This is a genomic window from Pseudomonas sp. CC6-YY-74, assembly GCF_002025205.1.
Classification (GTDB): domain Bacteria; phylum Pseudomonadota; class Gammaproteobacteria; order Pseudomonadales; family Pseudomonadaceae; genus Aquipseudomonas; species Aquipseudomonas paeninsulae.
This window is the reverse complement of sequence record NZ_CP019947.1, coordinates 2,929,092-2,986,762: the sequence shown is the minus strand read 5'-3', so window position 1 is coordinate 2,986,762 and position 57,671 is coordinate 2,929,092. Positions and strand designations below refer to the sequence as shown.

39 protein-coding genes and 7 pseudogenes (2 of these 46 cut by a window edge) are annotated in these 57,671 nt (G+C 63.5%); 23 read left to right on the top strand and 23 right to left on the bottom strand.

Annotation, left to right across the window (positions count from 1 at the left end; genetic code table 11):
* The 4 genes from B2D37_RS13640 to B2D37_RS13625 all read right to left on the bottom strand — a co-directional run.
* Nucleotides 1–678, bottom strand: the 5' portion of a protein-coding gene (locus B2D37_RS13640) for an NAD(P)/FAD-dependent oxidoreductase (protein ID WP_079203195.1). 630 nt of this gene lie to the left of the window's left edge; only the first 678 of its 1,308 coding nucleotides appear in the window; its start codon is at nucleotides 676–678; its stop codon lies off the left edge, out of view.
* 63 nt (nucleotides 679–741) lie between these two features.
* The gene (locus B2D37_RS13635) at nucleotides 742–915 is read right to left on the bottom strand and encodes a DUF3094 family protein (RefSeq protein ID WP_079203194.1); all 174 of its coding nucleotides are present in this window, start codon (nucleotides 913–915) and stop codon (nucleotides 742–744) included.
* Between the two features lie 82 nt (nucleotides 916–997).
* Entirely contained in the window at nucleotides 998–1,492 is a 495-nt protein-coding gene (locus B2D37_RS13630) for an MOSC domain-containing protein (RefSeq protein WP_079203193.1), read from the bottom strand.
* A gap of 78 nt (nucleotides 1,493–1,570) precedes the next feature.
* Nucleotides 1,571–2,200: a DUF1780 domain-containing protein gene (locus B2D37_RS13625; RefSeq protein WP_079203192.1), complete on the bottom strand. Its 630-nt coding sequence runs from the start codon at nucleotides 2,198–2,200 to the stop codon at nucleotides 1,571–1,573.
* A 612-nt stretch (nucleotides 2,201–2,812) separates the two neighbouring features.
* Between B2D37_RS13625 and B2D37_RS13620 the strand changes: the two genes are divergently transcribed.
* Together B2D37_RS13620 and B2D37_RS13615 are read left to right on the top strand one after the other, a co-directional pair.
* Complete coding sequence (locus tag B2D37_RS13620) at nucleotides 2,813–3,502, top strand: energy-coupling factor ABC transporter permease (protein WP_079203191.1); 690 nt, start codon at nucleotides 2,813–2,815, stop codon at nucleotides 3,500–3,502.
* A 158-nt stretch (nucleotides 3,503–3,660) separates the two neighbouring features.
* Nucleotides 3,661–3,876: a hypothetical protein gene (locus tag B2D37_RS13615; RefSeq protein ID WP_079203190.1), complete on the top strand. Its 216-nt coding sequence runs from the start codon at nucleotides 3,661–3,663 to the stop codon at nucleotides 3,874–3,876.
* 82 nt (nucleotides 3,877–3,958) lie between these two features.
* Here the strand turns inward: B2D37_RS13615 and yacG are convergent, their stop codons facing one another.
* The 5 genes from yacG to pilB form a co-directional block, all read right to left on the bottom strand.
* The gene (gene yacG, locus B2D37_RS13610; RefSeq protein ID WP_079203189.1) at nucleotides 3,959–4,165 is read right to left on the bottom strand and encodes a DNA gyrase inhibitor YacG; all 207 of its coding nucleotides are present in this window, start codon (nucleotides 4,163–4,165) and stop codon (nucleotides 3,959–3,961) included.
* Nucleotides 4,162–4,770: a dephospho-CoA kinase gene (coaE, locus tag B2D37_RS13605; protein WP_079203188.1), complete on the bottom strand. Its 609-nt coding sequence runs from the start codon at nucleotides 4,768–4,770 to the stop codon at nucleotides 4,162–4,164. The genes yacG and coaE overlap by 4 nt, the downstream gene beginning before the upstream one ends.
* A 1,559-nt stretch (nucleotides 4,771–6,329) precedes the next feature.
* On the bottom strand, nucleotides 6,330–7,199 hold the full coding sequence (locus B2D37_RS13600; protein WP_154067091.1) for an A24 family peptidase: 870 nt from the start codon (nucleotides 7,197–7,199) through the stop codon (nucleotides 6,330–6,332).
* Nucleotides 7,200–7,202: 3 nt separating this feature from the next.
* Nucleotides 7,203–8,423 (bottom strand): type II secretion system F family protein, encoded by a 1,221-nt coding sequence (locus tag B2D37_RS13595; RefSeq protein ID WP_079203187.1) that lies wholly within the window; start codon nucleotides 8,421–8,423, stop codon nucleotides 7,203–7,205.
* Between the two features lie 3 nt (nucleotides 8,424–8,426).
* Nucleotides 8,427–10,130: a type IV-A pilus assembly ATPase PilB gene (pilB, locus tag B2D37_RS13590; protein WP_079203186.1), complete on the bottom strand. Its 1,704-nt coding sequence runs from the start codon at nucleotides 10,128–10,130 to the stop codon at nucleotides 8,427–8,429.
* A 232-nt stretch (nucleotides 10,131–10,362) separates the two neighbouring features.
* Between pilB and B2D37_RS23985 the strand changes: the two genes are divergently transcribed.
* The 6 genes from B2D37_RS23985 to B2D37_RS13565 all read left to right on the top strand — a co-directional run bounded on the left by B2D37_RS23985 (nucleotide 10,363) and on the right by B2D37_RS13565 (nucleotide 15,710).
* Entirely contained in the window at nucleotides 10,363–10,548 is a 186-nt protein-coding gene (locus tag B2D37_RS23985) for a prepilin-type N-terminal cleavage/methylation domain-containing protein (protein WP_079203185.1), read from the top strand.
* 14 nt (nucleotides 10,549–10,562) lie between these two features.
* Nucleotides 10,563–11,021 carry a hypothetical protein gene (locus B2D37_RS23120; protein ID WP_154067090.1) on the top strand — a complete coding sequence of 153 codons (459 nt, stop codon included), beginning with the start codon at nucleotides 10,563–10,565 and terminating at the stop codon, nucleotides 11,019–11,021.
* A 302-nt stretch (nucleotides 11,022–11,323) separates the two neighbouring features.
* Nucleotides 11,324–12,133, top strand: a complete 810-nt coding sequence (locus B2D37_RS13580) for an ABC transporter permease subunit (protein WP_256573079.1) — start codon at nucleotides 11,324–11,326, stop codon at nucleotides 12,131–12,133.
* A 1-nt stretch (nucleotide 12,134) separates the two neighbouring features.
* Nucleotides 12,135–12,974: a hypothetical protein gene (locus tag B2D37_RS13575; RefSeq protein ID WP_079203184.1), complete on the top strand. Its 840-nt coding sequence runs from the start codon at nucleotides 12,135–12,137 to the stop codon at nucleotides 12,972–12,974.
* Nucleotides 12,971–13,912, top strand: coding sequence for an ABC transporter ATP-binding protein (locus B2D37_RS13570; protein ID WP_079203183.1), 942 nt, complete (start codon nucleotides 12,971–12,973; stop codon nucleotides 13,910–13,912). Before B2D37_RS13575 ends, B2D37_RS13570 begins: the two co-directional genes overlap by 4 nt.
* Nucleotides 13,913–15,176: 1,264 nt before the next feature.
* Entirely contained in the window at nucleotides 15,177–15,710 is a 534-nt protein-coding gene (locus B2D37_RS13565) for a transposase (protein ID WP_079203182.1), read from the top strand.
* 155 nt (nucleotides 15,711–15,865) lie between these two features.
* Here B2D37_RS13565 and nadC read toward each other — a convergent pair whose 3' ends face one another.
* The gene (gene nadC / locus B2D37_RS13560) at nucleotides 15,866–16,714 is read right to left on the bottom strand and encodes a carboxylating nicotinate-nucleotide diphosphorylase (protein ID WP_079203181.1); all 849 of its coding nucleotides are present in this window, start codon (nucleotides 16,712–16,714) and stop codon (nucleotides 15,866–15,868) included.
* A 433-nt stretch (nucleotides 16,715–17,147) separates the two neighbouring features.
* Between nadC and B2D37_RS13555 the strand changes: the two genes are divergently transcribed.
* From B2D37_RS13555 to B2D37_RS24185, 5 genes and pseudogenes are all read left to right on the top strand, one after another.
* Nucleotides 17,148–19,454: a DUF1631 domain-containing protein gene (locus tag B2D37_RS13555; RefSeq protein WP_079203180.1), complete on the top strand. Its 2,307-nt coding sequence runs from the start codon at nucleotides 17,148–17,150 to the stop codon at nucleotides 19,452–19,454.
* Between the two features lie 400 nt (nucleotides 19,455–19,854).
* A complete protein-coding gene (ampD, locus tag B2D37_RS13550; protein ID WP_079203179.1) occupies nucleotides 19,855–20,418 on the top strand; it encodes a 1,6-anhydro-N-acetylmuramyl-L-alanine amidase AmpD in 564 nt (187 codons plus the stop codon).
* A complete protein-coding gene (gene ampE / locus B2D37_RS13545) occupies nucleotides 20,415–21,251 on the top strand; it encodes a regulatory signaling modulator protein AmpE (RefSeq protein ID WP_079203178.1) in 837 nt (278 codons plus the stop codon). Before ampD ends, ampE begins: the two co-directional genes overlap by 4 nt.
* A gap of 532 nt (nucleotides 21,252–21,783) precedes the next feature.
* Nucleotides 21,784–22,926, top strand: a pseudogene (locus tag B2D37_RS24190) (HAMP domain-containing protein); the annotation flags it as partial.
* 141 nt (nucleotides 22,927–23,067) lie between these two features.
* Nucleotides 23,068–23,781 carry a methyl-accepting chemotaxis protein gene (locus tag B2D37_RS24185; RefSeq protein ID WP_371915454.1) on the top strand — a complete coding sequence of 238 codons (714 nt, stop codon included), beginning with the start codon at nucleotides 23,068–23,070 and terminating at the stop codon, nucleotides 23,779–23,781.
* Nucleotides 23,782–24,254: 473 nt separating this feature from the next.
* On the opposite strand, the gene B2D37_RS13535 is transcribed toward B2D37_RS24185, so the two are convergent.
* Both B2D37_RS13535 and cra read right to left on the bottom strand, forming a co-directional pair.
* On the bottom strand, nucleotides 24,255–25,037 hold the full coding sequence (locus B2D37_RS13535; RefSeq protein WP_079204981.1) for a TatD family hydrolase: 783 nt from the start codon (nucleotides 25,035–25,037) through the stop codon (nucleotides 24,255–24,257).
* Nucleotides 25,038–25,160: 123 nt separating this feature from the next.
* On the bottom strand, nucleotides 25,161–26,156 hold the full coding sequence (gene cra / locus B2D37_RS13530) for a catabolite repressor/activator (RefSeq protein ID WP_079203176.1): 996 nt from the start codon (nucleotides 26,154–26,156) through the stop codon (nucleotides 25,161–25,163).
* A gap of 167 nt (nucleotides 26,157–26,323) precedes the next feature.
* Here cra and ptsP point away from each other — a divergent pair, with 167 nt between their 5' ends.
* From ptsP to B2D37_RS13510, 4 genes are all read left to right on the top strand, one after another.
* Nucleotides 26,324–29,200: a phosphoenolpyruvate--protein phosphotransferase gene (gene ptsP / locus B2D37_RS13525; protein ID WP_079203175.1), complete on the top strand. Its 2,877-nt coding sequence runs from the start codon at nucleotides 26,324–26,326 to the stop codon at nucleotides 29,198–29,200.
* Nucleotides 29,200–30,135 carry a 1-phosphofructokinase gene (pfkB, locus tag B2D37_RS13520; RefSeq protein ID WP_079203174.1) on the top strand — a complete coding sequence of 312 codons (936 nt, stop codon included), beginning with the start codon at nucleotides 29,200–29,202 and terminating at the stop codon, nucleotides 30,133–30,135. Before ptsP ends, pfkB begins: the two co-directional genes overlap by 1 nt.
* A 41-nt stretch (nucleotides 30,136–30,176) precedes the next feature.
* Entirely contained in the window at nucleotides 30,177–31,910 is a 1,734-nt protein-coding gene (locus B2D37_RS13515; RefSeq protein ID WP_079203173.1) for a fructose-specific PTS transporter subunit EIIC, read from the top strand.
* Nucleotides 31,911–32,032: 122 nt separating this feature from the next.
* On the top strand, nucleotides 32,033–34,429 hold the full coding sequence (locus B2D37_RS13510) for a membrane-bound PQQ-dependent dehydrogenase, glucose/quinate/shikimate family (protein WP_079203172.1): 2,397 nt from the start codon (nucleotides 32,033–32,035) through the stop codon (nucleotides 34,427–34,429).
* A 329-nt stretch (nucleotides 34,430–34,758) separates the two neighbouring features.
* Here the strand turns inward: B2D37_RS13510 and B2D37_RS13505 are convergent.
* Nucleotides 34,759–35,076: pseudogene (locus B2D37_RS13505) on the bottom strand (chloride channel protein); the annotation flags it as partial.
* A gap of 265 nt (nucleotides 35,077–35,341) precedes the next feature.
* Between B2D37_RS13505 and B2D37_RS13500 the strand changes: the two are divergent.
* On the top strand, nucleotides 35,342–36,556 hold the full coding sequence (locus B2D37_RS13500; RefSeq protein WP_079203171.1) for a hypothetical protein: 1,215 nt from the start codon (nucleotides 35,342–35,344) through the stop codon (nucleotides 36,554–36,556).
* A gap of 64 nt (nucleotides 36,557–36,620) precedes the next feature.
* On the opposite strand, the gene B2D37_RS13495 is transcribed toward B2D37_RS13500, so the two are convergent.
* On the bottom strand, nucleotides 36,621–36,944 hold the full coding sequence (locus B2D37_RS13495) for a hypothetical protein (RefSeq protein WP_079203170.1): 324 nt from the start codon (nucleotides 36,942–36,944) through the stop codon (nucleotides 36,621–36,623).
* 252 nt (nucleotides 36,945–37,196) lie between these two features.
* A complete protein-coding gene (locus B2D37_RS13490; protein WP_079203169.1) occupies nucleotides 37,197–38,780 on the bottom strand; it encodes a peptide chain release factor 3 in 1,584 nt (527 codons plus the stop codon).
* Between the two features lie 436 nt (nucleotides 38,781–39,216).
* Between B2D37_RS13490 and B2D37_RS13485 the strand changes: the two genes are divergently transcribed.
* Entirely contained in the window at nucleotides 39,217–40,380 is a 1,164-nt protein-coding gene (locus B2D37_RS13485) for a type III PLP-dependent enzyme (protein WP_079203168.1), read from the top strand.
* Nucleotides 40,381–40,517: 137 nt separating this feature from the next.
* Here the strand turns inward: B2D37_RS13485 and B2D37_RS13480 are convergent.
* Nucleotides 40,518–42,652, bottom strand: a pseudogene (locus tag B2D37_RS13480) (TonB-dependent receptor).
* A 398-nt stretch (nucleotides 42,653–43,050) separates the two neighbouring features.
* Here B2D37_RS13480 and B2D37_RS13470 point away from each other — a divergent pair.
* The 4 genes and pseudogenes from B2D37_RS13470 to B2D37_RS13455 form a co-directional block, all read left to right on the top strand.
* Nucleotides 43,051–43,277, top strand: a pseudogene (locus B2D37_RS13470) (type III PLP-dependent enzyme); the annotation flags it as partial.
* A 275-nt stretch (nucleotides 43,278–43,552) separates the two neighbouring features.
* Nucleotides 43,553–45,565 carry a TonB-dependent siderophore receptor gene (locus tag B2D37_RS13465; protein ID WP_256573078.1) on the top strand — a complete coding sequence of 671 codons (2,013 nt, stop codon included), beginning with the start codon at nucleotides 43,553–43,555 and terminating at the stop codon, nucleotides 45,563–45,565.
* A 255-nt stretch (nucleotides 45,566–45,820) separates the two neighbouring features.
* Nucleotides 45,821–48,199, top strand: coding sequence for a sulfite reductase flavoprotein subunit alpha (locus tag B2D37_RS13460; RefSeq protein ID WP_079203166.1), 2,379 nt, complete (start codon nucleotides 45,821–45,823; stop codon nucleotides 48,197–48,199).
* A 103-nt stretch (nucleotides 48,200–48,302) separates the two neighbouring features.
* Entirely contained in the window at nucleotides 48,303–49,049 is a 747-nt protein-coding gene (locus tag B2D37_RS13455) for a 5-oxoprolinase subunit PxpA (RefSeq protein ID WP_079203165.1), read from the top strand.
* 150 nt (nucleotides 49,050–49,199) lie between these two features.
* Here the strand turns inward: B2D37_RS13455 and B2D37_RS13450 are convergent.
* The 7 genes and pseudogenes from B2D37_RS13450 to B2D37_RS13420 form a co-directional block, all read right to left on the bottom strand.
* Nucleotides 49,200–50,188: pseudogene (locus B2D37_RS13450) on the bottom strand (peptide ABC transporter ATP-binding protein).
* Nucleotides 50,185–51,155 (bottom strand): annotated as a pseudogene (locus B2D37_RS13445) (ABC transporter ATP-binding protein). The pseudogenes B2D37_RS13450 and B2D37_RS13445 overlap by 4 nt, the downstream one beginning before the upstream one ends.
* Nucleotides 51,156–51,296: 141 nt before the next feature.
* A pseudogene (locus tag B2D37_RS13440) lies at nucleotides 51,297–52,207 on the bottom strand (ABC transporter permease subunit).
* 152 nt (nucleotides 52,208–52,359) lie between these two features.
* Entirely contained in the window at nucleotides 52,360–53,370 is a 1,011-nt protein-coding gene (locus B2D37_RS13435) for an ABC transporter permease subunit (protein WP_079203164.1), read from the bottom strand.
* A gap of 155 nt (nucleotides 53,371–53,525) precedes the next feature.
* Nucleotides 53,526–55,136, bottom strand: a complete 1,611-nt coding sequence (locus B2D37_RS13430; protein WP_079203163.1) for an ABC transporter substrate-binding protein — start codon at nucleotides 55,134–55,136, stop codon at nucleotides 53,526–53,528.
* Between the two features lie 108 nt (nucleotides 55,137–55,244).
* Nucleotides 55,245–56,846, bottom strand: coding sequence for an ABC transporter substrate-binding protein (locus B2D37_RS13425; RefSeq protein WP_079203162.1), 1,602 nt, complete (start codon nucleotides 56,844–56,846; stop codon nucleotides 55,245–55,247).
* Between the two features lie 224 nt (nucleotides 56,847–57,070).
* Nucleotides 57,071–57,671, bottom strand: partial view of an SIMPL domain-containing protein gene (locus tag B2D37_RS13420; protein ID WP_079203161.1) — the 3' portion only. Its footprint extends 113 nt past the window's final position; 601 of the gene's 714 nt are visible here — the last part of the coding sequence; the start codon falls outside the window, past its right edge; it ends in the stop codon at nucleotides 57,071–57,073.

Sequence of the window (57,671 nt, the reverse complement as noted above, 5' to 3'; positions counted from 1 at the left end):
GATCCGCTCCGGCAGTGCGGGTAGCACCCGGGGTCCGGCTTCGATCAGGGTGATGCGCATGTTTTCCGGGTGGATGCTGTCCAGTCCATAGGCCGCCAATTGATGCGCCGCATGGTGCAGTTCGGCGGCCAGTTCCACGCCCGTGGCGCCAGCACCGACGATCGCCACGCTGATCTGCTCGGTGGTATCGCTCTGGCTGGCGTGGGCGCGTAAATAGTGGCTGAGCAATTGGCTATGGAAGCGCTCGGCCTGTTCGCGGGTGTCGAGAAACAGGCAGTGTTCGGCGGCGCCAGCGGTGCCGAAATCGTTGGTGGTGCTGCCGACCGCGATCACCAGGCTGTCGTAGCCCAGTTGCCGCTCGGGCACCAGCATCTCGCCGCGCTCGTCGAGCGTCGTGCTGAGGGTGATGCGCTGCTCGGCCCGGTCGAGCCCGGTCATGCGCCCGAGCTGGAACTCGAAGTGATTCCACTTGGCCTGGGCCACGTAGTTCAACTCGTCTTCCGAAGAATTCAACGAGCCGGCGGCCACCTCATGCAGCAGCGGTTTCCAGATATGCGTCAGGTTGGCGTCGATCAGGGTGACTTTGGCTTTACCGCGTTTACCCAGAGTTCTACCCAGGCGGGTAGCAAGCTCCAGGCCGCCGGCACCGCCGCCGACGATCAGGATTCGATGGGACATGGATCACTCTCACAAGGCTTGGAAAAAAATTCGGCAAGTCTGGCTGGGCGAGCGCGAAGCAGCTCATAGCACCAGGCGACTCAGAAGACGGCTCAGCAGGCCTAGGGCGATCACCACGCCGACAATGATCAGGAGCAAGCGCCACACCTTGAAAGGTTGACGTTCGACTTGATGTTGCGGGGCACTCAGGTACTGGTCGACGAGCTTTTGATCATCGGGACTCAGGCGGCTGGACATAGGAACCTCGAGGGATCAGGCCGTGGGAAAACACTGCGGTTCTCGGCCGGCCTGTGGATGGTGGCTATTCTAGCCGTGGCGTTCACAAAGGCTCAACGCACAGGTCGTCATTCAGACGAATAATACCGCCTTCCAGTACGCGGGCGGTGATGCCGCCATGGCCGCGCACCGCCTGGAAGGTACCTGGTCCCAAGCGTTCTTCGAGCCGCGCACAGGGCTGGCACCAGCCGGTGGTTTCCAGCACGGCCTGGCCGATGCGAAAGCGCCGGCCCTTGAGGCTGAACAGGTTGATGCCACTGATGGCGATATTGCGGCGCAGATCCTGCGGCTGGATCGGTTGTGTGGCGGTGCGACCGAGCAGGGCGCCGATCACCGCCAGGTGTTCCCACTGGATCAGGGTGACCTGTCGCGCATTGCGTGGCCCGGGACGGCTGTGGTCGCCGGTCAGGCCGGCTTCATGGCGCGCCTCCACCGCGTCCAGTGCGAGCATGGCGCCGCGCGAGGCGGGACGTACGCCAATCCAGCGCACCTGGCCACGTTGCGGTACGGCCGCTAGCAGTTCTTGTAATGGACTCATGGCGGCTCAGTGTCTCTCGCGTGCTGTCATCAGGCGGGCCGGATTGCAGGAGTCTGGCATGCCATTGCAGGGTATTCATCACAGGCTGATGCCGACATCGAACAATACGCTGCGGCCGAGGTTGTTGCGCAGAAAATCTGGCGCATCGGGGTGAGCGAACAATACCCGGGCGAAGGTCGGGCCGACCAGCGACAGCGAGCGCCAGCCCTGGCGCAGGAACTCGGTGGGCGGCGGGAAGTGGCTGTTGAAGTCGGGGACGGCGCGTTTCAGGCTGACGAACGCCAGCATGTCCAGTTCGCCAAGGTCGAGGCCGCGTTCGCTGTAGTTGTGCGCTTTCTTGCGCAGGGTCGTCGCCAGGCGTGCCTGCAGCTCGGCGGCCCCGATGCGTCTGGGTTTGGCTTCGCGCTTTACCAGTTGGCTGAGTGAGAAGGCACTGCGCCGGCGTTCCAGCTCGGCGCGCCACTCCTCGGTGAGGCGCCGGCCTTCGTCGAGTACGAAAAACACCTCGAAACTGGCCTCGCGAAACAGTACGTCTGGCGGTTCCTGCTCGGCCGCACTGAACTCCTCGAGTCGATGGCTGACGTTCAAGGCTTGCAGCAGGCGCTGGCACACCCAACGCTCACGCTCCCACTTGCGGGCGTTGGAAAGGAATTCATTAGCCTGCTCGGCCTGGTGCGTGAGCAAGCGCAGGTAGTCGGAATCATCCATGCCTACAGCTTAGCCCGCAGTCGTGGGGGCTTGGTACCCCTTGGATGAATGCGATGTTTCATGCTCTAGCGGCCCTGGCGATATTTCGGGCGTAGGGCGGCTTCGGAGCGCAGCGACAGCCCGCCAGCTTGTGTGTCGCGCCGATAAACCATCGGTGCACTGCCTTCGGCGAGTGGACCCTGCGGATCGCGAACCATCCCGGATCGGGCGGGTTGCTCAATAGCGTGGGACGGTCCGGGCGGAGCTCTGATCGAAGGTAGGGCGGCTTCGGCGCGCAGCGACAACCCGCCAGTTTGTGTGCCGCGCCGATAAACCATCGGTGCACTGCCTTCGGCGAGTGGACCCTGCGGATCGCGAACCATCCCGGATCGGGCGGGTTGCTCAATAGCGTGGGGCGGCCCGGGCGGCGCTCTGATCGAAGGTAGGGCGGCTTCGGCGCGCAGCGACAACCCGCCAGTTTGTGTGCCGCGCCGATAAACTATCGGTGCACTGCCTTCGGCGAGTGACACCCTACGGAGTGCGAGTTGTGCCTGATCGGTCGCGCCGTTTTTTTCGCCGCATGAGCGCCGGTGTAGACTGGCTGCGTTCATCATTCAGGCGTAGGCGCTACCTATGATTGCTGCCGAACTGCTCTCGCCCGTCAGCCAGATGATTGGCTGGGCACTTTATCTGCCGCTGCTGCTCTGGGCCATATGGCGGGCGCCGTGGCTGGAGTTGTTCAGCGACCTGCGGCGCCAGCACTTGGTCTGCGGGACGGTGCTCGCCCTATTTGTGCTGTGGTTGGTGCGCCGCGATTTCGATTCGGGGTTGTCTTACCATGTCATCGGCATGACGGCGGTGACCCTGCTGCTCGATTGGCCGCTGGCGATCCTCGTCGGGTTTGTCGCCCAGCTCGGCATGCTCCTGTTGGGCCGCCAGGACTTGGCCGCGTTGGGCGTGAACGGTGTACTGCTGGTGTTGATTCCGGTGCTAGTCACCGAGCGCTGTGCGCTACGGGTCGAGCGCGCGCAGTCGCGCAATCTGTTCGTCTACATCTTTTTTAGCGGCTTCTTCCCTGCGGCCCTGGCCGCCTTGCTGTGCATCCTGGCCGGGCTGGGAGTGTTGTGGGTCGACGGCTTGTTCCCGATGCCGCCCTGGCTCGAGGATTTCGTCGGCTACCTGTGGCTGGTGATCTTTCCCGAGGCGTTCATCAATGGAATGCTCGTTACCGCGCTGGTGGTGTTCTATCCCGATTGGCTGGAAACCTTCAATCGCTCACGCTACCTGGCGGCCCCCTGGAAGGACGACAACCAGCCGCGTTGATGGCGCCAGCTTCAGCAAACTGATCGGGGTTGGTGTGTTGACCCAGATCAACAGGCCCAACCTTCAGCCTGCCAGGCTCTATCGACGAGGTGGGGTGGTTCGGGCAGTCAACCACCGTAATTACCTCCCCCTGCGATTACAACAGCGGAGACAATCTCATGGGTGTACACGAGTGGGCCAAACAGCAAATCGAACATAACCTGCACCAGGCGCAAGAGCAGGGTTTCGATCCCGCGCTCGGCTTGCGCGCCTTGCTCGGCGCAGTGGTGGCGCGCAGCCGTGTCGAGCGCGATGGCAAAGACCTGGCTGCCGAACTGCAATTCCTTGCCGACAACCTGGACGATGAACGCGACTACGGCTTCATGCGTCCCTGATCCTCGCTGGACCGCTCCCGCACCATGCCATCGGCCGTAGGGTGCGCCTCACGGCATGGGCTTATTGGCGCGGCTCCAGTCGTCAGTGCTGGCGCGGCGGCTGATCCAAATCGCTGGAGAACAGTTCGTCTTCCAGGTTGTCGCCGGGGATAGCGTGTTCTTCCGAGGCCCAGGCGCCGAGGTCGATCAGTTTGCAGCGTTCCGAGCAGAAGGGGCGTTGCGGGCTTTGCGGCCCCCATTCGACCGGGGCGTTGCAGGTGGGGCATTTCACGATGGTGGGTTGGCTCATGGTTGGCCTCCGCGCAGGGTCAGGTAAAAGGTGTGTAGGCGTTCGACTTCGCTTTTCAGCCAGGCCAGGTCGCGGTCATTCAGCAGCACATCATCGGCATGCTGCAGACGTTGTTCGCGGCTGGCCTGGGCCTTGAGAATCGCCTGCACCTGTTCGGCCGAGCTTCGATCGCGCTGCATGGCGCGTTGCACTTGCAATTGCTCGGGGGCGTCGATCACCAGCACGCGCTGGGTCAAGCTCTGCTGGCCGGACTCGACCAGGAGCGGCGACACCAGAATCGCGTAAGGCGACTCGGCGCGCGCCAGGTATTGGCTGATTTCCTGGCCGATCAGCGGGTGCAGCAGGGTTTCCAGCCAGCGCCGCTGCTCGGAGTTCTCGAAAATCAGACCGCGCAGCGCCACGCGGTCGAGCTGGCCGTCAGGCCGCAGCACCCCTTCACCGAAGTGCTCGACGATCTTGGCCAGCGCCGGCGTGCCCGGCTCGACCACCCAGCGCGCCGCATGATCAGCATCGACCAGATGCACGCCTTGATCGATAAAGTGCTGGGCGACTGCGCTCTTACCGCTGCCAATACCGCCCGTTAAGCCAAGAATCCAGGGTTTCATCTTCGGGTGCGGCTCTCATTGGCCATAAACAGGGCAACAATTGTAGAGCAGGAGCCGGCGCCCTGGCGAATCAGGCGGCCAATGCGGTGTGAGCCGCTCTTGTAGGAGGGCCGCCCCGGCGCGATGCTTTTGCTGATTGGGCGGTCCGGGCGGCGCTCCGCTCGGAGGTAGGGCGGTCCGGGCGGCGTTTCGTTCGGCGGTAGGGCGGTCCGGGCGGCGTTCCGTTCGGAGGTAGGGCGGCCTCGGAGCGCAGCGACAGCCCGCCATTTTTGTGCGGCGCCGCCGAACCATCGGTGCACTGCCTGCGGCGAGTGACACCCTACGGATCGCGAGCCATCCCAGATCGGGCTGATTGCTCAAGGCTGTAGGGCGGCTTCGGAGCGTAGCGACAACCCGCCAGCTTTTGCGCAGCGCCGAACAACCATGGTGCACTGCCTGCGGCGAGTGACACCCTACAGATCGCGAACCATCCCAGATCGGGCGGATTGCTCAAGGCTGTAGGGCGGCCTCGGAGCGTAGCGACAGCCCGCCAGCTTCTGCGCTGCGCCGAACAACCATGGTGCACTGCCTGCGGCGAGTGACGCCCTACGGATCGCGAGCCATCCCAGATCGGGCGGATTGCTCAAGGCTGTAGGGCGGCCTCGGAGCGCAGCGACAGCCCGCCATTTTTGTGCGGCGCCGCCGAACCATCGGTGCACTGCCTGCGGCGAGTGACACCCTACGGATCGCGAACCATCCCAGATCGGGCTGATTGCTCAAGGCGGTAGGGCGGCTTCGGAGCGCAGCGACAACCCGCCAGCTTCTGCGCCGCGCCGAGCAACCATGGTGCACTGCCTTCGGCGAGTGACACCCTACAGATCGCGAACCATCCCAGATCGGGCGGATTGCTCAAGGCTGTAGGGCGGCTTCGGAGCGTAGCGACAGCCCGCCAGCTTCTGCGCCGCGTCGAGCAACCATCGGTGCACTGCCTGCGGCGAGTGACACCCTACGGATCGCGAACCATCCCAGATCGGGCTGATTGCTCAAGGCTGTAGGGCGGCTTCGGAGCGCAGCGACAGCCCGCCAGCTTCTGCGCCGCGCCGAGCAACCATGGTGCACTACCTGCGGCGAGTGACACCCTACGGATCGCGAGCCATCCCAGATCGGGCTGATTGCTCAAGGCTGTAGGGCGGCTTCGGAGCGCAGCGACAACCCGCCAGCTTCTGCGCCGCGCCGAGCAACCATCGGTGCACTGCCTGCGGCGAGTGACACCCTACGGATCGCGAACCATCCCAGATCGAGCTGATTGCTCAAGACCGTAGGGCGGCTTCGGAGCGCAGCGACAACCCGCCAGCTTTTGTGCCGCGCCGAGCAACCATCGGTGCACTGCCTGCGGCGAGTGACGCCCTACGGATCGCGAACCATCCCAGATCGGGCTGATTGCTCAAGGCTGTAGGGCGGCTTCGGAGCGCAGCGACAACCCGCCAGCTTTTGCGCAGCGCCGAACAACTATGGTGCACTGCCTTCGGCGAGTGGCACCCTACGGATTGTGGGTTGTTCAGGGTTGTAATCAGCTTGTCTTAGCCGAACCCGGCAAACTGCAGGTAGGTCCCGGTGATCTGCTCGCCCCAGAGCAGGGCGATCCAGCCGGCGATGGCGAGGTAGGGGCCGAACGGGATCGGTGTGCTGGTTTCGGCATTGCGCAGGCGCAGCATGAGCAGCCCGAGCACGGCGCCAACCAGCGACGACAGCAGGATGGTCAGCGGTAGCACTTGCCAGCCGCCCCAGGCGCCGAGCATGGCCAGCAGCTTGAAGTCGCCATAGCCCATGCCTTCCTTGCCGGTCACCAGCTTGAACAGCCAGTACACCGACCACAGGCTCAGGTAGCCGCCAATCGCGCCCCACAGCGCGGCTTCCAGGCTGGTGAACACGCCGAAATAGTTGGCGATCAGCCCCAGCCACAGCAACGGCAGCACCAATGCGTCCGGCAGCAGTTGATGGTCGGCGTCGATCAGGCTCATCGCCAGCAGGCCCCAGGTCAGCAGCAGGATGCCGGCGGTCTGCCAGGTAAAGCCGAAGTGCCAGGCCACATACGCCGAAAGCAGCCCGCAGGCCAGTTCCACCAGCGGGTAGCGCAGGCTGATTGGCGCCTTGCAGCTGGAGCATTTACCGCGCAGGAACAGGTAGCTGATTAGCGGGATATTCTCCCAGGGGCGAATCTCGTGGCTGCAGTGCGGGCAGCGCGAGTTGGGCAAAATTAAATTGAACAGCGGCGCGTCCGGCAGCGCCGGCAGCTCAAGGATTTCCCGGGCCTGGGCCTGCCAGTCGCGTTGCATCATCACCGGCAGGCGGTACACCAGCACATTGAGAAAGCTGCCAATCAACAGCCCCAGCACCAGGCAGGCCAATGTAAAGGCCGGCAAGTCGCCGGCCAAAAAATCTAGAGCCATGAGTTAGCCAACCACCGCGCCCAGCTGGAAGATCGGCAGGTACATGGCAATGATCAAGCCGCCGACCAGCACGCCGATAACCGACATGATCATCGGCTCCATCAGCGTGGTCAGGTTGTCGACGGCGTTGTCCACCTCGTCCTCGTAATAACCGGCGACCTTCTCCAGCATCTCGTCCAGCGAGCCGGACTCCTCGCCGATGGCGGTCATCTGAATGGCCATGCTCGGGAAGATCCCGGTGCTGCGCATCGAGAAGTTCAGCTGGGTACCGGATGACACATCATTGCGGATCTTGTGCACGGCATTGCGGAACACCACGTTGCCGGTTGCCCCGGCCACCGAGTCGAGCGCCTCGACCAGCGGCACCCCGGCGGCGAAGGTGGTCGCCAGCGTCCGCGCGTAACGCGCGACCACCGCCTTGTACATTATGTCGCCAATAATCGGCGCCTTGAGCAGGGTGCGGTCGAGGAAGTCGCGGAATTTTTCCGAGCGTTTGAAGACCCATTTAAACGAGAAGGCGATGGCGAATATGCCGAAAATAAACATGAACCACCATTCCTGCAGCCCGCGCGACATGTTCACCACCACCTGGGTGAACGCCGGCAGTTCGGCGCCGAAGCCGGCGAACACGCTCTCGAATTGTGGTACCACCTTGATCAGCAGAATCGCCGTGACGATCACCGCCACCACGATCACCGAGATCGGGTAAGTCATGGCCTTCTTGATCTTGGCCTTCAGCGCTTCGGTTTTTTCCTTGTAGGTGGCGACTCGGTCGAGCAGGGTTTCCAGTGCGCCGGACTGTTCGCCGGCGTCAACCAGGTTGCAATACAGGTCATCGAAGTACAGCGGCTTCTTGCGCAGCGAGGCGGCGAAGCTGTTACCCGCAGCAACCTCCTGCTTAACCTCGTCAATCAGCTTGCGCATATTCGGGTTTTCAAAACCCTCGCCGATGATGTCGAACGACTGCAGCAACGGCACCCCGGCCTTCATCATGGTGGCCATCTGCCGGGTGAACAGGGCGATATCCATCGGCTTGATCTTCTTGCCGGCGCTGAACAGCGACATCGGCTTCTTGCGCACCTTGAGCGGGTTGATGCCCTGCTTGCGCAGCTGCGCCTTGATCAGGGCAGGTGACTGCCCGATCAATTCGCCCTTCATCTTGCCGCCTTTCTTGTCGGTGCCTTCCCAGACGAAAACGCTGGTTGCTAGTGCTTTGGCCGCCATCAGTTAGTCCTTTGTCACGCGGTTCACTTCTTCGAGGCTGGTGATGCCCTGCATGGCCTTGAGCAAGGCCGAGGTACGCAGGTCATTGAAGCCGTCTTTGCGCATTTGCACGGAGATATCAATGGAATTACCTTCCTCCATGATAATCCGTTGCAATGCAGGCGTGTTTTTAACCACTTCATAAATTCCGATACGGCCCTTGTAACCGCCGTTGCAATTTTCGCAGCCGACCGGGCCGTAAATCTTGAAACTGCCGAGCTGGTCTTGCGGGAAGCCTTCCTCGAGCAGGGCCTCGCGCGGGATCTGCACTTCCTTCTTGCAGTGGCTGCACAATTTGCGCGCCAGGCGCTGGGCAATGATCAGGCTGACCGAGGTGGCGATGTTGAACGAGGGCACGCCCATGTTGCGCAAACGCGTCAGGGTTTCCGCGGCGCTGTTGGTGTGCAGGGTCGACATCACCATGTGCCCGGTCTGCGCCGCCTTGATCGCGATGGAGGCGGTATCCAGGTCGCGGATTTCGCCGACCATGATGATGTCCGGGTCCTGACGCAGGAAGGCGCGCAGCGCGGCGGTGAAGTCCATGCCCTGCTTGGGGTTGACGTTGACCTGGTTGATACCCTCCAGGTTGATTTCCACCGGGTCTTCGGCGGTGGAGATATTCACGTCCACGGTATTGAGGATGTTCAGACCGGTGTACAGCGACACCGTCTTGCCCGAGCCGGTCGGTCCGGTCACCAGGATCATGCCTTGCGGTTGTTTGAGCGCCGCCATGTACAGGTCTTTCTGCCCAGGCTCATAACCCAGCGCATCGATGCCCATCTGTGCGCTAGAGGGGTCGAGAATCCGCATCACGATCTTCTCGCCCCACAGGGTCGGGCAGGTGCTGACGCGAAAGTCGATCGACTTGGTCTTCGAGATGCGCATCTTGATCCGCCCATCCTGCGGTTTGCGCCGCTCGGAAATATCCAGCGCGGCCATCACCTTCAGGCGTGCCGAGATCCGCGGTGCCAGTTGGATCGGCGGCCGGGCGATCTCCTGCAGAATGCCGTCGGTACGAAAGCGCACCCGGTAGGCCTTCTCGTACGGCTCGAAGTGCAAGTCCGAGGAGCCGCCCTTGATCGCGTCCAGCAGCATCTTGTTGACGAAGCGCACCACCGGCGCGTCGTCGGCACTTTCGCCGGCGACCCCCTCTTCCTTGTTGTCATCCACCGCCTGCACGTCGAGGCCGTCGAGGTCGACGTCGCCCAGGTCATCCATGCCGCTGTTGGCCGCCTCGAAGAACTTGTCAATGGCATCCCCAAGCTTGTCGTCCTCCACCAGCAGCGCTTCGGTACTCAGTCCGGTGCTGAACTGGATATCGGTCACTGCCTGGTGGTTGGTCGGGTCGGACAGGGCGACGAACAGCTTGTTGCCACGCCGGTACAGCGGCAGCACGCGGTGCTGGCGACACAGCTTCTCGCTGACCAGGTCGTGCGGCTGGCTGTCCTTGTCGATGGCCTTGAGGTCGCACAGCGGCACGCCAAACTGCTCGGAGGCGATTTCCGCCACTGCCCGGCTGCTGGCCAGCTTGTTCTGCACCAGGTAGGACACCAGCGGGATCTTGTTACGCAGCGCCTGGGCCTGGGCCTGGGCCGCGGCGCGTTCGTCCAGCAGTTCGGCGTTGACCAGTTGTCGAGCCAGGCCGGTCAGATTCGGAGCTTCGTTCATTGCAGCCTGCTAATCGAAGGGAGGCGGATGCTGCTGACTTATAGCCTAATCGCGCGCCAAGCCCAAGTGCGGCAGTTGTGCCTGACAAAAAACGTCAGTTGTTGCCGTGCTCGGGGCCAATGATTGGGGGCGGTGGAGATAAAGTCCCTTGTGCAGCGAGTTATGTAGAGTTGGCACGGCATCTGCTTTGTCGTATGCAGGTCGCTGACCTTAATCACACAGGAGCTTGCCCATGAAGTCTCTCAAGAAACAAAAAGGTTTTACCCTGATCGAACTGATGATCGTGATTGCAATTATCGGGATTTTGGCTGCTATCGCTATTCCGCAGTTTAATGACTACCGCGCGAAAGCGAATGACTCCCTGGCTCTTGCTGACAACAAGAATATGGTTACGTCGTTTTCTGCAGCAATGCGATAAGGAGGAGATAAAAAATGAAAAAGCTAATTCTTAGTGTTGGTATCCTTGCTTCTTTCTGCGCCTCCACTGCTTTCGCTACTAACAACGCGGCTGAGGCTATTTCTAGTGGTAATCTCATCGTTCTGACTGATTGCGATCTGTTGGCCGATGACGTAACGCTAAATCTTTCTAATGGTGTTCTCGCCAACTATTTTTGCCGCCTTCCTGTTCCGGGTACGCCTGGTGAAGTTGTGGTTGCTACATGTCACGAAAATGGCAGGACGTCAACTCGTACTATTGAATCGGTCTGCACGAATACAACCCCTGTCCCTGCAGGTCAGGTTGCGTGCGCGGATCCGACAATTCCCTTTAACACTGCAACAAGCCAAGGCGCCTCCATTTTTCAGGGGCGCACTTCCGGTGGTTCGATTGGGCCAACTGCCCTTGATGGTGCGGTGTGCACTGCTGCTGGTGTAGCTACGCGTTCAAATTAAGGTTCATGTAGTGTAGAAGGAGAGGCTTTGCTTCTCCTTCTTTAATTTTGAATTTCAAGTTTTTCTTGCCGTTGTTACCCTTATGAAGAAATCGGGGTAAAGTCGACTTTCTCTTGATTTTCTCGGCTAGCAGAACGCTCTTTAAGTCGTTTTTTCTGTTAGAAATTGCGCCAAAGATGCTGCCGTGCTGTGACTTGAGTTATTGTTGGAGTAGTGACAGTTCAGTCGGCTTGAGTGGCGTCGACTATCTACTCTCCGTTTGCGATAATATTTACCTCCTCATGAATTTCTGATGGCTGCTTATGTTGTTTTTTTCTGATTTATTAGTCGGCCTTCGTCTGGCCATGCGCGCCAGCTATCTATGGCTAGCTGGCTGTTCATTGCTGGTGCTGGCCTTGGCTGTGCTGATGGCGGCCCAGTTCAGTGGTCGCCAACCTGCCACAGTAGCGCTGGATGTTGGTCTGTCGGTGATGCGCCTGCTCTTGCCGCTGGTGCTGGTGCTGATGACTCAGGAGCTGCTCTCTCGCGAGTTCGATCGGCGCTATTTTCTCAACTCCCTGACCTACCCGCGTCCACGGCATAACCTGTTGCTCGGCCGCTTTCTTGCGGTTGCCACCTTGACCCTTGGCCTGCTGTTAGCGATGGCGCTGCTGTTGGCGCTGCTGGTCGGGCTGGTCGGCCAGGGCTACGCGCAGGGCACGCCGGTGGCGCTGGGTCAGCACTATTTGGTGACCATTGCCTTTGTCGGGGTGGATCTGCTGTTGCTCACCGCGCTGGCCTGCCTGCTCGCCGTGGTCGCCTCGACCCCCAGTTTCGTCTTGATCGGCACCTTCGGTTTTATGTTGGTGTCACGTTCTTTTGCCTCCATTGTCGAATTGCTCAGTCGGGATGCTGGGGTAGTCGGCGATGCCGAGAGCTATCGCGCGGGTGTTGGCCTGCTCGGTTATCTGCTGCCGGACCTGGGGGCGCTGGATGTACGCATGGTCGCACTCTACGGCAAGATGGAGCTCCTTCCCGCTGACTGGCCCTGGCTGCTGCTCTCCAGTTTGGCGTATATAGCCGCCTTACTGGCGCTGGCGGTCTGGGCGCTGCAGCGCAAGCGGTTTGCCTGATATGCGCGCACGCTACGCTCCCCTGTTACTGGCTCTGCTAGGCTTTGCTGCGTTTGCCGGTATCGCCTTTTGGCGCGCCCAGCAACCGTTGCCGGTTGAGCAGTCACAGGTGCAGGATCGGGTAGTAATCGCCGCGCCCATCTTGCTGGCACTGTTCGGTGGCGATCGTTTTCTCGCCGCCGATTTGGAAGCCATGCGTCTGGCCGCTACTGGCATAGAGGATGGCCGGAGCGATACCAATTATCTAGTCCGTGCCCAGCAGGTCGTCGCGCAGTTGAATGGCTGCCATGAAGATAACTATTACCTGGCAAACGGCCTGCTCACCTGGGGTGGCGCGGTCGATGAGGGTAATCAGGTGCTGCGTGCGGCGGTGCAGTGTCGTACCTGGGATTACATTCCGGCGTTTTTCTATGGCATCAACCTGGCGTTCTTTCAGCGCGACATCGCCGAGGCGCAGCGCGTACTCGAGCTGGGTGCGCAGCGCTCGCCGGAGAATGCCGCAAGCCTGCGCAAGCTGGGGGTAATGTTGCAGGCAGAAACATTTGCCGATGAGCAACTGGCCCTGGACTACCTGATTCAGCAACGCGACGCCGCCAGCGATCCCAAACTGCGCGCTATGCTCGACAAACGTGTCATCCGCCTGCAAGGCTTGGTCACTCTGCGCGAGGCGCAGCGCCGTTTCGAGGCGAAAAACGGCGCGCTGGCTAGGCTTGAACAACTGGTCGAATCCGGTTTATTGCCGGCCTTGCCGGATGACCCGCTTAGGCTTGGCTACGAGTTGCACGAAGGACGGATCATCTTGAAGAAAATGAAGATCGCCGGCATGGAGGATCAGTCGTGAGTGCTGCACTGGAGTTTCATGGCGTCAGCCACACCTATCGCGTCAAGGGCAAGGCGGTGCAGGCGCTGCGCGAGGTCAACTTTAGCCTGGCCGAGGGCGAGGTGTTCGGTTTCGTCGGGCCCAACGGTGCCGGCAAGTCGACCACCATCAAGGTCATGCTCGACATCATCAATGACTACCAGGGCCGGGTCAGTCTGTACGGCACCTGCGCGCGCCAGGCCGAGGCGCGCCAGGGCGTGGCCTATGTGCCGGAGGCCCCGGCGCTGTACGAGCAGTTCACCCCGTTGGAAATCCTGCGTATGGGCCTGTCCATGTACGGCATCCGCCGGGCGGACGAGAAGGCCTGGTGCCTGTACTGGCTGGAGCGTTTTTCCATCGGCGCGGCGGCCAACCGGCGCATCCGCGAGCTGTCCAAGGGTACGGTACAGCGCGTTGCGCTGGCCCATGCCATGGTGGTACAGCCCAAGCTGCTGGTGCTCGACGAGCCGCTGTCCGGCCTCGACCCGGTCGGGCGCAAGGATGTGGTGGATATCCTCAACGAATACAAAAACCAGGGCGGCGCGATCTTCTTCACCTCCCATGTGCTGCACGACGTCGAGCGCATCGCCGACCGCTTCGGCTTCATCAACAAGGGCGAACTGCTGACCGTGCGCTCGCCGCGCGAACTGGCGGCGGAGCGCGCCGATTACCTGTTGGTGCGCTTCAATGCCGAACACGCCATCCAGCCCGGCGCCCGCCAATTACGCGACGGCGAGTTCGAATGCGAACTGAGCCAGGTCGCGCTACCGGCCTTCATCGCCCAGCTCAACCAGGCCGGCGGCCACCTGCTAACGGTAAAACCGGCGGTATCGCTGGAAAGCGTGTTCTTCAAAATCCTCGACGACGCCGCCCGCAAACCCCAATCCGCGCCAACCCCACTGCAAAAAGTCCCGGCCTAACCCGTCCGTAGGGTGTCACTCGCCGCAGGCAGTGCACCATTGGCCGCTCGGCGCGGCACACAAGCTGGCGGGTTGTCGCTGCGCGCCGAAGCCGCCCTACGGTCTTGAGCAATCCGCCCGATCTGGGATGTTTCGCGATCTGTAGGGTGTCACTCGCCGCAGGCAGTGCACCGATGGTTGCTCGGCGCGGCAGAAAAGCTGGCGGGTTGTCGCTGCGCTCCGAAGCCGCCCTACGGTCTCGAGCAATCCGCCCGATCTGGGATGCTTCACGATCTGTAGGGTGTCACTCGCCGCAGGCAGTGCACCATTGGTTGCTCGTAGCGGCACACAAGCTGGCGGGTTGTCGCTACGCTCCGAAGCCGCCCTACGGTCTCGAGCAATCCGCCCGATCTGGGATGCTTCGCGATCTGTAGGGTGTCACTTGGCGCAGGCAGTGCACCGTGGTTGCTCGGCGCGGCAGAAAAGTTGGCGGGTTGTCGCTGCGCGCCGAAGCCGCCCTACGGTCTCGAGCAATCCGCCCGATCTGGGATGCTTCGCGATCTGTAGGGTGTCACTCGCCGCAGGCAGTGCGCCATTGGCCGCTCGGCGCGGCACAAAAGCCGGCGGGTTGTCGCTGCGCGCCGAAGCCGCCCTACGGTCTCGAGCAATCCGCCCGATCTGGGATGGTTCGCGATCTGTAGGGTGTCACTCGCCGCAGGCAGTGCACCGTGGTTGCTCGGCGCGGCAGAAAAGTTGGCGGGTTGTCGCTGCGCGCCGAAGCCGCCCTACGGTCTCGAGCAATCCGCCCGATCTGGGATGCTTCGCGATCTGTAGGGTGTCACTCGCCGCAGGCAGTGCACCATTAGTCGCTCGGCGCGGCACACAAGCTGGCGGGCTGTCGCTGCGCGCCGAAGCCGCCCTACGGTCTCGAGCAATCCGCCCGATCTGGGATGTTTCGCGATCTGTAGGGTGTCACTCGCCGCAGGCAGTGCACCGATGGTTGCTCGGCGCGGCAGAAAAGTTGGCGGGTTGTCGCTGCGCGCCGAAGCCGCCCTACGGTCTTGAGCAATCCACCCGATCTGGGATGGTTCGCGATCTGTAGGGTGTCACTCGCCGCAGGCAGTGCGGCATTGGTTGCTCGGCGCTTCGCAAAATCTGGCGGGTTGTCGCTGCGCGCCGAAGCAGCCCTGCGCTCCGGACGGACCGCCGCCCGGAGTCCCTCCGGTCCTAATCGGCACTACACTCACGCTTGCAAACGAACTTCCCAATGTCATGGATGACTGTAATGCCCGACTACCGTCGTGTCTGGTGTCCTGGTGGCACCTATTTCTTTACCCATGTCCTCGCACGTCGGCATGGCAATGATTTGCTGGTGCGGCATGTTGATCTGTTGCGCCAGGCTGTGCATAAGGTTCGCGGCGTGCATCCCTTTCATATTCACGCCTGGGTGGTGTTGCCCGATCATCTGCATTGCGTGATCGAGTTGCCGCACGGCGATAGCCGTTACGCACTGCGTTGGCGGCTGATCAAGCTGATTTTTTCCCGCAGCCTACCTCTTGCAGGTCGGCCTACTGCGATACAGGAGCGCCGCGGTGAAAAAGGCATCTGGCAGCGCCGCTATTGGGAGCACCTGATTCGTGATGAGCGCGACTTTCGCAAGCACATCGATTACGTGCACATCAATCCGCTCAAGCATGGGTTGGTTCAACACGTTGGCGAATGGCCGTATTCAACTTTTCATCGATTGGTCGCGCAGGGTATATATCCCAAGGATTGGGCGGGAGGGTCTGATACAGAGGCCTTGCCATACGACGATTGAATTGCCGAGCTGGGATGTGATGTAACCGTGGGGGGGCGCCAGAGGCAGTGCGCCGGTAGTTGACCGGCGCGGCGCAAAGGCTGGCGGGCTGTCGCTGCGCTCCGAGCGGCCGGCGTCCCGGCCGCCCTACCTCCCGTCGCCCGGCATCGTTTGGGTTATAAGCTCAGGCGCATCGACAGGTCTACTGCTTTGACATCCTTGGTCAGGGCGCCGATCGAGATGTAATCGACGCCGGTCTCGGCGATTGCGCGCAGGGTGGTTTGATTGACGCCGCCTGAGGCTTCCAGCTTGGAGCGGCCCTGGGTGATGGCAACCGCTTGGCGCATGTCGTCCAGCGACAGTTCGTCGAGCATGATGATGTCGGCGCCGGCGTCCAGGGCTTGTTGCAGTTCTTCCAGGCTTTCCACTTCGACTTCCACCGATTTGCCGGGGGCGATCTTGTGCGCGGCTTGCACGGCTTCGACTATGCCGCCGCAGGCCGCGATGTGGTTTTCCTTAATCAGGAAGGCGTCGAACAGGCCGATGCGGTGGTTGTGGCAGCCGCCGCAGGTGACGGCGTATTTCTGTGCCAAGCGCAGGCCGGGCAGGGTCTTGCGGGTGTCGAGCAGTTTGACCGCGGTGCCTTGCACCAGGTCGGCGTACTGCTGGCAGCGGGTGGCGACGGCGGACAGGGTCTGCAGGAAGTTCAGGGCACTGCGCTCGCCGCTGAGCAGGGCGCGGGCCGGACCTTCGAGATGGAACAAGGCCTGGTTGGGGCTGACGCGCTCACCGTCGCGGACCTGCCAGTGCACGGCGACGCGCGGATCGAGTCGGCGAAACACGGCATCGACCCAGGCGATGCCGCAGATCACGGCGGCTTCGCGGGTAATGATGGTGGCGTGGGCCAGACGCTCGGCAGGGATCAGTTGGGCGGTGATATCGCCGCTGCCAATATCCTCGGTCAGCGCGCGACGGACATTGGCCTCGATTTCGGCAGTCAGGTCGGCGAGGGTTAGGTTCGGCATGGTTGGCTCCACTGTCAGGGTCGGGCGATTATAGGGATTGCCGACCGCGGGTGCAGCGAGATTGCTAATCGCGGATGGGCGGAGGCTTTTGTAGGGTGCGGTTGAACGCAGCGATACCCATCGGCAATCTGCTGCAATCGCAGCCACCCTACGAGTCGCGTCGCCCGAATAAGCCTTGGCGCAATCCGCGGCGGGGTGGTTGTCTGGCTTGAATGATTGCGTTGGTCGGGTTCTGCTCGTCGTCGTCAGGCTGGTGCTTTATATCTGTGACCTGGGTCATATCCGCAGGAAAAGCCTGTTTTGGGGTGGATGCGGTATACCTATAATAACTTTATGGATGTTGACGCCATAACCTTGACGTTAGGGATGACGCTCGGTTGGTTGCTATGCAGATCGGTTGGCCCAGGCAGGGGCAGTCTGCAGGAGAGTCGCAATGAAGACTGACGCGAAAGTGGTGCACCTGAACAAGGTAGCTGCGGAGCAATCGCCCACTTCACCGGGAGGAAGACTGCCCGTGGCGCTCATTCATCTACGCGACAAGGCTGCGCTGCAGCTCAAGCACGCCTTGCAAGCGCTGTTCGACAATGCTGACGATACGCTGTTCGAGATGGCGGATCGGGCAGCCAGCAACGCCGAGCAGAACGCTTTCTTCGAGGCTATGCGCGATCTGCGTTTGAAGCGCAAGAATATCGAGCGCGGCTTCCTGCAAAAAGTCTTCGAGCCTTTCGCCACCCTCAACCAATACGAGATCGGTAAGCCGGCTATGGAGGCTGTCTCGTTCGATAGCCTGGCGTTGGTGCAGAACGATGAGCTGGAAGAGTCCGTGGCGCTGGATGCCATGGTGGCCAAGGTCATGAGCCGGGACAGCACGGGGGTCAGCCACCTGACCACGCGCCTGAATGCCCTGGTCAGCAAGAAGCTCGACGACAAGTCCAACCCGCTCGGTCCTGCGGCGCTCTGTGCGGCTTTTCTCGAGGCGTGCAGTAGCTTGGGGGTGGAGATCAAGGTCAAACTGATCATCCTCAAGTTGTTTGAAAAGTATGTGTTGGCCGATCTCGATCAGCTCTATGCCGAGGCCAATCAGTCGCTGGTCGCTGCGGGTGTGTTGCCGGAGCTGAGATCGGCGCCAGCGCGGCGTAACCCGGGTCGTTCCGGGGCAGCTGCGCGCGGCCCGGCTGAACCGGCGGGCGCCAGTGCTGGCGAGCAGGCCGGCGACGGCGTGCAGGAAGTTTTCGTGGCGCTGCAGGAGCTGCTCGGGCAGGTGCGCGGCAGTGCCATGCCGCGGCGCGAGACGCCGGCCGATGCGTCACCGATTACCAGTCACGACCTGATGCGCCTGCTCTCCCATATGCAGCAGCATGCCCCCCTTCAGGTTAGCGATGATTTCGATCTGCGTGAGCAGCTCGAACAACTGCTCAGCCGCGCCAGTGCCAGGAGCGGCAAGGCCCGAGTGGTCGGCGAGGTGGATGAGGACGTTATCAACCTGGTGTCGATGCTGTTCGAATTCATCCTCGATGACCGCACCCTGCCGGATTCGCTGAAAGCGCTGATCGCGCGCTTGCAGATTCCAATGCTCAAGGTCGCGGTGCTGGACAAGACCTTCTTCAGTCGTGGCAGTCATCCTGCGCGGCGGTTGCTCAATGAAATTGCCTCGGCCGCTCTGGGCTGGGGTGAGCAGGACGAGACACAGCGCGGCAGCCTGTATCAGAAGATCGAGCAGATGGTGCAGCGCCTACTCAACGACTTTGTCGATGACCCACTGATTTTTTCCGAACTGCTGGCGGACTTTCTCGCCTTTACCGGTAACGAGCGGCGGCGCAGTGAGCTGCTGGAGCAGCGTACTCGCGACGCGGAAGAGGGCAGCGCCAGGGCCGAACTGGCGCGGCGCCAGGTCGAGCTGGCACTGAATGAGCGGCTGCTGGGCAAGCGTCTGCCCGAAGTGGTGGTGCGCGTGCTGCAGGAGGCGTGGAGCAAGGTGTTGATGCTCACCTGTCTCAAGCACGGCGTCGACTCGCCCGAGTGGCAGATGGCGTTGGCGACCATGGATGATCTGGTCTGGAGTGCGCAACCTCACGAGGATCCGCAAGCGCGTCAACGCTTGCTCGAGCTGGTGCCGGGGCTGCTCAAGGCGCTGCGCGAAGGCATGGCCAGTGCGGCGTTCGATCCGTTCTCCACGGGTGAGTTTTTCAGTCAACTGGAAGATTTGCATGTGCAGTCTATTCAGCGATTCAAGCAAGTGGTGCCTGCGGTCGAAACGCTCCAGAGCGAAGCGCTGACAGCGCGCGGCAACGACGATCAACCGCATGACGCCGTGGCTGCGAGCGCTGACGAGCCATCCTTGCTGGAGTTGCCAGCACCGACAGAGCTGTCGGCGATGATCGAAGTAGTCGAAGAGATCGTGCTGCTGGCCCCGGGGCAAAGCAGCGCGAGCGAACCTGAAATCTGCCTGGCAGATGACGACGAAGCCCTGCTGCGAGTCGATAACCTGCGGGTAGGTAGCTGGGTAGAATTTCAGGAAGACCAGGAACACAAGCTGCGCTGCAAGCTGGCCGCGGTGATCAAGCCGGCCTGCAAGTACATCTTCGTCAACCGCACCGGCATGAAGGTCCTGGAAAAAACCCGTATGGGCCTGGCGGTCGAGTTTCGTCGCAATGCCATCCGCCTGCTCGACGATGCGCTGCTGTTCGACCGGGCGCTGGAATCGGTAATCGGTAACCTGCGCAAGCTCAAGGGCGCCTGAGTTCGCCTGGTTTCTCTCGCTTTTGTGCAGGGGCTACGGACCCAGGGGCGCGGCCGATCTGGGGCTGCCCGCGATCCGTAGGGTGTCACTCGCCGCAGGCAGTGCACCATGGGCTCATCGACGCGGCACAAAAGCTGGCGGGTTGTCGCTGCGCTCCGAAGCCGCCCTACGAGCGGGTCGCCGCTGGCCGCGCTGACAAGTTATCCATCGATCTGCGAGGCTACGGTGGCCAGCCTCGTGGTTCGGATGCAAGCCGGAGATCCTGTTGCGGGCAATGGTCGCTCCCGGATTTCATTGGCATAGGGTTCTTTCAAGCGCTCGCCAAAGGGCGCTACGCATGACCAGTGCTTGGCCCTGCTGGCCGCCTGCTCTAGAGTGGAGGCTCGTTCAAGGAGCCTTTATGCAGCCGGATCCTCGCAGTGGTTGGTACCAAGGTGTGCGCCACTGCCCGTCCCCCAATTTCAATGAGCGCCCGCAGGGTGAGGTTTCCCTGTTGGTGATCCATAACATCAGCCTGCCGCCGGGGCAGTTCGGTACCGGCAGGGTGCAGGAATTTTTCCAGAATCGCCTGATCGTCGATGAGCATCCATACTTTGCCGAGATAGCGACGTTGCGCGTGTCGGCGCATTTCCTGATCGAACGCGACGGCGCCATCACCCAGTTTGTCTCGTGCAACGAGCGCGCCTGGCATGCCGGGCAATCGTGTTTCGCCGGGCGCGACAACTGCAACGATTATTCTCTGGGAATTGAGCTGGAAGGTACTGACGAACAGGCCTTCACCGATGCGCAATATGCCGCATTGGTTGGCCTGACGGTCGAGTTGCAAAGGGCGTATCCGGCGCTCACCCTAGAGCGGATCTGCGGGCACAGCGATATCGCTCCGACCCGCAAGACTGACCCCGGCCCGGCGTTCGACTGGTCGCGCCTGCGCGCTGCACTGATGGATAGGAAGGAGAAGTCATGAGTTTTCTGGTGTTGTTGCTGGTGCTGTGGGTGGAAAAGTTCTCGGCCTGGCGCAACAAGATCCAGCAGGACGGTCCCTGGTTGCGGCTGATGGCCTGGGCGGAACGGCAAGCGAGCTTTATCGAGAGCCCGTGGTTGGCGATCGTGCTGCTGGTGGTTCTGCCGCTAGTGGTGTTGGGGCTGCTGCTGGTGCTGCTCGAGCCGCTGGCCTACGGTTGGTTGGCGTTGCCGCTGCACCTGCTGGTGCTGATCTATAGCCTTGGGCGTGGCGATTTGCAGGCGGCGCTCGGGCCGTTTCGCGACAGCTGGCGGCGCGGCGACAGCGAGGCAGCCTATCTGGTCGCCCGTCGTGACCTGGCTCTGGAGGCCGACGAAGAGGGCGCGCTGCTGCAACAGGTGCAGGGTCATTTGGTGTGGCAGGCCTATCAGAGTTTATTTGCCGTGATCTTCTGGTATGCACTGCTTGGCCCGTTGGCGGCCTTGGCTTATCGGCTGCTGGCTCTGCTGGCCGAACATGCCGAGCAGGAAGTCTTGCGCGAGCGCGCCGTGCAGCTGCGGCATGCCTTCGACTGGTTGCCGGTGCGGGTACTGGCGGCGAGTTTCGCCCTGGTCGGCAATTTCGTGGCGGTCAATCGGGTGTTGCTGCACGAATTGTTGAGCTGGGACATCAGTGCCGCACAGTTGGTGATCGATGTCGGGCGTGCGGCCTGCGAGACGCCGGCGCCGGTGATCGGCGAAGTCGGGGTGAGCAGCCTGGACAACTTGTGGCAGCTGCTGGTGCGCGCTGCCGTGCTCTGGTACAGCGTATTCGCCCTGTGGGCGCTGTTCTACTGACCATTCGCGCTCGCAGGCTTTTGTAAGATGTGATTGAGCGCAGCGATACCCATCGGCGCTCATGCGTCATCATCGGTCAATCAGTCCATATACGCATAAGCTTCGGCGCTCTCCGGGGCGCGGTTGCGCGGGCGGCAGATTTCCCGAAGTTCATCCTGATCACTGTGAGCGGTATCGCTGCGCTCAGCCTACGCGGCCCGCAGCATTCTACGGCTGCCGGTCAGCCTGCGCTCGCCGGGCAAGGCTCCCGCACCTGCTGACGGTCAAGACCTTAGGGTCGGCGGGTGTTTAACCTTAAGTTACAGAGTTTGGTGTCGATAACGGGTATACAGCCACACTGTGCTCGATCGATCAGCCAAGAGGTTGCTCTAGCGGACCTGCCGTACTGGCAACTTACGCTTTGATCGGGACGCCTCAGGTCCGGCTGCAAGGCACGCAACCATTACCGCGGTCGACCTTGATAACGCTTCATAACAATAATCAGAACAGGAGACGTCTTGTGAAGACCGTGCTGTATCCGGCCATCGCGCTAATGAATCGCCTCAGCTTTGGCATGAAATTCAGTTTGATCAGTGTCCTGTTCTTTCTGCCCATGCTGGTCACCAACTTCTATCTGGTACGCGACTCCAATCGCCAGTTCGTCAGTACCCAGGCGGCTCTGGAGAGTATTGATCTGCTCGGTCAGGCGCTGAGTTTAAGGCGCGACCTGGAGGATTTCTCCGACCTGGCGGAAATCAACGTGATGATCGGTCAGTCCGGTCAGGCCGGCGATCTCGAGAGTCGTAGCACGCGCCTGCAAGGCTCCATCGCGGAGCGCCTGCGCGGCTTGGCGCCGGTGGTGCACGAGGCCGAACAGATCGACGAATTCGCCGCCAAACGCGATGAGATGATTGCCAACCTGGCCGCTGTGCAGAGCGAGACGTCGCTGCAAGGCAAAGCGGCAATGGCCGAAAGGCTGTTGGGCCGATCGCAGGTATTTATCAAGCTGATCGCAGCTCAGGCCGGACTCAGCCAGGATCGTCAGCGCGAAGTGCGGCAGATGACCGAGCTGATCGTCGGCATCACGCCGCGGGTTGTCTCCGCATTGGGCGAAGGCCGGACGATGGGTGCTGCTTCCCTGGGGCAGGGCTTTCTCGATTCGGGCACCAGTACCAAGTTCGACGACTTATTGCTGGAGCTGGAAAAACTCCACGCCGAATATGGCTTGAATCTGCAGGAAGCCTTGAGTAGCAGCCCGGCTGCGCGTGGGGCACTGGAAGCCTTGGCCACGGCCAGCCAGGCGACCCTGAAGACCAGCGCGGTGCTGTTCGAAGACAAGGTGGTGATCGCCGATACCCTGGAAACGCCCTGGACGCAGTTCTATGAAGAAGTCGGCGCGGCCATGGGCAAGACCTATGAGCTGAACGATGCGGTGCTGGCTTTCCTCGATCAGCAACTGCAGGAGCGGCTGCAGGAAAACCGTGGGCAGATGGTCCTGTTGGTCGCGGCGCTGGTGCTGGTGTTCCTGCTGATCGGCTACCTCTATGGCGCCTTCTATGTGTCGACCCGGAGCACCTTGAAGAGCCTCGGCGAGGTCATGAATAAAGTCGCGGCCGGCGATATGACGGTCAGTTTCACGGCGCAGAGCAAGGACGAGTTGGGCGAGCTGGGGCAGGTGTTCAACGAGACCGTGCAGAAGATCCATGACCTGATCGAGCGCGTCGGCCAGACCGTGGTCGAGGTCGAGCGTCAGGCCGATAGCGTGGAGCTGGTTTCCGGCGAGAGTAACCAGGCGGTCGCCGGGCAACGCAGCCAGATCGAACTGGTGGCGACGGCGATGAACCAGATGTCCGCCACCGCCCAGGAGGTCGCGCGCAGTGCGGCCGCGGCGGTCGACAGCGCGCAGAGTGTGAACCGCGAAACCGTTAACGGCCGCGCCTTGGTCGAGTCCCAGGTGAGCAGTATTCAGCGCCTGGCCGGCGAGATCGATCAGTCGGTGGCGGTGATCAACCAATTGGCCAGCGACAGCGCCTCGATCAGTCAGGTGCTGGACGTGATCAAGGGCATCGCCGAACAGACCAACCTGCTGGCCCTCAACGCGGCTATCGAGGCGGCGCGGGCCGGCGAACAGGGCCGCGGTTTCGCCGTGGTCGCCGATGAGGTGCGCAATCTGGCCAAGCGCACCCAGCAGTCCACGGAGCAGATCGAGAGCATGATCGACAAGCTGCAGGGTGGCGTCGGTGCGGCGGTCAAGGCCATGGGCGCCAGCCATCAGATGGCCAGCGGCACGGTCAGCGAGTCGGGCAAGGTGCAACTGGCGCTGGAGAACATCCTCGGTGCGGTGGGCATGATCGTCGACCAGAGCCAGCAGATCGCCACGGCCGCCGAGCAGCAGACTGCGGTGGCGCACGATATCGACCAGAACATCGTCGAGATCAACCGCGCCGGCGAACGCACCGCCGCGGGTGCCAGCCAGACCGAATCGGCCAGCCGCGAATTGTCCGGGCTGGTGTCGCGCTTGAAGCAGTTGATCGGCGCGTTCCGCGTCTGAGTGTGCAGTAGTGCCAACAAGGCCCGCCATTTGGCGGGCCTTGTCGTTTGCGCCAGGCGCGTAGGACGACCCAGGCGGTGTGCCGTTCTGGGCGTAGGGCGGCTTCGGCGCGCAGCGACAACCCGCCAGGATGTGCGCCGCGCCGGCGAACTATGACGCACTGCCTGCGGGTAGGACGGCCCGGGCGGCGTTCCGTTCGGAGCGCAGCGACAGCCCGCCAGCTCTTGTGCCGCGCGATGAACCATCGATGCACTGTCTGTGGCGAGTGACAGCCTGCAGATTGCGAGCCATCCCAGATCGGGCGGATTGCTATGAGAAGGGCGGTCCGGGGGGCGTGCCGTTCTGGGCGTAGGGCGGCTTCGGAGCGCCGTGACAACCCGTCTGGATGTGTGCCGCGCCGAGCAACCATGGTGCACTGCCTGCGGCGAGTGGCAGCCTACTGATTGCGGGCTGGCCGGGTTACGCGGTGGTGTTCAGAGAGCCCAGCCAAACAACTGCGCGGCATTGCGGCTGCTGGCTGCGGCCAGTTGCTCTGGCTCGACATTCATCAATTGGGCCAGGCAGGCGCAGATGTCCGGCAGGTATTCCGGGCTGTTGCGCTGGTGCGGGTGCATGGCCGGGGCCATGTCCGGGGCGTCGGTTTCCAGCACTACGGCCTCCAGCGGCAGGCGCGCCAGGGTCTGCTGCAGGCGCTTGGCCTGGGGCCAGGTTGGCGCGCCGCCGAGACCCAGTTTGAAGCCCAGTTTGAGGTATTCGCGGGCTTCCTCAACGCTGCCGGCGAAGGCGTGGATGATCCCGCCGCGCTGGGGTTTGAGGCGCTTGAGGGTGGCAATGGTGGCGGCATGGGCGCGGCGCACGTGCAGCAGGGCGGGCAGCTCGAACTCCAGGGCCAGGCGCAGTTGCGCCTCGAACAGCGTTTGTTGGCGTTCGCGGTCGAGCTGTTGGAGAAAATAGTCCAGGCCGAACTCGCCCACCGCGCAGAGTTGCGGGTGGCCAGCCAGGCGCTGCAGCCAGTCGCGCAAGGCGTACAGGTGTGCGGGCTGATGGTTGTCGAGGAACACCGGGTGCAGGCCGAAGGCGGCGTACAGGCCGGCATCGGCCTGCACTAGATCCCACAGTCGCTGCCAGTTGCCCTGGTGCACGCCGAGTACCACCAGGCGCTCCACTCCGAGGGCGCGGCAGCGCGCGAGCAGCTCGGTGCGGTCGGCGTCGAAGTCGGGGAAATCGAGGTGGGTGTGGGTATCGATCAGGCGCATGGGGCAGAGCATCGATGATTTGTCGGCGATGCGCCAGTCGGCATGCCTCCTGGCCAATCTAGAAGCGGCTGGCAGGCGTGGCCGGGCGGCGTTCCGCTGCAGTCGCTGGCGGGCAATCGGTTGCTACAGCGTGCGGCGGATCTTGAGGGTGCGCGGGATGGCTTCGATACCGGGTTGGTAGTCGTTGTGCTCGATGGCGCGTAGGGCCAAAGCGAGGACGCGTTCGGCGATCTGTGCATGTTGCTGGACTATGGCGTTGACCCGCAACGGCAGAAAATCCAGTAACTGGGTGTCGCCGAAGGTGGCTATACGCAGGCTGTCGATGCCCGGCCCCGCCTGTTCCTGCAAGGCATCGAGTACCCCTTCGAGCAGGACATAGGCGGTGGTGATCAGCGCATCCGGCAGGTCGGTGGGGTTGTCCAGCAGGGCACGCATCTGCCGGTAACCACAGGCGCGGTTGAATTGTTCGGCGTGGCTGACGCTGACAGTGCCGCCGAAATCGAGCAGGGCCTGACGAAAGCCGCGTTCGCGGGCCTGGCTGATCGGCAGCTCCGGGCGCGCGCCGATCAGGGCGATATGCCGCGGTGGCGGGCTGAGCAGGCTGGCGGTGAGCAGGGCGCCGGCCTGCTGGTCGTCGCTGACCACCGAGCAGATGTGCGCGGGATCGAGGGCGCGGTCGACGGCGATTACCGGCACGCCGGCAGCCAGCAGGCGCCGATAGGCCGGGTCGTCCTGCGGCAGGCAACTGGCGACGATCAGGGCGTCGCAGCGGCGCGAACGGAACAGGTCGAGCAACTGGCGCTCGCTGCTCGGGTCGTCATCGGAGCTGGCGATCAGCAATTGATAGCCGGCGGCGCGGGCGCGCTGTTCGAGCAGCTTGGCCAGGCGCGCGTAACTGGGGTTCTCCAGGTCCGGCAGGATAAACCCCAGGCAGCGGCTCTGCCCGCGGCGCAGGCCGGCGGCTTGCTGGTCGGGGCGGTAGCCGTGGCGTTCGACCACTTCCAGCACCCGCGCCACGGTGGCGGCGCTGATCCGCCGCTTGTCGGCCTGGCCATTGATGACGTAACTGGCGGTGGTCACGGAAACCTGGGCCAGGCGGGCGATGTCACTGAGTTTCAAGGTGGAGTCCTGAGTGGGATGACGACCAGGCTTCAAGGATCGCCGATTATCAGGTAACGTGCCAGTCATTAGGTGAAACGATTCAGCAGGTCGCCAGAGCGACTATTCTTTGCGAATAGTCGGGGTTTCACCCTAGCGCCGCCGTCAGTTGCCAGAGGATGCCTTCAATGCTCGAGTTGAATGTCACGCAGATCCAGATGGGCCGCAGCGCCGCGGATAAACCGGCGGCGCTGGCGCTGCTTGCCGATCGCCTGGTTGCCGATGATTTGGTGGCACCCGGCTATCTCGCCGGCATGCAGGCGCGCGAAGCGCAGGGTTCGACCTACCTGGGGCAGGGCATCGCGATTCCCCATGGCACCCCGCAAACCCGCGATCAGGTGTATTGCACCGGCGTGCGCCTGATCCAGTTCCCCGACGGGGTGGACTGGGGCAATGGGCAGATGGTCTACCTGGCGATTGCCATCGCCGCGCGCTCGGATGAGCACCTGCGCTTGCTGCAACTGCTGACCCGCGCCTTGGGCGAAGGCGATCTCGCTCCGGCGCTGCGCGAGGCGCAGGAGCCCGAGGCGATAGTCGCGTTGCTGCAAGGTGCGCCGCAGGAACTGGCGCTGGACAGTCAACTGATCGGCCTGGGCGTGGCGGTCGAGGATTTCGACGAGTTGCTCTGGCAGGGCGCGCGGCTGCTGAAGAAGGCGGGTTGCGCCGAGTCGGGCTTCGCCAACAGCCTGGCCCAGGGCCAGCCGCTGCCGCTGGGCAATGGCTTGTGGTGGTTGCACAGCGATCAGGCGGTGCTCAGTCCCGGTCTGGCGTTCGTCACCCCGGCGCAGCCGCTCGACTATCAGGGCCAGCCATTGACCGGCCTGTTCTGCCTGGCCAGCCTGGGTGAGGCACACCGGCAATTGCTCGAACGCTTGTGCGACCTGTTGATCGAGGGCCGCGCCGCGGCCTTCAGTCAAGCGACCAGCAGTCGTAGCGTGCTCGAGGCCCTGGGCGCCGAAGTGCCCGCCGACTGGCCGATGCGGCGCGTGATCCTGGCCAATACCCATGGCCTGCATGCCCGCCCGGCCAAGGCCTTGAGCGAAATCGCCCTGGCCTTCGCCGGCGAGGTGCGGGTGCGTCTGGTTGGCGAGACGGGGCCCGGGGTGTCGGTCAAGAGCCTGAGCAAACTGCTGGCGCTGGGCGCGCGACGTGGTCAGGCGCTGGAGTTCAGCGCCGAACCGGCGATCGCCGGCGAGGTCCTGCCGGCCCTGGAAGCCGCCGTGTTGGCCGGTCTCGGCGAAAGCCTCGAGCCCTTGCCGCTGGCCGACACCCCAGTCTCGACCAGTGTTGCGCCTGTGCCCAGTATTGTGCCCAAGCTGCAAGCACCGGCTGGCGGGGCGCGACTGCAGGCAGTAGCCGCCGCGCCAGGTATCGCCATCGGCCCGGCGCTGGTGCGGGAGCCGCCGGTGCTGGATTACCCGCAGCAAGGCCAGGGTGCGGCCCTGGAGCAGCAGCGCTTGAGCGCGGCGCTGGAGCAGGTCGGCGCCGACATCCAGCGCTTGGTCGAGGCCACGGCCGAGGCCAATATCCGCGAAATATTCATCACCCACCAGGCGATGCTGCGTGACCCGGCCCTGGCCGAGGACGTGACGGCGCGCCTGAGCGCTGGGCTCAGCGCCGAGGCGGCCTGGGCTGGCGAGATCGAGGCGGCGGCGAGCCAGCAGGAGGCCTTGCATGATGCGCTGTTGGCCGAGCGCGCCGCCGATCTGCGGGATATCGGCCGCCGCGTGCTGGCTACGTTGCGTGGCGTCGAGGCGCTGCACGAGCCGGACGAACCCTACATTCTGGTGATGGACGAAGTGGCGCCTTCGGATGTCGCCAGCCTCAACCGGCAACGCGTCGCCGGCATCCTTACCGCGCGTGGCGGCGCCACCGCGCACAGTGCGATCATCGCCCGCACGCTGGGCATCCCGGCGGTGGTGGGTGCCGGCGAGGCGGTCCTGGCGTTGGCCCAGGGCACTGTGTTGTTGCTCGATGGCGATCACGGCCTGCTCCGCGTGGCGCCCGATCAGCAGACCCTGGCGCAGGCGTTGCGCCAGCGCGAGGCCAGTGAAGCCCGCCGCGCGCGCGCCCATGCCGAGCGCATGCAGCCAGCGGTGACCCGCGACGGTCATCGCCTGGAAGTGGCGGCCAATATCGGCGCCAGCGGTGAAACCGCTACGGCGGTCGAACTGGGTGGCGAAGCGGTCGGGCTGTTGCGCACCGAGCTGGTGTTCATGGATCACGCCGAGGCGCCGACCCAGGCGACCCAGGAGGCCGAGTACCGGCGCGTGCTCGATGCCCTCGACGGGCGACCGCTGGTGGTGCGCACCCTGGATGTTGGGGGCGACAAGCCGCTGCCTTATTGGCCGATGCCGGCGGAAGTGAATCCGTTTCTCGGCGTGCGTGGCATTCGTCTCAGCCTGCAGCGCCCGGAGATCCTGGAAACCCAGTTGCGCGCCTTGCTCGCCGCGGCCGATGGGCGGCCGCTGCGGATCATGTTCCCGATGGTCTGCTGCGTCGAGGAATGGCGCAGCGCGCGTGACATGGCGCTGCGCTTGCGCGAAGAGATGCCGCTGGCCGACCTGCAACTGGGGATCATGGTCGAAGTGCCTTCGGCGGCGCTGCTGGCCCCGGTGCTGGCGCGCGAGGTGGACTTCTTCAGCATCGGCACCAATGACCTGACCCAGTACACCCTGGCCATCGACCGCGACCACCCGACCCTGTCGGCCCAGGCCGATGGCCTGCATCCGGCGGTGCTGCGCCTGATCGCCATGACCGTCGAGGCCGCCCACGGCCAGGGCAAGTGGGTCGGGGTGTGCGGCGAACTGGCGTGCGACATGCTTGCGGTGCCCCTGCTGGTCGGCCTGGGGGTGGACGAATTGAGCGTCTCGGCGCGCAGCATCGCCCTGGTCAAGGCGCGGGTGCGCGAGCTGGATTTCAGTCAGAGCCAGTTGCTGGCCCAGCAGGCGCTCGGTCTGGACAGCGCCGCGGCAGTGCGCGCCCTGGTCGAGGAGCTTGGCTGATGGCACGTATTCTGAGCCTGACCCTGAATCCGGCGCTGGACCTGACCGTGTCCCTCGAAGCGCTGCACCCCGGCGCCGTCAATCGCAGCCTGGGCTTGCACGCTCACGCCGCCGGCAAGGGCCTGAACGTGGCCCAGGTGCTGGCCGACCTGGGCCACAAGGTCACGGTCAGTGGTTTTCTCGGGCTGGCCAACGCCACGCCCTTCGAGGCCCTGTTCGCTCGGCGCGGTTTCGTCGACGCCTTCGTCCGCGTGCCCGGCGAAACCCGTAGCAATATCAAATTGGCTGAGCGCAGCGGGCGGATCACCGACCTCAATGGTCCGGGACCGCAGGTCGAGGCGGCGCACCAGGCCGAGTTGCTCGAGGCGCTGGAACTGATGGTTGCCGGCCACGACGCCATCGTGGTCGCCGGCAGCCTACCGCAGGGCGTCAGCCCCGAATGGTTCACCAGCCTGCTGCGCCGGCTGCAGGCGTTTGGCCTGCCGCTGGCGCTGGATAGCAGTGGCGCTGCGTTGCGCGCCGGGCTTGGCGTGGCGCCCTGGTTGATCAAACCCAACGAGGAGGAGCTGGCCGAGGCCTGCGCTTTGCCGACGTCCTCGGCGGCCGATTTGCGGGCCGCTGCGCTGCGCCTGCGCACCTCGGGTGTGGAGCATGTGCTGCTGTCGCGCGGTGCCGAGGGCGTCTACTGGTTCGGCCCGGACATTGCGCTGCAGGCGCGGCCGCCGCGGGTCGAGGTGGTCAGCACGGTGGGCGCCGGCGACTCGCTGCTGGCCGCCACGCTGCACGGCCTGCTGATGGGCTGGCCGGCCGAACGCACGTTGCGTCTGGCCACCGCGATTGCCGCCCAGGCGGTCACCCAGCTCGGTTTCGGCATTCACGACCGGGAACAACTGGCGCGCCTGGAAGCGGGCGTGACTGTCGCGGCCCTGGATTAAAAGTCGCGTCCCTGGATTAAAACAATAATGAGGTCATTGCCATGAATCTGCTGATCGTCACCGCCTGCCCCAATGGCATGGTCACCAGCGTGCTCTGCTCGCGTTTACTGGAAGCCGCCGCCCAACGTTTGGATTGGTCGAGCCGGGTCGAGGTCCACGACCCCAAGGCAATAGGCTCGCCGCTGAGCGACGCGGATATCGCCGCCGCCGAACTGGTGGTGGTGGTCAAGACCGGCGACTTGTCGCTGCAACGCTTTGTCGGCAAACGCCTGGTGCAATCCACGCCGGCCGAAGCGCTGGTCGATCCGCAGCAGTTCCTGCTCGCCGCCGCCGAGCACGCCGAAATCCTGCAGCAAGCTGCGCCAGCGCTCGCCGAGGCGACTGCCCGGCCACGCCTGGTCGCGGTGACCGCCTGCCCGACCGGGGTAGCGCACACCTTCATGGCCGCCGAGGCCCTGCAACAGGCGGCCGAGCAGCTTGGCTACCCGCTGCAGGTGGAGACCCGCGGCTCGGTGGGCGCGCGCAACGTGCTGGATGACGCCGCCATCGCCGCTGCCGATGTGGTCCTGCTGGCCACCGATATCGAGGTGGAAACCGCCCGCTTCGCCGGCAAGAAGGTCTTTCGCTGCGGCACCGGGGTGGCCCTCAAGCAGCCCCGACAGACCCTCGAACGGGCCCTGCTCGAGGCGCAGCCCCTGGCCGCTGGCGGCAAAGCAGAAGCCGCGCAGTCCGGCCCCGCGGCACAGGGCGGGGCGTACAAACATCTGCTCGCCGGGGTGTCCTTCATGTTGCCGATGGTGGTGGCCGGCGGCCTGATGATCGCCCTGTCGTTCGTCTTTGGCATCGAGGCGTTCAAGCAGGAGGGCAGCCTGGCCGCCGCGCTGATGCAGATCGGTGGCGAGGCCGCGTTCAAATTGATGGTGCCGGTGCTGGCCGGTTACATCGCCTATTCGATCGCCGACCGTCCGGGCCTGGCGCCGGGGATGATCGGCGGTCTGCTCGCCAGCTCGCTCGGTGCGGGCTTTATCGGCGGCATCATCGCCGGCTTTCTCGCCGGCTATGCGGCCAAGGCCATCGCCCGCTGGGTGCAGCTCCCGGCCAGCGTCGAGGCGCTGAAACCGATCCTGATCATCCCGCTGCTGGCCAGCCTGTTCACCGGCCTGGTGATGATCTATGTGGTTGGCAAACCGGTGGCTGGCCTGTTGCTCGGGCTCACCGCGTTCCTCGACAGCATGGGCAGCACCAACGCCATCCTGCTCGGCCTGCTGCTCGGCGGCATGATGTGCGTCGACCTTGGCGGGCCGATCAACAAGGCCGCCTACGCCTTCTCCGTCGGCCTGCTGGCCTCGCAAAGCTACGCGCCCATGGCCGCGGTGATGGCCGCCGGCATGGTGCCGCCGATCGGCATGGCCATCGCCACTTTTATCGCCCGGCGCAAGTTCGCCCAGAGCGAGCGCGAGGCCGGCAAGGCGGCGGGGGTGCTGGGGCTGTGCTTTATTTCCGAAGGGGCGATTCCTTTCGCGGCCAAGGACCCATTCCGGGTGATTCCGGCGAGCATCGCCGGTGGCGCCCTGACCGGCGCGCTGTCGATGTACTTCGGCTGCAAACTGATGGCGCCGCACGGCGGCCTGTTCGTGCTGCTGATCCCCAATGCGATCAACCATGCGGCGCTGTACCTGCTGGCGATAGTCGCCGGCAGCCTGCTGACCGGGGTGGTGTATGCGCTGATCAAGCGGGGCGAGGCGCAGCCGCTGGTCGTCGATGCGCTAGCCTGAGGGGAGCGGTAGCAGGGCTGAACCAAGGTCCTGCAGCCGTAGCCACAGCTAGCAGGCCGCAATGGTGTCGCGCCAGGTGCGCCAGCGCTGCGTACGCAATTGAATCGGCAGGAGAGTGCTCGATGAATAGTGAATACGGACCACGTCCATTGCGGATTACCCTGACCGCCGTGGTGATACTGGTGCTTGGGGGGCTGATGCTGGCGGGTGGCGGTTATCTGGCGCTACTGGGTGGGTCCTGGTATTACCTGTGCGCGGGCAGCGGCCTGGTGATCGTGGCCGGCCTGATGTTCGCCCGGCGGCGCGGCGCAATCGGGCTCTACGCGCTGCTGCTGTTCGCCACGCTGGCCTGGGCCCTCTACGAGGTGCGCTTCGATTGGTGGCAGCTGGCGCCGCGTATCGACCTCTGGTGCATCCTCGGTCTCTGGTTGATCATGCCGTTCATCAATCGCCATGTCGGCGGCCGTTTGGTCCGGCGCGACGGGGCCTCTGGCCTGCTCGGCCTGGGCCTGCTGGCTGGTGCGCTGATGGCGGGCTACTCGCTGACGCAGGACTATTCATCGCTCAAGGGCGAGTTCAGCGACGCCCAGATGCAGGGCCTGAATCCTGACGGACTGGCGGGTCGCTCGGCGAGCGACTGGACGGCCTATGGCGGCTCCGACCGCGGCGATCGCTATTCACCGGCCAAGCTGATCACCCCGGAAAACGTCGGCACGCTGGAAAAGGCCTGGGAATACCACACCGGTGATCTGCCGGGTGAGGGTGATCCCGGCGAGGTGACCAACGAGGTCACCCCGCTCAAGGTGGGCGACAAGCTGTTCATCTGCACGCCACACAGCATTGCCATCGCGCTGGATGCCGACAGCGGCGAGGAGCGCTGGCGCTTCGATCCGAGCATCAATCGAGCGGCCGAGTACTACCAGCACATGACCTGTCGCGGCCTGGCGTTGCACGACGCCAGCGTCTATGCCGCGGCTGGTGCAAGCCCGGTAGCGCCGACAGCCGCCCGCTGCGAGCGCCGGCTGTTCCTGCCGACCAACGACGGCACCCTGGTTGCGCTGGATGTCGAGGACGGCAAGCCCTGCGCGGACTTTGGCAGCGCAGGCGTCGTCGACCTGAAGGTCGGCCTGGGTGAGGGTGCGCTGGGCGTCTATCTGCCGACCTCACCGCCGGTGGTGACCGAGAAGCTGGTGATTGTCGGCGGCTCGATCACCGACAATGGTGCGGTGGATTCCCCAGGCGGAGTGATTCGCGCCTATGACGTGCGCAGTGGCCGGCTGGTCTGGAATTTCGATCCGGGCAAGCCGGACGCGACCGCCCCCCTGCCGCCGGGCGAGAGCTACGTGCGTAGCACGCCGAATTCCTGGACCATCGCGACGGCCGATGAGGCGCTGGGGCTGGTCTACATACCCACCGGCAACCAGACGCCCGATCAATGGGGGGCGCAGCGCACGCCTGAGTCCGAGCGCTTCACCGCCACCCTGGTGGCACTGGAGCTGGACAGCGGCAAGGTGCGCTGGGAGTTCCAGACCGTGCACCACGACCTCTGGGATCGCGACCTGCCCGCACAACCGATCCTGGTGGATATCGACGGTGCGCAGGGCAAGGTCCCGGCGATCATCCAGCCGACCAAGCGTGGCGACCTCTTTGTGCTGGATCGTCGGACCGGCGAACCCATCGTCCCGGTGACCGAGCGGCCGGTCGCGCAGGGCGCCGTCGCCGGTGACTTCACCGCGCCGACCCAACCGGCCTCCGCCCTCAGCTACGCGCCGGATCAACCGCTGCGCGAGCGGGATATGTGGGGCGGCACGCCGCTGGATCAGATGATGTGCCGCATCCAGTTTCACCAGCTGCGCTACGAAGGCGACTTCACCCCGCCGTCGGAGCAGGGCTCATTGATCTATCCGGGCAATGTCGGCACCTTCAACTGGCCATCGGTGGCGGTCGATCCGGTGCGGCAACTGCTGTTCGGTGCACCGAACTACCTGGCGTTCGTTTCGCAACTGGTCAAGCGTAGCGACGTCGACCCGCAGGAACGCAGCGGCGGTGGAGAGACCGGTCTGCAGGCCAACCTCGGCGCGCCCTATATGGTGCGCCTGCAACCCTTCATGTCGGTGCTCGGCCTGCCGTGCCAGGCGCCGCCCTGGGGCTTCGTCAGCGCAGTCGATCTGCGCAGCATGAAGCCGGTATGGATGCACAAGAACGGCACCAGCCGCGACAGCGCGCCGTTCGGCATCCCCTTTACGGTGGGTACGCCGGCGCTGGGCGGACCGCTGGTAACCGCCGGAGGCGTTGCTTTCCTCAGCGGCACGCTGGACTACTACCTGCGGGCGTACGACCTGCAGAGCGGCGAGCAGCTGTGGAAAGCGCGGCTGCCGGCGGGCGGCCAGGCGACGCCGATGACCTATGTGTCGGCGAAGACCGGCAAGCAGTACGTGGTGCAGATGGCCGGCGGGCATGGATCGTTCGGTACCAAGATCGGCGATTCGCTGATTGCCTGGACGCTCGCCGAGCAGTAGCCGCACGCTCGGCGCATTCGCGAGCAGGCGTGCAGGACGGCTGCGGTGCTGAATCGGGTCGCTGTTTAAGTGTCGGTTATTCGCCGGCCCAGGCTTATGCGCGGCTCGGTGTTGCGCCGGTGCCGGCATTGTCGGCGTGCCCAACGCCTGCGCTTGCGGCAGGCCAAACAAATCGCTGGCACCCGCCCCGGCCAATCCGCAGGCGATGAAGGCAAGCCCGCCGGTCGAGCGTGGATGCTCCGCCATTGCGGCGATTTTTTGCCGTGACAGGCGGCTAAGCCTGCGCCGGTTCATCGACTGGCGCAGGGGGTGGCCTAACTAGCTAGCGGGGTGGGGCCTTCCCTGCCGACGGAGGCGCCGCAGAGCAGGGCCAGGACCGTCAGTAGCATCTTGGCGATGGCCACCGGTACCGCCAGCAGCTGGCTGCGCAGGCGCGTCGAGGGCTGTTCCAGGCAGGCGATCACCTGGGGAATGCCACTACCCTTGGCCTCCTTCAGCCAGCCCTGGGTCAGCCAGGCGAGCAGGGCGAAGCCCAGCGGGGTGACCAGCCAGGGCCAGTAGGCACTCTGCCCCAGCAACCATTCGAACTGCTCGAAGGCATGGTCGGCCAGCCAGGCGAAAGCCAGCGCGATGAGGCCGACCAGCAAGGCGCCGAGTCAGAAAGCGGCACGCTGGCGCAGGCTGCGCAACCGGCGCCGCCGCTCACGCAGGCGCTGGGTGGGAGACAGGGCAATCGCTGGCGATGGCTTTTCCATGGTTTCCTGGGGGTCGCAGGCGCTCTGCAATGGTCAGTGTGGCGCGCCGACCGCAAGCGCGCGGCCGCCCGGGACCCTGCGGGTAAGCGCCGCTTGCTTTGCCGTGCCCCGGAGCGGCAGGATTCGGCCCCTGAATTCAGCTGGATGGCAGGACACGATGCTGAGCATCAATAATGGCGTACTGATTGGCGCGGCCCTGTTGTTCGCCGGCCTGTTGTTTCGGCCCAGGCTGCTGGCTGCGCCCATGTGGCGGGCGACGGTCACGCCACTGGCCTCGATCATCGGCTCGGGCTTCCTGGTGGCCGGGCCGATCCTGGCACATACCGTGGGCAACTGGGCCTGGCTGGCGATGCTCGCCCTGTGCGCGCTGGGCTACTGGTTCGGTGCGTCCATTCGCTACAACATCAGCTATGTCGAGCCGAGCCTGGCTAATCAGCCACCGCTGTATCAGGTGGGTTTGGAGCGTCTCTCCGAGCTGGCATTGTCGCTGGCCTACTTCGTCTCGGTGGCCTACTACCTTAATTTGTTCGCCGCCTTTGGCCTGCGTCTCGGCGAGGTGCTCGACCCGTTCTGGATTCGCCTGCTGTCGACGGTGGTGATCGCCACCATCGGCCTGCTCGGGGCGCTGCGCGGCCTCGCCGGGCTGGAGCGCCTCGAAGTGCTGGTGGTCGCCTTGAAGCTGTCACTGATTGGCGGTCTGTTGGCGGTGCTGGCGCAGGTCAACCTGGCAGCGTTCACAGCGGGCGAGCTGGCCTGGCTCGGCCAGCAACATGTGCGCGGCTGGCAGGCGCTGGAGATCCTCCTGGGGCTGGTGATTCTGGTGCAGGGGTTTGAGACTTCGCGTTATCTGGGCAGCAAATATGACCCGGCCACGCGGGTGCGCAGCATGCGTTGGTCGCAATGGATTGCTACCGCGATCTATCTGGCGTTTCTGTTGCTGATTACCAGTCTGTTCCGCGATGGCTTGCCGCCCCAGGGTGGGGAAACCGCGATCATCGACTTGCTGCGACCGCTGGGCACCGCCGTGGCGCCGCTACTGATCCTCACCGCGCTGGCCTCGCAGCTGTCTGCCGCGGTAGCCGACATGAACGGCGCCGGCGGTTTGTTGGCTGGTGCTTCGGGCGGGCGGGTGCCGGTGCGACTGGGCAACCTGATCACCGCGCTGGTGGCCATCGCCATCACCTGGACGGCGAATATCTACGAGATCATCACCTACGCCTCGAAGATGTTCGTCATCTACTACGCCCTGCAAGCCTTGCAGGCTTCGCTGGCCGCCCGGCATCGGGGGGAATGGTGGCGCGCCAGCGGGTTTGCCGCTGCGTTGCTGGTGGCTCTGGGAGTGATTGTGTTCGCCAAGCCGCTCGCGGCCTGATCGGTCGATCACTGCAAGGGTTCCTAAGGCGTGCCCCGGTGCGCTTATGGGTGGGCAAACGCCATCAAGGCAGGCAGCGGTCGCCGGCAAGATTCAAGCGCTGCGCTTCCGTGTCGTTTACGCATTTGCTAGCGAAACCCTGGACGATAAGCGGCGATTTATCACGGATGCTGCTGGTGAAACTGTCGACAAAACGCTGTGCTTTGTCGTGTCCATCAAAGCGGCGCGCCGAATTCTGGTTCGACGTATAGCTGCCGTTGCTGGCGGCGAAACACTGCGAGTAACCCTCGCAGCTGAGTTGTACGTACCAGTAGGGTTGGCGGATTTCCACGCCGGCCAAACTGGAGGTGGCGATCAGGCTCAAGGCGGCGAAGAGCACAGTGCGCATAGGTTAACTCCCTGTAAGGTGGCGGCGCAGAATACGCAGTCTCTAGCAGGCCGTTGAAAAAACTACCTACGTTGCCGATACGGCGTTAAAAACAGGCTCGGAATGCTCATTTACAGCTCGTAAACTCCGCTTCCTCGCCTGTTTTTGCCTTGTCTCGGCTGCCTCGCCTACGTTTTTCAACGGCCTGCTAGCCACGGGAGAGCAGTGGCTAGAGGCTGCGTATTGGTCAGGTTGTAGGTGAAACGTTGCGCCTCAGTGATGCTCGCGGGTGGCGCGGAATTTTATATCCGGCCAGCGCTCTTCCATCAGTGCCAGGTTGACCCGGGTTGGCGCCAGGTAGGTGAGGTGGCCGCCGCCATCGATGGCGAGGTTTTCCACTGCCTTGTTGGTAAATTCCTCGAGCTTCTTCTTGTCGCTGCACTCGATCCAGCGCGCCGACCAGACGGTGATCGGCTCGTAGCCACACTCGACCTTGTATTCCCCCTTCAGGCGACTGGCGACCACGTCGAACTGCAGCACGCCGACCGCACCGAGGATGATGTCGTTGCTGCGCTCAGGGAAGAACACCTGGGTCGCGCCTTCCTCAGCCAACTGCTGCAAGCCCTGACGCAGTTGCTTGGATTTCAGCGGATCCTTCAGGCGCACGCGGCGGAACAGTTCCGGGGCGAAGTGCGGGATGCCGGTAAATCCAAGGTTTTCACCTTCGCTAAAGGTGTCGCCGATCTGGATGGTGCCGTGGTTGTGCAGGCCGATGATGTCGCCGGCATAGGCCTCGACCAACATCTCGCGCTCGCTGGAGAAGAAGGTCAGGGCATCGCCGATGCGCACGTCCTTGCCGGTGCGCACATGGCGCATCTTCATACCTTGGCTGTACTTGCCCGAGCAGATGCGCATAAAGGCGATGCGGTCGCGGTGCTTGGGGTCCATGTTCGCCTGGATCTTGAACACGAAGCCGCTGAATTTCTCTTCAACAGGCTCCACGGTGCGCTCGTTGGCCACACGGGCCAGGGGTTTTGGCGCCCAATTGACGACCGCGTCGAGCACATGATCGACGCCGAAGTTGCCCAGCGCCGTGCCGAAGAATACCGGAGTCAGCTGGCCATTGAGGAACTCGTCCTGGTCGAATTCGTGGCAGGCGCCCTGGACCAGTTCCAGCTGCTCGACAAAGCGCTGGTACTCGTCGCCGAGGTGGGCGCGGGCTTCGTCAGAGTCGAGCTTCTCGATGATCTTCACATCGGTGCGTTCATGACCGTGGCCGGCGGTGTAGACGATGATGTAGTCGTCGGCCAGGTGGTAGACGCCCTTGAAGTCGCGGTAGCAGCCGATCGGCCAGGTGATAGGCGCCGCTTTGATTTTCAGCACCGCCTCGATTTCGTCGAGCAGCTCAATCGGGTCGCGGATGTCGCGGTCGAGTTTGTTGACGAAGCTGACGATCGGCGTGTCGCGCAGGCGGCACACGTCCATCAGGGCGATGGTGCGCGGCTCCACACCCTTACCACCGTCGAGCACCATCAGCGCCGAATCCACGGCGGTCAGGGTGCGGTAGGTGTCTTCCGAGAAATCCTCGTGGCCGGGGGTGTCGAGCAGGTTGATCATGTGGTCGCGGTAGGGGAACTGCATCACCGAGGTGGTGATGGAGATGCCGCGCTGCTTTTCCATCTCCATCCAGTCGCTGGTCGCGTGGCGGTCGGACTTGCGCGACTTCACCGTGCCGGCGATGGCAATCGCCTTGCCCATCAGCAGGAGTTTCTCGGTAATCGTGGTTTTACCGGCGTCCGGGTGGGAGATGATGGCGAATGTGCGCCTTTTGGCGACTTCGGCGGCCTGGTTGCTCATGCTGGGGGAACCCGTCGACTGATAGTCTGTCTGTCAAAAAAGGCGTCGATTATAACGGCAAACGGCCCTCAGCGCGGAGCCCTGTAGTCAGTGCGGGAAAAGTGCGATTTGCCGGGCTTTGTGCAGCATTTCGTGACGCCTTGTTTTGAATCCGCAACGACCCATGAATAAGCCGAAAAAACCGAGTGGCAATCCGACAATTTTTGATTGATCTAAGCTGTCCATGGTCCTAAAGTTCGCGCCCGAACGTCCATGCTGGCAACGATCCATCCGGCTCAAGTACTGACGACGAGAGATCGATTTCGATACTCGGCGACATGCCTTGGGAAGTAGGCGAACCAAAGTGGGGAAACTGATCAGGCGTTCGCGGCCTTGCAATTAGTTGGCAAGGCCTCCCTAATTACCTTTGTGTGTTTTGCCATTTGGAGTCCCGCGCATGCCGATTCAGGTCGAAGACTACTACCCGCGTGAAACCTTCCAGAAAATGAAGGATTTCGCCGACCAACAGGAAACCCCGTTCGTGGTGATCGATACCAAAATCATCGATCAGGCTTACGACGACCTGCGCGCTGGTTTCGATTTCGCCAAGGTCTACTACGCGGTGAAGGCCAACCCGGCGGTCGAGATCATCAACCTGCTCAAGGACAAAGGCTCAAGTTTCGATATCGCCTCGATCTACGAGCTGGATCGGGTGATGAACTGTGGCGTCGGCCCGGAGCGCATCAGCTACGGCAACACCATCAAGAAAGCCAAGGACATCCGCCTGTTCTTCGAGAAGGGTGTGCGCATGTTCGCCACCGACTCGGAAGCCGACCTGCGCAACATCGCCAAGGCTGCGCCAGGCTCGAAAATCTATGTGCGCATCCTCACCGAGGGTTCCACCACGGCTGATTGGCCCCTGTCGCGCAAATTCGGCTGCCAGACCGACATGGCCATGGACCTGCTGATTCTCGCCCGCCAACTGGGCCTGGTGCCCTACGGCGTCTCCTTCCACGTCGGTTCGCAGCAGCGCGATATTTCCGTATGGGACGCGGCCATTGCCAAGGTCAAGGTGATCTTCGAGCGCCTCAAGGAAGAAGACGGCATCGAGCTGAAGATGATCAACATGGGCGGCGGCTTCCCGGCCAACTACATCACCCGCACCAACAGCCTGGAAACCTACGCCGAGGAAATCATCCGCTTCCTCAAGGACGATTTCGGCGATGACCTGCCGGAAATCATCCTCGAGCCGGGCCGCTCGCTGATCGCTAACGCCGGCATCCTGGTCAGCGAAGTGGTGCTGGTCGCGCGCAAGTCGCGTACCGCAGTCGAGCGCTGGGTGTATACCGACGTCGGCTTGTTCAGCGGCTTGATCGAAACCATGGGCGAGGCCATCAAGTTCCCCATCTACACCGAGAAGAAAGGCGAGATGGAAGAAGTGGTCATCGCCGGGCCGACCTGCGACAGCGCCGACATCATGTATGAGAACTACAAGTACGGCCTGCCGCTCAACCTGGCGAGCGGCGACCGCCTCTACTGGCTGTCTACCGGGGCTTACACCACCAGCTACAGCGCGGTGGAGTTCAACGGCTTCCCGCCGCTGAAGGCTTACTACCTGTAACCGTGACTGCATAAAAAAGACCCGCCTGTTGGCGGTCTTTGCGTTTAAGGCCTTGGCGAGCATAGGTTGTTGCCGGTTTCTCCGGGTAGCCCCACCGCTGAGCTCAACGGTGGGGGCGCCACTCGATAGGCAGAGACCTAGAACCGATAGTTGGCACTCAGCTCCAGGCTGCGCGGTGCGCCGGGGTGATCAGGTCCACCGAACCGTGGGCCGAGGCGAAGTACTCCTTGTCGAACACGTTGCGCAAGCGCAGGGCCGCGTCCCATTGCGGCTGGTTGTACAGCAGCGCGGCATCGAAGGTGGTGTAGCCAGGCATGACGGTAGCGTTGTCCAGCGCGGTGAAGCGCTCGCCGACGTAGTTGGCGCCCATGCCGACTCGCCATTGCTCGGTTAGCGAACGCACCAGCCACAGGTTGGCGCTGTGTTCCGGGGTCAGGGTCGGGGTCTGGCCCTCATTGGCCACGCCGTTGGTCAGGCTGTTGGACTTGGTGATCTGCGCATCCAGGTAGGCGTAACCGGCATACACCTGCCACTTGTCGCTGAGCTGGCCGGTCAGGGTGGTCTCGAAGCCATCGGTACGCTGTTCGCCGGCGAGGATCAGCTGGCCGGGATTGGCCGGGTCGCTGGTCTTCATGTTGGTGCGTTCCAGGCGAAACAGCGCGGCGGTCAGCGACAGGCGCTGATCGTGCAGGTCCCATTTGCCGCCCAGCTCGTAGTTGGTGGTCTGCTCCGGTTCCAGGTCTTTGATCGAATTATTCAGCGGGAAGGTCTCGCCCGACGGCTGATAGGAGCGGCTCACCGACACGTAGTAGGACTGGATCTGGTCCGGCTGATAGACCAGGCCGACCCGCGGGCTCCAGGTTCTGTCGGTGCGTGAGATGTCGCTGCCGCTCAGGTCGTCATCGAAAGCTTGCTCGAACACGTCGTAGCGCACCCCAAGCAAGGCCTTCCATTGCGGCGCCAGTTCGATCAGGTCCTGTACATAGACGCCGGCGGTGTCCTGGCTGTTGAGTCCCTTGGAGGTCTGTTGCGCCGCCGTGAACGGCACCGCGACCAGGCCGTCGCGGAACACCGGCACCCGCGCCACATCGCTCTGGCTGAATACCGACTGGTGCTTGTACTGCCGGCCCAGCTCCACCCCATACAGCAGGCTGTGCTGCATGCCGGCGAGCTGGGCTTGTTGCTTCAGCTCGGTCTGGTTGAACCAGCCATCTTCCTTGCGTTGCACGTTGCCGCGGCGCAGCTTGACCAGCAGCTCGCCATTGGCGGCGGTGACGACGCGGTTGGCATCGGTGTGCGCCAGGGTGTTGTTGCGATCCAGATCGTAGTGGTAGTAACGGCTGGTATTGGACAGGCTGAAGTCGTCGTTGATCTGGTAGTCGAGGCCGGCGGTGAGGGAGAACACCTCGCTGCGGGTGTAGTCCTGGTCCGGGTCGGCGGAACCGAAGCGGGTGCCCGGGTCGACATCCACCGGGCGGCCGTTCAGCGCCGGAATGCCGAAGTCGATCAGGCGTTTGTCGTACAGGTAGTTGGCGCCCAGATTGAGCTCCAGGTCATCGGACAGCTTGAAGTAGGCCGAAGCTGCCAGCGCCTTGCGCTCGAGGAAGGCATCGTCGCGAAAACCGTCGCTGTCCTCCAGCGCACCGGTGACGCGCAAGGCCTTGTCGCCGTGCTCCTGATCGGCCCAGCCGGCATCGAACTGGGTGCGCTGCTTGCCTTCGCTGTCAACGCTGACACCCACTTCCTGCACCGGGGCGAAGGTCGGGCGCTTGCTCACGCTGTTGATCAGGCCGCCGGATGAGCCGCGACCGTAGAGCACGGCGGCAGGGCCCTTGATCACTTCTACGCGCTCGATATTCGACAGGTCGCGGTAGTACAGGGCGTCGTCGCGAATACCGTCGATGTACTGGTCGCCGATGGCGCTGAAGCCACGGATGGTGACCTGGTCGCGCTGACCGTCGCCGTTGGACAGGCCCACGCCAGGCACGTTCTTCAGCACGTCTTCCATCGACTGGGCGCCCTGATCCTTGATCACGCTCTGCGGGATGACGTTGACCGTCTGCGGAATATCGCGCAGCGGCGCATCGATCTTCAGCGCGCTCTTTGTGCGGTTGGGCTTGTAGCTGGTCTGTTGCTGCTGCCCGGTAACGATGGCGGCTGGAATCTCCAGCGCGCTGTTCGATTCGGCATGCACGGCCTGAGCAGCGAAGGCGCCTAGCAGCGATAGGTAGAATGGATTTAAGCGTAAGACGGTCACCGCGCGACTCCCCATGAAAAGAGTGCGAATGGTATTGTTTTGCATTTGCGTATGCAAATGAGTTGCAACTATATTTTTCGAGGGAGGTCTGCGCGCAGCGTGCGCCGACTCATGGGCAATCATCAGATTTAAGACACGGCTCTGTGAGGACGATCTCGACCACGAAACCCACAGCTTTTCCGTCAATTACGTGCATGCGCGGCAGTGATTCGTGTCTCTGCCGGTCAGACGCGGCTGTGGACAAAGTCGCGTTGCGCTTGACGATCGTCGTCATCACCGAGCAAGGCTGCACGGGAAAAATAGTCGCGGGCCAGTGTGCGTATGGCCTCGTGGCTGGATTGCAGCAGCGCGTGGCGGGCGACCCGGAGGAAATTCAGAGTGCCGGCCGCTAGCGCGCGGTGCAGCCGGGCCAGGGCCTGTTTGAAACCATGGAGGAGGCAATCAAGTTCCCGATCTGGACTGAGAAGAAGGGCGAGATGGAAGAGGTTGTGCTCGCCGAGCCGACCTGCGACAGCGCTGACATCATGTAAGAGCACTACCAGTACGGTTGCCGATGAACCTGGCGATCGGCGGCCGCCTCTACGGACGATCGTCCGGTGGCTACACCACCAGCTATAGCGCAGTGGAGTTCAACGGCTTCTACGCTGTAAGCGTTCGCGCTCCCCGAAACCCTCTCTCTGATGGGCTACAAAAAAGTTCCGTGTTCCGCAAAATAGTTGTTGATTGATAATTATTAGCGAATAGAATTGCGCCTCTTTCTATTTGTGAGTGATTCGCATGCGCAAGTGTGGCAAGGGTATGGGCAGTCTACCGCAGCGTCGTTTGTTGGCTTGTACAGTCGCATCCGCCAGTTTGGTACTTGTCTCGGCACAGCCGGTCAACGCGGCAGAAACGGACAGCGTCACGCTGGCGCCTATGCAGGTGGTGCAAAAGCGCAACGCCTATGGGGTCGAACGTGTACGCACCGCCACCAAGACGGACACACCGCTGCGCAACGTGCCGCAGGCCATCAGCGTGGTGACCGACGAGCAGATCCGCGATCAGTCCATGAAGGGCATGGCAGATGTAGTGCGCTACGTGCCGGGCGTGCAGATGGCCCAGGGAGAAGGCCACCGCGATGCACCTATCCTGCGCGGCAATGCCACCACCGCGGACTTCTTCGTCGATGGCATGCGCGATGACGTGCAGTACCTGCGCGACCTGTACAACGTGGAGCGGGTGGAGGTGCTGAAGGGGCCCAGTGGCATGATCTTCGGTCGGGGCGGCAGCGGCGGCCTGATCAATCGGGTGACCAAGCAGGCCAATTGGACCGACGGCCGCGAAGTCGGGCTGACCTACGGCTCCTGGGAGAACCGGCGGATGACCGGCGACTTCAACCAGGCGGTCAACGAACGCCTGGCGCTGCGCCTGACTGCGCTCTATGAGGACTCCAACAGCTTCCGCGACCATGGCGAATTGGAGCGCTGGGCGATCACCCCGACAGCGAGTTTCGCGCTGAGCGACGCCACCCTGATCGAGGTCGGCTACGAGCATTTCGAGGACGACCGCACCGTCGACCGTGGCCTGCCGTCCTTCACCAGGCCGGGGCACAGCCGAGGCGAGCCGCTGAAGGTCAACGAGTCCAGGTACTTCGGCAGCCCGGACGACAGCTTTTCCACGGCCGAGGTGGATGCGCTGAACGGCCGCATCACCCATGAGTTTGCCAATGGCGTGCTACTGACCAACCAGACTCGCTATGCCGACTACGCGAAGTTCTATCAGAACGTCTACCCATCCGCGGCCTACAGCGCCACCACCAATCAGGTTCAGCTCGGCGCCTACAACAACGCTACCGACCGCAGCAACCTGATCAACCAGACCGACTTGACCCTGTCCGGCCATGCCCTGGGCTTTGACCACACCTTGCTGGTCGGCACCGAGTTGAGCCGCCAGGGCACGGAAAACTTCCGCGAGAGCGGCTTCTTCAACGCGGCCGGCACGCAGAAAAACACCCTGGTGACGCCGCAGAACAGCACCTATCAAGGTCCGGTGGTGTTCCGCCACGGCGCGACCGACGCCGACAACGAGAGTGTCGCCAGGACCTCCGCATTCTACCTGCAGGACCAGATCGAGCTGACCCAGCAGTGGGAGCTGCTGCTCGGGGTGCGTTACGATAACTTCAAGGTGGATGTGGACGACTACAAGGGCGGCGGTCACACCAAGCTGTCCAGCTCGGACGACCTGCTCTCGCCGCGTGCCGGGCTGATCTATAAGCCGCTGGACAACCTGTCCTTCTACACCAGCTATTCCATCGCCTACGTGCCGCGCGCCGGCGAGCAACTCGCCTCGCTCAGCGCCAGCAACCGTTCGCTGGACCCGGAGGAGTTCACTAACCGCGAAATCGGCGTGAAGTGGGACATCAATGAGCGGTTGGCGGCGACCGCGGCCCTCTACCACCTGGAGCGCACAAACGTGGCGACCAGCGACCCGAGTGATCCGAGTCGCTCGATCTTGGTCGATGGCCAGCTGGTGCGGGGCGTCGAACTGAGCCTCACTGGCAACCTCTCCGATGCCTGGCAGGTCACCGGCGGCTATGCCTACCAGAACAGCGAAATGCAGACCCCAGGCTTCGAGGGCAACGAAATCGCCCAGGTGCCGCGCGACTCCTTCTCGCTGTGGAACCGCTACGACTTCGACCCGCAGTGGGGCGTGGGGCTCGGTATGATCTACCAGAGCGACGTGTTCGCCGCGGCAGACAACAAGGTGGTGCTGCCGAGTTTCACTCGCGTCGATGCGGCCGTCTATTACAAGGTCAGCCCGGACCTGCGCCTGCAGTTGAACGTGGAAAACCTGCTGAACGAGGAGTATTACGCCTCGGCGCATGGCAACAACAACATCATGCCAGGCTCGCCGCTGGCCCTCGGGTTGAGCGCCAATGTCGCCTTCTGAGTAGGGGCATGGCTGCTCGTCCTCAGCGCTCAGCCGGAACTTGCAGAAGGCCGTCCCTTTCGGACGGCCTTCTGCTGATTGCAGCGCCAGAGAGCTGTTTGTGGGGCGCGGCCACCAGGCTGCGGCCCGGCTGGCATGCCGACCGCTGTAATAAAGAGTAAAGTCGCCGCCCTCTGCTCCGATGCAATTAATTCTCAATCAAGCTAGCCGCGCCCTAAGGGCCCGTAGTGTCGACACTCCTGCTAGGTGAATCCCGTGGTGAAGAAAGTCCTGTTCCAACTGCATTGGCTGCTCGGCATCAGTGCCGGTCTGGTCCTGGCCCTGATGGGCGTGACCGGTGCGCTCTACGCCTTCGAGGGCGAGATCATGGCGGCGCTCAATCCACAGGTGTTGCGCGTCGAGGCGCGCGACTCCGGGATACTGGCGCCGGCCGAACTGGTGAGCAAGATTCAGGCGGCAGAAGGCAAGACGGTCTCCGGGCTATGGGTGGATACCCGCGATGCAAGCGCCGCACGCGTGTTCTTCACCCCGCCAGCAGGCGAGCGACGCGGGCCGATGCGCTACTTCGACCCCTATACCGGTGAGCTGCTTGGACGCCCTGCTGGGCAGCAGTTCTTCGGCCTGATGCTGCAACTGCATCGTTTCCTCGCCATGGGTGAGACGGGCAAGCAGATCACCGCGGCCAGCACCCTGGCGCTGCTGTTTTTCTGTCTGTCTGGTCTGTACCTGCGCTGGCCGCGTCGGGCCCTGAACTGGCGAGCCTGGCTGACGCTCGACTGGGCCAAGCGCGGGCGCGCCTTCAAGTGGGACCTGCATGCGGTCGCCGGCACCTGGTGCCTGCTGTTGTACCTGTGCGCCAGCCTGACCGGCCTGTACTGGTCCTACGATTGGTACCGCGACGGCATGACCCGTCTGCTCGGCGATGCGTCCGCGCAGCAGCAAGACAAACGGGACGGCTCACGAGCATCACGGGCCGGGCGAGGTGAGGCACCAACCGCGCCGCCGGCGGTCGACTATGACGCGGTCTGGCGTAGCCTGCAGGACGCCGCCGGCCCTGGACTGGTGGCCTGGAACCTGCGTCTGCCGCCGGTGGCCGGTAAGCCGGCTACCGTGTTCTACCTGCTGGCGGACGCCGAACATCCGCGTGCGTTGAACCAGCTCAGCCTCGACCCGCTCAGCGGCCAGGTTAGCCGGAACGAGCGCTATGCCGACAAGTCCTTCTCCGCGCAGTTGCTGACCAGCGTCTATGCCCTGCATACCGGCGAATACTTCGGCCTGGCGGGGCGCATCCTGATGCTGCTGGCCAGCCTGGCGATGCCGCTGTTTGCGATCACCGGCTGGTTGCTGTATCTCGAGCGGCGGCGTAACAAGCGCGCGGTTTCCAAAGCGCGTAGCGGCTTGGTTGCTGCAACGACCGGGCAGACGAGTTGGCTGATTGGTTTTGCCAGCCAGAGTGGTTTCGCCGAGCACCTGGCCTGGCAGACCGCCGGGCAGCTACAGGCCGCCGGCGTGGCGGTGAATGTGCAACCCCTGGCGCGGGTCGATCAACAGATGCTCAGCCAGGCGCAGAACGCCTTGTTTGTTATCAGCACCTTTGGCGATGGCCAGGCGCCGGACAGTGCCCGCGGTTTCGAGCGCGCGCTGCTCGGTCGTGAGCTGGCGCTGGACGAGTTGCGTTACGCGGTATTGGCCTTGGGCGACCGCCAGTATCAGCAGTTCTGTGGCTTTGCCCAGCGTGTGCATGACTGGCTGACGCGGCAAGGCGCCGCCAGCCTGTTCGCGGCGATCGAGGTCGACAGTGGTGACGTCGAAGCGATTGCCAGCTGGAACCGCCAATTGAATGCACTGACCGGTGCCGCTGCGCTGCCGACGCTGGAGCGGGCCTTCGACGAGTGGCGCTTGCAGGCACGGCACTGCCTGAACCCCGGCAGCGCCGGCGCGCCGACCTTTCTGTTGCGCTTGCAGCCGCCCGAGGGCGCGACCTGGCAGGCGGGGGATCTGCTCGAAGTGCTGCCGCGCAATGACCGCGAGTTGGCCGTGCGCGAGTATTCGATTGCGTCATTGTCGAGCGATGGTGCTCTGGAGTTGATCGTGCGCCAGGAAACCCACCCCGACGGCTCCCTTGGGCTGGGCTCTGGCTGGTTGTGCCAGGAACTCGCCCCCGCGCAGGTACTCAAGGCGCGATTGCGCCGCAACAGCAATTTCCATCCGCCGGAAGATGCCCGGCCGCTGATTCTGCTGGGCAACGGCACCGGCCTGGCCGGACTGCGCAGCGTGCTCAAGGCGCGCATCGCAGCCGGTCATCGGCGTAACTGGCTGCTGTTCGGTGAGCGCAATCAGGCCCACGACTTCTATTGCCGTGACGAGCTGCGGGGCTGGCTGGCCAGCGCTGATCTGACGCGCCTGGACCTGGCGTTTTCCCGCGACCAGGCGCACAAGGTCTATGTGCAGGATCGCTTGCGCGAGTCCGCCGAGCAGCTGCGCGACTGGCTGGCGCAAGGGGCGTCGATCTACGTGTGCGGCAGCCTCACCGGCATGGCTAGCGGAGTGGATGGCGTGCTGCATGAGCTGCTGGGCGAGGCGGCAGTAACCGAGTTGAGCGAACAGGGGCGCTATCGGCGTGACGTCTATTGACGCCTAGTCCGGATGTCGTTTGCGGCCGGCTCAGCGCGAGCATGACGGCGGACTGCATCCGGGGCGCTGGTACTGCTCCTGCCGGCGCTCTAAGCTTGTGCTCATGAACAGACGAATCCTGCTGAATTGCGACATGGGCGAGAGTTTCGGCGCCTGGAGCATGGGTGATGACGCCCTGGCCATGCCGTTGATCGATCAGGCCAACCTGGCCTGTGGCTTTCACGCCGGCGATCCGCTGAGCATGCAGCGGACTGTCGCCCTGGCGGTGCAGTATGGGGTGAGCATCGGCGCGCATCCCGCTTACCCCGACCTGGTCGGCTTCGGCCGCCGACATCTGGCCTGCTCGCCGGAGGAGGTCACCGCCCAGGTGCTCTATCAGATCGGCGCGCTGGATGCCTTCTGCCGTTCCGCCGGTAGCCAGCTGGCCTACGTCAAGCCGCATGGCGCGCTGTACAACGACCTGGTGCGCGACGATGCCTTGCTCGCGGCGGTGCTGGATGCCTGTTCCAGCTACCGCAAGGGCTTGCCGCTGATGGTCCTGGCGTTGATCGATAACCGCCGCGAGTTGGAGTTCGCCGATGCCGCCGACGTGCCGCTGATCTTCGAGGCTTTCGCCGACCGCGCCTACCTGGCCGACGGTCAGTTGGCGCCGCGGCGGCTGGCCGATGCGCTGCACCGCGATCCGCAGCGGATTCTCGATCAGGGCCTGGCCATCGCCCAGGGTGAAGCCTTTGCCGATATCGACGGCAAACCGCTGCAGCTCTGTGCCGACAGCCTCTGTGTGCATGGCGACAATGCCGAGTCGTTGGCCGTGCTGCGGCGTTTGCGGGCGCTGCTGGACGCCATGTGAGGCGCTCCGAAGCCGCCCAACCTCCCTCCGAGCGCAACGCCGGCCGAGCCGGCCAACGCCCGAGCGGACTGCCGATGGTTGCAGCCGTCGCCGCAGAGGGCGTTTTTTCACACCCTCTCAGTCCAGCGCGTTGCGAGGTTACCCAGCTCGCTAACCGTTGATTGTCTCCGCGTGATGACAGGCCACTTGCCGGGCATCGAGCAGGCGTAGTTGCGGTTGTTCTACGCTGCAGCGCGCGGTCGCATAGGGGCAGCGCTGATGGAAGGCGCAGCCACTGGGGGCGCCAGCGGGTTGGGCAGTTCACCGACGATCTTGATCTTCGGCTTGCTTGGGTCCGGGTGGATGGTCGGCGTGGCGGAGAGTAGCGCCTGGGTATAAGGGTGCAGCGGGCGGGCATAGATCAGCTCCTTCGGCCCCATCTCGACCGGCCGGCCGAGGTACATCACCAGCACATCGTCGGCGACATGGCGCACCACCGAGAGGTTGTGCGAGATGAACACGTAGGCGGTGTCGAACTGCTCCTGCAGGTCCATGAACAGGTTGAGCACCTGGGCCTGGATCGACACGTCCAGCGCCGAGGTCGGTTCGTCCGCCACCAGCACCTTGGGGTTGAGCATCATTGCCCGGGCCAGGGCCACGCGTTGGCGCTGACCGCCGGAGAACATGTGCGGGTAGCGCTGGTAGTGCTCGGGGCGCAGGCCGACCTGCTGCATCATCGCCTGCACCTTGTCGCGGCGTTCGAGGCGCGACAGCGAGGTATTGATCAGCAGCGGCTCGGCCAGTTGGTCGCCGATCTTCTGCCGCGGGTTGAGCGAGGCGTAGGGGTTTTGAAAGACCATCTGCACGTCGCGGCGCAGTTGCTTGCGCTGGGCCTTGTTGGCGCCGCTGACTTCCTGGCCGGCGATCTGCAACGAGCCGGATGTGGGCTCCTCGATCAGGGTCAGTGCGCGCGCCAGGGTCGACTTGCCGCAGCCGGATTCGCCGACCACGGCCAGGGTCTTGCCGGCCTGCAGCTCGAACGACACGCCATTGAGCGCCTGTACCGTGGCGTGGCCCTTGAACAGGCCGCGCGATACTGCGTAGTGGCGGGTCAACTCGCGAGCGCTGAGCACGCTGCTGTTGCGCGGGGCGTCAGTCATCCCGTGACCTCCTGATTGAGCGGATAGAAGCAGCGCGCCGCGCCGTGGACCTGCGGGTCCAGCGCCGGCCGCTGCGCATGGCAGTTGCTTTGCACGTAGGGGCAGCGCGGCGCGAGCAGGCAACCCTGGGGCGGTCGAAGCGTCCGGGGACGATGCCGGGCAGGGTGGCCAGACGCCGGGCGCCCAGGCTGTGTTCGGGAATCGCCGCGAGCAGCGCCTCGGTATAGGGATGGCTGGGCGCGTCGAACAGGTGCGGCACCCGGCCGATTTCCACCGCTTGTCCGGCGTACATCACGCAGACGCGCTGGGCGGTTTCGGCGACCACGGCGAGGTCGTGGGTGATCAGCACCAGGCCCATGTTCTGCTCGCGTTGCAGGTCGAGCAGCAGCTCCATGATTTGCGCCTGGATGGTCACGTCCAGCGCGGTGGTCGGTTCGTCTGCGATCAGCAGCTTGGGCTCGGCGGCAATCGCCATGGCGATTGCTACGCGCTGGCTCATGCCACCGGAGAGCTGGTGCGGGTAAGCGCCGAGGCGGCTTTCGGCGGCGGGAATCTCGACCCGTTCGAGCAGTTGCAGGGCGCGCTGGCGGGCGGCCTTGGCCGACAGGTTGAGGTGCTGACGCAGCACTTCCTCGATCTGGAAACCCACGGTGAAACTGGGGTTGAGCGAGGTCATCGGGTCCTGGAAGATCATCGCCAGGTCCTTGCCGACGATGTGTCGGCGCTGCCGGCCCTTCAGGCGCAGCATGTCGGTGCCGTCGAATTGCAGGCTGTCGGCGTGGACGATGCCAGGGGCGTCGATCAAGCCCATCAGCGCCATCATGGTCACCGATTTGCCCGAGCCGGACTCGCCGACGATGGCCAGCACCTCGCCCTTGTCCACCGAGAGGTCGAGGCCATCGACCACCGGCACGGCGTTGGCGCCGCCGAAGCGCACGCTGAGGTTCTTGATGTCGAGCAGGCTCATGGGCGCGGCTCCGATCCGGAGGGTGGGTTGAGCCGCGCGATACCCATTATTGTCACTCGACCATTTCGATGGGTATCGCTGCGCTCAACCTTGCGCGACCCGACCCATCCTACAAAAGCTGTCATGTTCATTTGGGTGTCCTCACTGGGCATTCTTCAGCTTCGGGTCGAGCGCATCGCGCAGGCCGTCGCCCATCAGGTTGATTGCCAGCACGCTGAGCAGGATGGTCAGGCCGGGCAGGGTGACCACCCACCAGGCGCGCTCGATATAGTCGCGGGCCGAGGCCAGCATGGTGCCCCACTCCGGCGTCGGCGGTTGTACGCCGAGGCCGAGGAAGCCCAGGGCGGCGGCGTCGAGAATCGCCGAGGAAAAGCTCAGGGTGGCCTGCACGATCAGCGGCGCCATGCAGTTGGGCAGCACGCTGACGAACATCAACCGCGGCAGGCTGGCGCCGGCCAGGCGTGCGGCGGTGACGTAATCGCGGTTCAGTTCGCCCATCACCGCGGCGCGGGTCAGGCGCACGTAGGATGGCAGCGAGACGATGGCGATGGCGAAGATGGTGTTGATCAGCCCAGGGCCAAGGATGGCGACCACGGCCACCGCCAGCAGCAAGGACGGCAGCGCCAGCATGATGTCCATCAGGCGCATGATCGAGGGCCGAGCAGGCGCGGGAAGAAGCCGGCGGTGAGGCCCAGGAGAATGCCGGGGATCAGCGACAGCACGACCGAGGCCAGGCCGATCAGCAGCGACAGGCGTGCACCGTGAATCAGCCGCGAGAGCAGGTCGCGGCCCAGCTCGTCGGTGCCCAGCAGAAACTGCAGTTGGCCGCCTGCGAGCCAGGCTGGCGGGGTCAGCATGAAGTCGCGGTACTGCTCACTGGGATCGAACGGCGCCACCCAGGGGGCAAACAGCGCGCAGAACACCAGCAGGCACATGAACAGTAAACCGGCTACTGCGCCCTTGTTGTGCGCGAAGGCCTGCCAGAATTCCTGCAGCGGTGAGGGGTAGAGCAGGCTTTGGTCGATGACGGGTGTAACGGTTTCAGTTGTCATAGTGGGCTCCGTAGAACCTGTGCATGGCCTCGCGAGCTAGAGCGAGACAAGGAAAAATTCGTCGAGAGAGCGGAGTTTGCTGGTGCAAATGAGCATCTCGAGATGGATTTTGACGCGGTATCGCCGACGCGCAGCAGGCCATGGGCAGGTTCTCAGCGCTGATGGCGAATGCGTGGATTGGCCAGGCCGTAGAGGATGTCCACCACGAAGTTGACCAGGATCACCAGGCAGGCGATCAGCAGGATGCCGTTCTGCACGACCGGGTAGTCGCGGGCGCCGATCGATTCGATCAGCCATTTGCCAATGCCCGGCCAGGAAAAGATGGTTTCGGTCAGCACCGCACCAGCGAGCAGGGCGCCGACCTGCAGGCCGAATACCGTGAGTACCGGAATCAGCGCGTTGCGCAAACCGTGGACGAACACCACCCGCGCCGGAGACAGGCCCTTGGCGCGGGCAGTGCGTACATAGTCCTCACCCAGCACTTCGAGCATCGCCGAGCGGGTCATCCGGGCGATCACCGCCAGGGGGATGGTGCCGAGCACGATGGCCGGCAGGACCAGGTGGTGCAGGGCATCGGCGAAGGCGCCTTCTTCATCGCTGAGCAGGCTGTCGATCAGCATGAAGCCGGTCACCGGCGGGATGTCGTAGAGCAGGTCGATGCGCCCGGACACCGGGGTCCAGCCCAGCCACACCGAGAAAAACATGATCAGCAGCAGGCCCCACCAGAAGATCGGCATGGAATAGCCGGCCAGGGAGATGCCCATCACCCCGTGATCGAACAGCGAGCCGCGTTTCAGTGCGGCCACCACCCCGGCGATCAGGCCCAGGCTGCCGGCGAACAGCAGGGCGGCGAGGGCCAGTTCCAGGGTAGCGGGGAACAGGGTGAGGAACTCGCTCCAGACACTGGTGCGGGTGCGCAGCGATTCGCCAAGATCGCCCTGAGCCAGTTGGCCGATGTAGTCGATGTACTGGGCGTATAGCGGCTTGTTCAGGCCCAGGCGCTCCATGGCTTCGGCGTGCATGACCGGGTCGACCCGACGTTCACCCATCATCACTTCCACCGGGTCGCCGGGGATCATGCGAATCAGGGCGAAGGTGAGCAAGGTGATGCCGAAAAAGGTGGGGATCAGCAGCCCCAGGCGGCGAGCAATAAAGGACAACATGGGATATCAGCACTCCAACGGTTGGCTCGGTGTGCCGGGCTGCGTGGCCCGGCGCTGTTGTTATAGAGGGTCTGTGTGGTCCGGCGTTTTTTTGTAGGAGCGGGCCATGCCCGCGATAGCTGTTCGCGGGCATGGGACTCGGCGTCCCCCCGCTCCTACGGGTTAACGTTCACTTTAGAGAAATTGTTTGAACCCATGGGGCTGAGGACGAAACCCTGCACGCCCTTGCGCAGGACGCTGAACTGCTTGGGATGGGCCAGGGCGATCCAGGGCGCCTGCTGATGAAAGATCGCCAGAGCCTGGCGATACAGCGCGGCTCGTTTGGCCTGGTCGTGGACCTGGCGAGCCTGGCTGATCAGCGCCTCGAATTGCTTGTCGCACCAGCCGGCCTGGTTTTCGCCGCTTGCCGCGGCCGCGCAGGACAGGTTGGGGGTGAGGAAGTTGTCCGGGTCGCCGTTGTCGCCGGCCCAGCCCATGAACACCAGGTCGTGTTCGCCATTCTTCGCTCGCTTGATCAGCTCACCCCACTCGAACATGCGGATATCGGCCTGGATGCCGATGGCCGCGAGATCGGCCTGGAGCATCTGCGCGCCTATGCCCGGGTTGGGGTTGGTCGGGCCGCCGCCGGGGCGGGTCCAGATCGACAGCTTGAAGCCGGCACCGAGGCCTGCGTCGCGCAGCAACTGTTTGGCGCGCGCGACATCATAGGGCCAACCGGTCAGGTCAGGGTCGTGGCCCCAGAGCGTCGCCGGGTAGGGCGCCACGGCCGGGCTGGCGCCGCCCTCACCGTATTGCGCGCGCAGGTAGGCGGTCTTGTCGAAGGCCAGGTTGAGTGCCTGGCGTACGCGCACATCGTCCAGCGGCGGGTGGCGGGTATTGATGCCGATATAGGCGGTGAGCAGCGAATCCAGCTCCAGCACCTGCAGCGCGGGGTCGGCTTGCAGGGCCGCAATGTCCACCGGCCGCGGGTACAGGGCGATCTGGCAGTCGCCGGCCTTGAGCTTCTGCTGACGCACAGTGGGTTCGGGGGTGATGGCGAAGATCAGCCGCTCGAGTGCCGGTGCGCCATTCCAGTACTGCGGGTTGCCGCGAAAGCGCACCTGGGCGTCCTTGGCATAGCGTTCGAAGATGAAGGGGCCGGTGCCGATTGGTAGGCGGTTGAGCTGTTCGCTCTTGCCCTGGGCGAGCAACTGCCCGGCGTACTCGGCGGAATAGATGGACGCGAAGCCCATGGCCAGGTCGGCCAGGAAGGGCGCTTCGGGGTGCTTCAGCACGAAACGCACGGTACTGTCGTCGAGCTTGTCGATGCGTTCGATCAGCTGCGCCATGCCCATGGCTTCGGCATAGGGGAAGCCGCGCACGGACAGCGGGTGCCAGGGGTGCTGCGGGTCGAGCTGGCGTTGCAAGCTCCAGAGCACGTCGTCGGCATTCAACTCGCGGCTCGGGGTGAACCAGGCGGTGCTGTGGAATTTCACCCCCCGGCGCAGGTGAAAGGTGTAGCTCAGGCCATCGGCGGAGACGTCCCAACGCTCGGCCAGGCCGGGGATCAACGCGGTGCTGCCCGGCGCGAAATCGACCAGGCGCTCGAGCACGGTTTCTGCCGCGGCATCGGCGGTGGTCGCCGCGGTGTACTGGACGATGTCGAAGCCTTCCGGGCTGGCCTCGGTACAGACCACCAGGCTGTCGCTGGCGGCATAAGTCTGGCTGGCAGTGGCAAGGGCGCCACAGAGCAGCAGGTGGATCAACACGCGTGGACAGTTCGGCATGGTGCTTCCCCGAAGGACGGCAGTGCGGATCAGTAGCAGCCGGATAAGCTGCTCTGGCACGGAACCCGAGCCGGTGGGTAACCGACTCGGGTGTTCACTTTGGGCGGGTTACTTGCTGACGCTGACGCCGTAGAACGAAACCAGGCCGAATGGGCTGATTTTGAAGCCATGGACCTTCTTGCTCATCGGCTGATACACCGTGGAGTGGGCAATCGGGGTGATCGGCACTTCGCGCTTGAGGATCTGCTGAGCCTCTTTGTAGAGGACGCTGCGTTGATCCTTGTCGTTAATCGCTTTGGCTTGCTTGATACGCTTGTCGAACTCAGCGTCACACCAGCGACCATAGTTGTTGCCACCGATGGCATCACAGCCATACAGCACGCCCAGCCAGTTGTCCGGGTCACCGTTGTCGCCGGTCCAGCCGATCAGCAGGGCGTCGTGCTCGCCGGCCTTGGCGCGTTTGTTGTACTCGCCCCATTCGTAGCTGACGATCTTCGCCTTGATGCCGACCTTGGCCCAGTCAGACTGGAGCATCTCGGCCATCAGCTTGGCGTTGGGGTTGTAGGGGCGTTGCACCGGCATGGCCCACAAGGAGATCTCGGTGCCTTCGGCGACACCGGCCTCTTTCAACAATTGTCTGGCCTTTTCCGGGTTGTAGCCGGCGTCCTTGATGGTCTCATCGTAGGACCACTGAGTCGGTGGCATACCGTTGACGGCCAGTTGTCCGGCGCCCTGATAGACGGCGTCGATGATGCCTTGCTTGTTCACCGCCATGTCCAACGCCTGGCGTACTTCAAGCTTGTCGAGCGGCTTGTGCTCGGTGTTGTACGCGAGGTAACCGACGTTGAAACCTGCTTGTTCCGGCATCTGCAGGTTGGCTTCTTGCTTCAGCGAGTCCAGATCGGCGGGGCGCGGGTAGACGCTGACCTGGCATTCGCCAGCCTTGAGCTTCTGCATGCGCACCGAGGCGTCGGTGTTGATGGCGAAGATCAGGTTGTCGATCTTCACCTCATCGGGGTTCCAGTATTCCTTGTTGCCGGTGAAGCGGATCTGCGAGTCCTTCTGGTAACGCTTGAATACGAAGGGCCCGGTGCCGATTGGCTTTTGGTTGATGTCGGCGGCCTGGCCGGCCTTGAGCAACTGCCCGGCGTATTCGGCCGAGTGGATCGAGGCGAAGCTCATCGCCAGGTTCTGGATAAACGCGGCGTCCACTGTGTTGAGGGTGAACTTGACGGTCTTGTCGTCGAGTTTTTCCAGCTTGGCGATGTTGGCGTCCATACCCATGTCGGTGAAGTAGGGGAACTCGGTGGGGTAGGCCTTACGGAACGGATGATTCTTGTCGAGCATGCGTTGAAAGGTGAACAGCACGTCGTCGGCATTGAAGGTGCGACTCGGCGTGAAGTACGCGGTGCTGTGGAACTTGACGTCGGGACGCAGGTGGAAGGTGTAGCTCAGGCCGTCTGCGGCAATGTCCCATTTTTCCGCGAGACCGGGGATGACGGCGGTGCCGCCGCGCTCGAACTGGGTCAGGCGGTTGAATACGGTTTCCGCTGAAGCATCGAAGTCGGTGCCGGTGGTGTACAGGCCTGGGTCGAACCCGGCCGGGCTGCCTTCCGAACAGTACACCAGGTTACTGGCGGCCTGAGCCAGCGAAGTGCTGGCGATCAGCCCAGCAACGAGAAAAGCCTGGATGACGGCGTTCTTACGCATAGTGACCTCATTGATTATTATGGTTGTTCGCGTGAGGGGACTCTCGTGGAGACCTTGGCTGAAACTATGCATGGCATGTGCCGCAGGCAAGGGGCATAACGCATTCAGCGTAGCAACTGTGGGCGAGTTGTACGTGGTTGTCGCATTTGAGCAATTGTGTGGCGATAACATGGCAAAACGCCGCTATCTTCCGATAACGGCGTGGCATGCTTGCAAGGCATGGTTCAGGGCATCTGCACTTCGATCACGCCGTCGGCATTGATGGTCACCTGGCTGGTGCCGGCTTCGATTTCCGGTGTCACTGCGTCTTCCATCCTCGCTGCGCCTTTCATCGTGTTCATGCGCATCGGCATCGGCGCTTGAAAGCCACCGCTGTTCAGGCTCAGGTTGACCAGTTTGTAGCCGCTGCCACCCAGGGCTGCGGTGGCCAGTTGCGCGCGGGCCTTGAACGCCGCCACGGCCTCCTTGAGCAGGGCATCTTCATGGGTTTTGCGCGTGGCGCTGGCAATGCTGAAGTTCATCCCGCCCATCTTCAGGTCTTGCAGCATTTCGCCGGTAAGCCTGGACAGGGCACTGAAGTCGGCGCTTTCCAGGCGCAGTTCGGCACGCTCGCGCCAGGCGGTGATTTGCTGGCCCTTGTCATCGTAGACCGGATAGCTGTGGCGGCTGCCCATGGCCACGCTGACGCCTTTGGCCTTGCGCGCCTGGGCGATGCTGGCGTTGAGGGTCTTGCTGATCTGCGCAGCCAGTGCGGCCGGGTCGCTGTCCTGCGCTTCGCTGTACAGCGTGACGTGCATCAGGTCGTGAGCGATTTCCTGATTGACC

Bases quoted from the DNA above. Each gene is read 5' to 3' on its own strand.
- nadC (WP_079203181.1), bottom strand. From the start codon at position 16,714: ATGCCGAACCTAACCCTCGCCGACCTGACTGCCGAAATCGAGGCCAAT.
- ampD (WP_079203179.1), top strand. From the start codon at position 19,855: ATGCAGCCGGATCCTCGCAGTGGTTGGTACCAAGGTGTGCGCCACTGC.
- pilB (WP_079203186.1), bottom strand. From the start codon at position 10,130: ATGAACGAAGCTCCGAATCTGACCGGCCTGGCTCGACAACTGGTCAAC.
- B2D37_RS13575 (WP_079203184.1), top strand. From the start codon at position 12,135: ATGCGCGCACGCTACGCTCCCCTGTTACTGGCTCTGCTAGGCTTTGCT.
- ptsP (WP_079203175.1), top strand. From the start codon at position 26,324: ATGCTCGAGTTGAATGTCACGCAGATCCAGATGGGCCGCAGCGCCGCG.
- B2D37_RS13435 (WP_079203164.1), bottom strand. From the start codon at position 53,370: ATGTTGTCCTTTATTGCTCGCCGCCTGGGGCTGCTGATCCCCACCTTT.
- B2D37_RS13565 (WP_079203182.1), top strand. From the start codon at position 15,177: ATGCCCGACTACCGTCGTGTCTGGTGTCCTGGTGGCACCTATTTCTTT.
- B2D37_RS13510 (WP_079203172.1), top strand. From the start codon at position 32,033: ATGAATAGTGAATACGGACCACGTCCATTGCGGATTACCCTGACCGCC.
- B2D37_RS13485 (WP_079203168.1), top strand. From the start codon at position 39,217: ATGCCGATTCAGGTCGAAGACTACTACCCGCGTGAAACCTTCCAGAAA.
- pfkB (WP_079203174.1), top strand. From the start codon at position 29,200: ATGGCACGTATTCTGAGCCTGACCCTGAATCCGGCGCTGGACCTGACC.
- B2D37_RS13430 (WP_079203163.1), bottom strand. From the start codon at position 55,136: ATGCCGAACTGTCCACGCGTGTTGATCCACCTGCTGCTCTGTGGCGCC.
- B2D37_RS13490 (WP_079203169.1), bottom strand. From the start codon at position 38,780: ATGAGCAACCAGGCCGCCGAAGTCGCCAAAAGGCGCACATTCGCCATC.
- B2D37_RS13495 (WP_079203170.1), bottom strand. From the start codon at position 36,944: ATGCGCACTGTGCTCTTCGCCGCCTTGAGCCTGATCGCCACCTCCAGT.
- B2D37_RS13625 (WP_079203192.1), bottom strand. From the start codon at position 2,200: ATGGATGATTCCGACTACCTGCGCTTGCTCACGCACCAGGCCGAGCAG.
- B2D37_RS13615 (WP_079203190.1), top strand. From the start codon at position 3,661: ATGGGTGTACACGAGTGGGCCAAACAGCAAATCGAACATAACCTGCAC.
- B2D37_RS24185 (WP_371915454.1), top strand. From the start codon at position 23,068: ATGAACCAGATGTCCGCCACCGCCCAGGAGGTCGCGCGCAGTGCGGCC.
- B2D37_RS23120 (WP_154067090.1), top strand. From the start codon at position 10,563: ATGAAAAAGCTAATTCTTAGTGTTGGTATCCTTGCTTCTTTCTGCGCC.
- yacG (WP_079203189.1), bottom strand. From the start codon at position 4,165: ATGAGCCAACCCACCATCGTGAAATGCCCCACCTGCAACGCCCCGGTC.
- B2D37_RS13635 (WP_079203194.1), bottom strand. From the start codon at position 915: ATGTCCAGCCGCCTGAGTCCCGATGATCAAAAGCTCGTCGACCAGTAC.
- B2D37_RS13515 (WP_079203173.1), top strand. From the start codon at position 30,177: ATGAATCTGCTGATCGTCACCGCCTGCCCCAATGGCATGGTCACCAGC.
- B2D37_RS13425 (WP_079203162.1), bottom strand. From the start codon at position 56,846: ATGCGTAAGAACGCCGTCATCCAGGCTTTTCTCGTTGCTGGGCTGATC.
- B2D37_RS13535 (WP_079204981.1), bottom strand. From the start codon at position 25,037: ATGCGCCTGATCGATACCCACACCCACCTCGATTTCCCCGACTTCGAC.
- B2D37_RS13600 (WP_154067091.1), bottom strand. From the start codon at position 7,199: ATGGCTCTAGATTTTTTGGCCGGCGACTTGCCGGCCTTTACATTGGCC.
- B2D37_RS13595 (WP_079203187.1), bottom strand. From the start codon at position 8,423: ATGGCGGCCAAAGCACTAGCAACCAGCGTTTTCGTCTGGGAAGGCACC.
- B2D37_RS13580 (WP_256573079.1), top strand. From the start codon at position 11,324: ATGTTGTTTTTTTCTGATTTATTAGTCGGCCTTCGTCTGGCCATGCGC.
- B2D37_RS13465 (WP_256573078.1), top strand. From the start codon at position 43,553: ATGCAGGTGGTGCAAAAGCGCAACGCCTATGGGGTCGAACGTGTACGC.
- B2D37_RS13455 (WP_079203165.1), top strand. From the start codon at position 48,303: ATGAACAGACGAATCCTGCTGAATTGCGACATGGGCGAGAGTTTCGGC.
- B2D37_RS13630 (WP_079203193.1), bottom strand. From the start codon at position 1,492: ATGAGTCCATTACAAGAACTGCTAGCGGCCGTACCGCAACGTGGCCAG.
- B2D37_RS13620 (WP_079203191.1), top strand. From the start codon at position 2,813: ATGATTGCTGCCGAACTGCTCTCGCCCGTCAGCCAGATGATTGGCTGG.
- coaE (WP_079203188.1), bottom strand. From the start codon at position 4,770: ATGAAACCCTGGATTCTTGGCTTAACGGGCGGTATTGGCAGCGGTAAG.
- B2D37_RS13500 (WP_079203171.1), top strand. From the start codon at position 35,342: ATGCTGAGCATCAATAATGGCGTACTGATTGGCGCGGCCCTGTTGTTC.
- B2D37_RS13555 (WP_079203180.1), top strand. From the start codon at position 17,148: ATGAAGACTGACGCGAAAGTGGTGCACCTGAACAAGGTAGCTGCGGAG.
- B2D37_RS23985 (WP_079203185.1), top strand. From the start codon at position 10,363: ATGAAGTCTCTCAAGAAACAAAAAGGTTTTACCCTGATCGAACTGATG.
- ampE (WP_079203178.1), top strand. From the start codon at position 20,415: ATGAGTTTTCTGGTGTTGTTGCTGGTGCTGTGGGTGGAAAAGTTCTCG.